General features: G+C 69.5%; 36 protein-coding genes, 1 tRNA gene and 2 pseudogenes. 15 read left to right on the forward strand and 24 right to left on the reverse strand.

The annotated features are described in order from the left end of the window. Together ABT367_RS23055 and ABT367_RS23060 are read left to right on the forward strand one after the other, a co-directional pair. Positions 1-1,707 (forward strand): PQQ-binding-like beta-propeller repeat protein (locus ABT367_RS23055; RefSeq protein WP_352254971.1); only part of this gene is annotated, 1,707 nt, incomplete at its 5' end. Positions 1,708-1,886: 179 nt separating this feature from the next. Then, on the forward strand, positions 1,887-2,192 hold the full coding sequence (locus ABT367_RS23060) for a hypothetical protein (protein WP_352254972.1): 306 nt from the start codon (positions 1,887-1,889) through the stop codon (positions 2,190-2,192). Positions 2,193-2,283: 91 nt separating this feature from the next. Here the strand turns inward: ABT367_RS23060 and ABT367_RS23065 are convergent, their stop codons facing one another. The 6 genes from ABT367_RS23065 to ABT367_RS23090 all read right to left on the reverse strand — a co-directional run bounded on the left by ABT367_RS23065 (position 2,284) and on the right by ABT367_RS23090 (position 11,522). Next, positions 2,284-4,161: a DUF2264 domain-containing protein gene (locus ABT367_RS23065; protein WP_352254973.1), complete on the reverse strand. Its 1,878-nt coding sequence runs from the start codon at positions 4,159-4,161 to the stop codon at positions 2,284-2,286. Between the two features lie 135 nt (positions 4,162-4,296). Beyond that, positions 4,297-6,729 carry a polysaccharide lyase 8 family protein gene (locus ABT367_RS23070; RefSeq protein WP_352254974.1) on the reverse strand — a complete coding sequence of 811 codons (2,433 nt, stop codon included), beginning with the start codon at positions 6,727-6,729 and terminating at the stop codon, positions 4,297-4,299. 187 nt (positions 6,730-6,916) lie between these two features. Next, entirely contained in the window at positions 6,917-7,981 is a 1,065-nt protein-coding gene (locus tag ABT367_RS23075) for a LacI family DNA-binding transcriptional regulator (protein ID WP_352254975.1), read from the reverse strand. A gap of 64 nt (positions 7,982-8,045) precedes the next feature. Beyond that, positions 8,046-9,707, reverse strand: a complete 1,662-nt coding sequence (locus tag ABT367_RS23080; RefSeq protein WP_352254976.1) for a sugar ABC transporter substrate-binding protein — start codon at positions 9,705-9,707, stop codon at positions 8,046-8,048. A 64-nt stretch (positions 9,708-9,771) separates the two neighbouring features. Continuing rightward, the gene (locus tag ABT367_RS23085) at positions 9,772-10,635 is read right to left on the reverse strand and encodes a carbohydrate ABC transporter permease (protein ID WP_352255005.1); all 864 of its coding nucleotides are present in this window, start codon (positions 10,633-10,635) and stop codon (positions 9,772-9,774) included. A 32-nt stretch (positions 10,636-10,667) separates the two neighbouring features. Then, positions 10,668-11,522 carry an ABC transporter permease gene (locus ABT367_RS23090; protein WP_352254977.1) on the reverse strand — a complete coding sequence of 285 codons (855 nt, stop codon included), beginning with the start codon at positions 11,520-11,522 and terminating at the stop codon, positions 10,668-10,670. 340 nt (positions 11,523-11,862) lie between these two features. Between ABT367_RS23090 and ABT367_RS23095 the strand changes: the two genes are divergently transcribed. Next, positions 11,863-12,840, forward strand: a complete 978-nt coding sequence (locus ABT367_RS23095) for a hydroxyacid dehydrogenase (RefSeq protein WP_434975516.1) — start codon at positions 11,863-11,865, stop codon at positions 12,838-12,840. Between the two features lie 314 nt (positions 12,841-13,154). After that, positions 13,155-13,877, forward strand: coding sequence for a helix-turn-helix transcriptional regulator (locus ABT367_RS23100; protein WP_352254979.1), 723 nt, complete (start codon positions 13,155-13,157; stop codon positions 13,875-13,877). 12 nt (positions 13,878-13,889) lie between these two features. On the opposite strand, the gene ABT367_RS23105 is transcribed toward ABT367_RS23100, so the two are convergent. Both ABT367_RS23105 and ABT367_RS23110 read right to left on the reverse strand, forming a co-directional pair. After that, positions 13,890-14,138 carry a DUF397 domain-containing protein gene (locus ABT367_RS23105; protein ID WP_352254980.1) on the reverse strand — a complete coding sequence of 83 codons (249 nt, stop codon included), beginning with the start codon at positions 14,136-14,138 and terminating at the stop codon, positions 13,890-13,892. Beyond that, a pseudogene (locus ABT367_RS23110) lies at positions 14,135-14,958 on the reverse strand (helix-turn-helix domain-containing protein). The gene ABT367_RS23105 and the pseudogene ABT367_RS23110 overlap by 4 nt, the downstream one beginning before the upstream one ends. A gap of 130 nt (positions 14,959-15,088) precedes the next feature. On the opposite strand from ABT367_RS23110, the gene ABT367_RS23115 reads away from it, so the two are divergent. Continuing rightward, positions 15,089-15,568 (forward strand): ATP-binding protein, encoded by a 480-nt coding sequence (locus ABT367_RS23115; protein WP_352254981.1) that lies wholly within the window; start codon positions 15,089-15,091, stop codon positions 15,566-15,568. Here the strand turns inward: ABT367_RS23115 and galK are convergent. From galK to galT, 3 genes are read right to left on the reverse strand one after another with little or no spacing between them, the layout of a single operon-like run. Beyond that, positions 15,528-16,667: a galactokinase gene (gene galK, locus ABT367_RS23120; RefSeq protein WP_352254982.1), complete on the reverse strand. Its 1,140-nt coding sequence runs from the start codon at positions 16,665-16,667 to the stop codon at positions 15,528-15,530. The two genes, ABT367_RS23115 and galK, sit on opposite strands and share 41 nt — an antisense overlap. A gap of 7 nt (positions 16,668-16,674) precedes the next feature. Next, the gene (gene galE, locus ABT367_RS23125) at positions 16,675-17,637 is read right to left on the reverse strand and encodes a UDP-glucose 4-epimerase GalE (RefSeq protein WP_352254983.1); all 963 of its coding nucleotides are present in this window, start codon (positions 17,635-17,637) and stop codon (positions 16,675-16,677) included. Beyond that, the gene (gene galT / locus ABT367_RS23130) at positions 17,634-18,692 is read right to left on the reverse strand and encodes a galactose-1-phosphate uridylyltransferase (RefSeq protein WP_352254984.1); all 1,059 of its coding nucleotides are present in this window, start codon (positions 18,690-18,692) and stop codon (positions 17,634-17,636) included. The genes galE and galT overlap by 4 nt, the downstream gene beginning before the upstream one ends. Before the next feature lie 236 nt (positions 18,693-18,928). On the opposite strand from galT, the gene ABT367_RS23135 reads away from it, so the two are divergent. The 4 genes from ABT367_RS23135 to ABT367_RS23150 all read left to right on the forward strand — a co-directional run bounded on the left by ABT367_RS23135 (position 18,929) and on the right by ABT367_RS23150 (position 24,291). After that, positions 18,929-20,599 carry a sodium:solute symporter family protein gene (locus ABT367_RS23135; RefSeq protein ID WP_352254985.1) on the forward strand — a complete coding sequence of 557 codons (1,671 nt, stop codon included), beginning with the start codon at positions 18,929-18,931 and terminating at the stop codon, positions 20,597-20,599. A gap of 24 nt (positions 20,600-20,623) precedes the next feature. Beyond that, positions 20,624-20,905 (forward strand): hypothetical protein, encoded by a 282-nt coding sequence (locus ABT367_RS23140; RefSeq protein WP_352254986.1) that lies wholly within the window; start codon positions 20,624-20,626, stop codon positions 20,903-20,905. Positions 20,906-21,134: 229 nt separating this feature from the next. Beyond that, the gene (locus ABT367_RS23145) at positions 21,135-23,003 is read left to right on the forward strand and encodes a CASTOR/POLLUX-related putative ion channel (protein WP_352254987.1); all 1,869 of its coding nucleotides are present in this window, start codon (positions 21,135-21,137) and stop codon (positions 23,001-23,003) included. Between the two features lie 517 nt (positions 23,004-23,520). Beyond that, positions 23,521-24,291, forward strand: a complete 771-nt coding sequence (locus tag ABT367_RS23150) for a response regulator transcription factor (RefSeq protein WP_352254988.1) — start codon at positions 23,521-23,523, stop codon at positions 24,289-24,291. On the opposite strand, the gene ABT367_RS23155 is transcribed toward ABT367_RS23150, so the two are convergent. Next, positions 24,250-24,747 carry a MarR family winged helix-turn-helix transcriptional regulator gene (locus tag ABT367_RS23155; RefSeq protein WP_165333777.1) on the reverse strand — a complete coding sequence of 166 codons (498 nt, stop codon included), beginning with the start codon at positions 24,745-24,747 and terminating at the stop codon, positions 24,250-24,252. The genes ABT367_RS23150 and ABT367_RS23155 overlap by 42 nt on opposite strands. Positions 24,748-24,878: 131 nt before the next feature. Between ABT367_RS23155 and ABT367_RS23160 the strand changes: the two genes are divergently transcribed. Beyond that, positions 24,879-25,703 (forward strand): trans-aconitate 2-methyltransferase, encoded by an 825-nt coding sequence (locus ABT367_RS23160; RefSeq protein WP_352254989.1) that lies wholly within the window; start codon positions 24,879-24,881, stop codon positions 25,701-25,703. 62 nt (positions 25,704-25,765) lie between these two features. On the opposite strand, the gene ABT367_RS23165 is transcribed toward ABT367_RS23160, so the two are convergent. The 4 genes from ABT367_RS23165 to ABT367_RS23180 form a co-directional block, all read right to left on the reverse strand. Continuing rightward, positions 25,766-26,164, reverse strand: coding sequence for a DUF2267 domain-containing protein (locus ABT367_RS23165; RefSeq protein WP_352254990.1), 399 nt, complete (start codon positions 26,162-26,164; stop codon positions 25,766-25,768). Between the two features lie 110 nt (positions 26,165-26,274). After that, a complete protein-coding gene (locus tag ABT367_RS23170) occupies positions 26,275-26,697 on the reverse strand; it encodes an Hsp20/alpha crystallin family protein (protein WP_352254991.1) in 423 nt (140 codons plus the stop codon). A gap of 137 nt (positions 26,698-26,834) precedes the next feature. Beyond that, on the reverse strand, positions 26,835-27,512 hold the full coding sequence (locus tag ABT367_RS23175; protein ID WP_434975517.1) for a TetR/AcrR family transcriptional regulator: 678 nt from the start codon (positions 27,510-27,512) through the stop codon (positions 26,835-26,837). Beyond that, positions 27,512-28,498: an acyl-CoA desaturase gene (locus ABT367_RS23180; RefSeq protein WP_352254993.1), complete on the reverse strand. Its 987-nt coding sequence runs from the start codon at positions 28,496-28,498 to the stop codon at positions 27,512-27,514. Before ABT367_RS23180 ends, ABT367_RS23175 begins: the two co-directional genes overlap by 1 nt. A 233-nt stretch (positions 28,499-28,731) precedes the next feature. On the opposite strand from ABT367_RS23180, the gene ppc reads away from it, so the two are divergent. Beyond that, positions 28,732-31,485: a phosphoenolpyruvate carboxylase gene (gene ppc / locus ABT367_RS23185; RefSeq protein WP_352254994.1), complete on the forward strand. Its 2,754-nt coding sequence runs from the start codon at positions 28,732-28,734 to the stop codon at positions 31,483-31,485. A 113-nt stretch (positions 31,486-31,598) separates the two neighbouring features. Next, positions 31,599-32,081, forward strand: a complete 483-nt coding sequence (locus tag ABT367_RS23190; protein WP_352254995.1) for a hypothetical protein — start codon at positions 31,599-31,601, stop codon at positions 32,079-32,081. 16 nt (positions 32,082-32,097) lie between these two features. On the opposite strand, the gene pth is transcribed toward ABT367_RS23190, so the two are convergent. The 6 genes from pth to ABT367_RS23220 all read right to left on the reverse strand — a co-directional run bounded on the left by pth (position 32,098) and on the right by ABT367_RS23220 (position 37,235). Then, positions 32,098-32,694, reverse strand: coding sequence for an aminoacyl-tRNA hydrolase (gene pth, locus ABT367_RS23195; protein ID WP_352254996.1), 597 nt, complete (start codon positions 32,692-32,694; stop codon positions 32,098-32,100). Positions 32,695-32,794: 100 nt separating this feature from the next. Then, on the reverse strand, positions 32,795-33,388 hold the full coding sequence (locus ABT367_RS23200) for a 50S ribosomal protein L25/general stress protein Ctc (protein WP_352254997.1): 594 nt from the start codon (positions 33,386-33,388) through the stop codon (positions 32,795-32,797). A gap of 222 nt (positions 33,389-33,610) precedes the next feature. Beyond that, positions 33,611-34,585 (reverse strand): ribose-phosphate diphosphokinase, encoded by a 975-nt coding sequence (locus ABT367_RS23205; RefSeq protein WP_352254998.1) that lies wholly within the window; start codon positions 34,583-34,585, stop codon positions 33,611-33,613. Between the two features lie 120 nt (positions 34,586-34,705). Continuing rightward, on the reverse strand, positions 34,706-36,154 hold the full coding sequence (glmU, locus tag ABT367_RS23210) for a bifunctional UDP-N-acetylglucosamine diphosphorylase/glucosamine-1-phosphate N-acetyltransferase GlmU (protein WP_352254999.1): 1,449 nt from the start codon (positions 36,152-36,154) through the stop codon (positions 34,706-34,708). Positions 36,155-36,271: 117 nt separating this feature from the next. Continuing rightward, positions 36,272-36,343: transfer RNA gene (locus tag ABT367_RS23215), tRNA-Gln, on the reverse strand. A 7-nt stretch (positions 36,344-36,350) separates the two neighbouring features. Beyond that, positions 36,351-37,235 carry a hypothetical protein gene (locus ABT367_RS23220; protein ID WP_352255000.1) on the reverse strand — a complete coding sequence of 295 codons (885 nt, stop codon included), beginning with the start codon at positions 37,233-37,235 and terminating at the stop codon, positions 36,351-36,353. A gap of 166 nt (positions 37,236-37,401) precedes the next feature. Here ABT367_RS23220 and ABT367_RS23225 point away from each other — a divergent pair, with 166 nt between their 5' ends. Beyond that, positions 37,402-38,841, forward strand: coding sequence for a sensor histidine kinase (locus tag ABT367_RS23225; RefSeq protein ID WP_352255001.1), 1,440 nt, complete (start codon positions 37,402-37,404; stop codon positions 38,839-38,841). A gap of 347 nt (positions 38,842-39,188) precedes the next feature. Here the strand turns inward: ABT367_RS23225 and ABT367_RS23230 are convergent, their stop codons facing one another. Both ABT367_RS23230 and ABT367_RS23235 read right to left on the reverse strand, forming a co-directional pair. Next, positions 39,189-39,683: an SUKH-3 domain-containing protein gene (locus ABT367_RS23230; protein ID WP_352255002.1), complete on the reverse strand. Its 495-nt coding sequence runs from the start codon at positions 39,681-39,683 to the stop codon at positions 39,189-39,191. Further along, complete coding sequence (locus tag ABT367_RS23235) at positions 39,683-40,216, reverse strand: YwqJ-related putative deaminase (protein WP_352255003.1); 534 nt, start codon at positions 40,214-40,216, stop codon at positions 39,683-39,685. Before ABT367_RS23235 ends, ABT367_RS23230 begins: the two co-directional genes overlap by 1 nt. A 330-nt stretch (positions 40,217-40,546) precedes the next feature. On the opposite strand from ABT367_RS23235, the gene ABT367_RS23240 reads away from it, so the two are divergent. Continuing rightward, a complete protein-coding gene (locus ABT367_RS23240; RefSeq protein WP_352255004.1) occupies positions 40,547-41,563 on the forward strand; it encodes an SMI1/KNR4 family protein in 1,017 nt (338 codons plus the stop codon). Positions 41,564-41,570: 7 nt separating this feature from the next. Beyond that, positions 41,571-42,132, forward strand: a pseudogene (locus ABT367_RS23245) (SUKH-4 family immunity protein); the annotation flags it as partial.

Genomic DNA, 42,132 nt, shown 5'->3' on the forward strand with positions numbered 1-42,132 from the left:
CCGAGCACCCCGCCGCCCGGCCAGCCCGGTTACGGCTACCCGCAGGCGCCGGGCCAGCCCGCACAGCCCGGATACGGCACCCCCGCGCCGGGCCAGGTCTACCCGACCCCGACCCCGGGCCAGCAGATCGGGTACGGCCAGCAGGCGGCAGGCCAGCAGCAGCCGTACGGGACACAGCAGCAGCAGCCGTACGGCACGTATCAGCAGCAGCCGTACGGGAGTTACCAGCAGCCGGGCACCGCTCCGATGGGCGCGCCCGGCGGCGGTGGCGGCAAGAAGCTCAACACGCAGATGATGATCATCATCGCGGCCGTGGTGGCCGTCGCCCTGATCATCGGCGCCGGTGTCTTCCTCGCCTCCGGGGACGACGAGGGCGGCAAGAAGGACGAGTCCAAGCAGGGCCAGACCGACGGCGGCAAGGGCGGCGGCGAGGAGGGCAAGGGCGGCGGCACCGGCAAGGAGAAGAAGCCGGCCAGCACCAAGGGCGCCGTGCTCTTCAACGTGCCCGCGCCCGAGGTGAAGGGCGACGACGCCATCACGGTCAAGGGCTCCTGGCTGACCGAGAAGACCTACGCCAAGGTCGGTGTGTACGAGATCGTCGGCTACAACCCGGACAGCGGCGAGAAGCTCTGGACGATCCCGCTCGACGGCGAGGTCTGCAGCGCCTCCGAGCACGTCAGCGCGGACGGCATCACCGCCGTCAACTTCCACAACGCCAAGCCCACCAAGGAAGACCCGTACCCGGGTTGCACCGAGGTTGCCGCGATCGACATCGACAACGGCAAGAAGCTCTGGCAGGAGCAGGCCAAGGCGGGCGACCAGGCGATCAACTTCAGCCAGGTGACCGTCGGCGGCAACCTCGTCGCCGCGGGCAGCACCAGCGGTGGTGCGGCCTGGGACCTGAAGACCGGCGGCATCAAGTGGGAGCCGCGCGCCGGCGACAAGTGCGTGGACCAGGGCTACGGCGGCGGCAAGACGCTGGTCGCGATCAGCCGCTGCGGCAGCGACTTCGACAAGGCGCCGCGCAAGGTGCAGCCGCTGGACGACGCGGGCAAGCCGATCTCCTCGTACACGCTGCCCTCGGGCATCCAGTGGGCGCACATCCCGTCCACCGACCCGCTGGTCGTCGCGGTGGACTCCACCGGTGAGTCCAAGGGCCCGACGGACTACTTCTCCATCGACGCCAAGACCGGCAAGCTGCGCAGCAAGGTCGCGGTGGACCCGGAGAAGACCATGAGCCGGTGCGACGCCACCAACGTCGAGCCCTGTTCGCAGATGGCGGTCGGCAACGACCACCTCTACCTCGCCACCCGCGAGCACGAGGGCGGCGGCGAGTACGGCATGACCAACGAGATCATCTCGTACAACCTGGCGACCGGTAAGGAAGGCGGCCAGAAGGCCGACGCCGGCGACAACTACTCGATGTTCCCGCTGCGCATGGACGGCGGCAACATCATCGCCTACAAGGAGCCGCCGTACGACAAGGGCGGCCAGATCGTCAGCATCGACGGGAAGACCTTCGAGCAGACGGTGTTCCTGGAGAACCCGTCCGACGAGGCGGTCCGTGACGCGGAGACCAGCTTCTCCACGATGCATGCCGAATACCGCTACGGGAACGGCCGGCTGTTCATCTCGGACGTCTTCGCCAGCAAGCCGCTGTCCTCGGACGACAAGAACTATCTGGTGGTCGGTCTCGGGGCGAAGTGACGTAGTGCCGGGTGTGGGATGCCGGTACCCTTCCGCGGTCAAAGTTCGTGTCGGCAAAGGGGGTTCACATGCGCAGGTTGATGCATGTGGGGGTAGCTGGTGCGAGCACGTTGGCTCTGATCGTCCTGGCGGGAGGTTCGGCCCAGGCCGAGACTCCCACCTACAGGCTGGGTGCGTCGGTGGACGGTGCAAGAGGCCGGGCCTCGGTCGTTTTCGCGTCGGCCACCAAGCTCAACCCCCTCGAACTGCTCGTCACGGACACGGCTTCGGACGGCCAGCACGCCCGCATCCGTCTCCAGGTGAACTCGACCTCCCTCAACACGAGTTGGGTCAAGGCCGTCGGCTACGGGGACGATGCCTCGGTCAAAGGGCCGTGGGGCCCGGGCATGAGGATCGACCGCGTCAGGATCGAGGTATGCCGGTACAACGGCGATGTGCGCAAGGACTGCGCATGGTCGCAGTGGCAGATGAGCCCTTGGGCCTGATGAGGGGCCCCGACGCCCCTGGTGCGTGACGATCGCATGAGCCCCCTTGCCTGTACGGAAGGGGGCTCATGCGTGTTCGCGCGCTGATGGGTCACCCGTTCAGTTCCGTGCCGTCCGGAAGGCGGACCGTCAGCTCCTCCTCCGAGGTGAGCGTGACCGTGGTGTGGGTGTGGAGCCAGGCGGCGTCCAGGGGTTCGCCGGACAGGACGACCAGCGTGACGTGTACGGTCCGGCCGCCGGGGTGGTCGCGGCGCAGGAGGTACGGGGTGGCCGAGCGCGGGCCGAGGGCGTTCGCGTCCCTCGCGTGGACGACGCCGGCCCCCGCGTCCCAGCCGTGCAGTGCCACGACCGCCGAAGCAACCCGGGCGCCGCGGGCGACGGCCCAGCCCGGCCCGGTCTCCGCGGGGACCGTCTCGCCCGCGACCGCGTATCCGCCCTCGCGGACCGTGGCGCCCGCGGGGGCGAAGACGCGGTGCACGCGGACCTCGTAACGCCCGTGCACCAGCGAGGTGGTGGCGATTCCGTACGCTTCGGGGTCGCCGGCCACCCGCGCCTCGTGCCAGGACGAGGCACGGCCCGGGGCCACCTCCACCGGGTGGATGCGCCGCCGGGGCTCGCCCGCCGCCTCGGCCGGGTCGGCGCCCGCCGGCAGCAGCGCGAGGTGCCCGTCCACGCCGCGCCGCCAGGCCGACTCGCCCGCCTCGGGCGCGGTCGCGGTGCTGTAGCCGAACTTGGCGTAGTGCGGGTCCGCGGTCGGCGGTTCCTCCGGGTCGCGGGGCTGGTGGTCCGTGCCGTGGTTGACCAGGCGTACGACACCGTCCGCCTTGGTGCCGTGCAGCAGCCAGCCCGGCTGCGGCAGCGCGAGCGAGAAGTCCCCCTTCTCCACCGGCAGTTGTTCCTCCGGTGCGGTCCACGCCGGGTGCTCCGGCGGAAGGAGCAGTCCTACGAAGCCCTTGCTCGCCCAGTAGGGAGAGGCGGGGCCCGAGTAGCCCTGGGCCATCGGCAGGAACGGGCGGTGCCAGCCGAGCGTGAGAAGGCCCCGCTCGTCCGGCACCCCGTGCGCGGTGAAGTGCCGCAGCATCCCGGAGGCGGCCCGTCGGGTCACCCCGGGAGACAGCGGCGTGCAGTCCGCCAACTCGCCCATCCACAGCGGCGCGGCGGCCGCCCAGCGGTAGACGAGGGAACGCCCCTGGTGCATCGGCGCCCCGTCACCGCCGATCAAGTGCGCGTACGTGCCGAGGAATTGACGCAGCCGCTCCCGGTAGGTGGCGACCCGTCCCGCGTCCGCCGACGCCCCCGCGATCCGTGCCCACAGCAGCGGATACAGGTGCATCGCCCAGCCGTTGTAGTGGTCGAAGTGCCGTCCGTCGCCGTCGGTGTACCAGCCGTCGCCCCGGTACCAGTCCTCGATCCGGTCGAGGCCGCGGTCGATGTCGGCCTGGGAGTGCGGGGCGCCGACCGAGGCGAGGAACTGTTCGGCGACGACCTGGAAGAGCAGCCAGTTGTTGTCGTGCGGCTCGGCGCCGATGAAGCCGCCGAGCCAGTCGACCACGTGCGCACGCACCTTGTCGTCGAGCCTGTCCCACAGCCACGGCCGGGTCTCGTGCAGTCCGAGTGCGATCGAGGCGGCTTCGACCATCGGCTGCTTCCGGTCCGTGACGGGCAGCCACGCCTCGCCGGGGCCGCTCGCCGGATCCGTACCGGCGGCAAGTCCCGCCGCGTACCGGTCGATCAGGCGCTGGTCGACCTCGCCGCGGGCGCCCGCGATACGGAAGGCCGCGAGCAGGAAGGTGCGGGCGTAGCCCTCCAGGCCGTCGGACTCCTGGCCCGACTGGCTGGCGCGGCCCGGCAGCCGGTACTGCCCGAACCCGGGTGACGCGAACGGCTCCACCGCGCCCAGGAGTTGGTCGGCGAGCGCCTCCCAGCCCGCGCGGGTGCCCAGGTCGTCCGGTGGGGTCTGCTTCGTCATCGTGCTCCCTCACTTGCTCTTCGTACCGTGCGGCCCGGGCCGCAGCCCGTGCTTCGTACCGTGCAGCCCGGGCCGGCCGGTGTCAGGCCGGGCCGGTCCGGGCCGGTCATGAGGCGGGCCGTACGGCCCACGGGGTCAGGCCAGTTCCGCCACGTGCGTACGGCCGCGGGAGCCGCCGGTGCGCACCGTCACCACCGCCCGGCTGCCGGGGGTGACCGTCACCGTGGCGTCGGCGGAGACCACCCGCGTCGCCGCGTACGGCAGCTTGATCCGCACCGTCTCGTATGCACGCGAGGTCTCCGCGACCGCCACCGAGATCCCGGCGGAGTGCTTGCGTACGAGGACGGTGGCCGGCGCCGAACTCGTCAGGCCGTCCGCGGCGCCGGGGTGCCAGAAGTGGGCGGCGAGCAGGCCGTGGCCGGGCGCCTCGATGGCCTGCACCTCCTTCTTGTTGGCGACGATCCGCACCGGCTGCGACGCCGCCCATTGGGAGGTCTGCGCGGCCGAGGCACCCGGGAGCAGCGCATAGGAGTAGCCGGCGGCGGCCGGGGACGCGCCGTGGTCGAGCCAGAGGGTCAGATAGCGACGGGTGACCGGGTCGTCGGTGCCCCCGGTGTCCTTGCCGGTGTTGATCGCCGCCCAGGTCCCGGTGCGCTCGTGGCGCAGCGCGCGCACCGACGCACCGCCGAGGAAGACGTAGCCGCCGGTGCCGTTCAGATGCGCCCAGCGGGAGCCCGTGAACGTCTTCGTCCACCCCTGGGTGCCGGGTTGGACGGCGCCGTCGACGGTGAGGGCGTTGGTGCCGGAGATGTGGAGGTTGCGGTTCTCCACGATCGTCTCGATCGTGCGGCCGTCGGTGGACGTGATGTCCGCGCCCAGCGCGATCACCGCGTCGTCGAGTGTGAACCACACCTTCTTGGCCTGCAGCGTCGAGCCGTCGGCGACGAGTTTCATCGCGGCGGCGCCGAAGCGCCCGCCGAGGGTCGCGCCGCCCGCCGTCAGGTTCGCAGGCTGGAAGGTCTTGGTGCCGTTCGCGTCCCCGATCTTCGCGCGGGTGCGGGTGTCGACGGTGGTGCCCGGCAGCCGGTACGGATCGACGGTCGCCCAGAAGCTGTCGCCGAACTGGCCGAGATCGCCCGAGGTGTAGAGGTACGTGACGCCGTCGCCCTGGTACCAGCCGTGCTTGTTCTCGAAGTTGCCGCACTCGTACGCCGAGACGCGCGCCGAGGACATGCCGAGGCTCAGCGCCCAGGTCGGGCGCCGGTGCACCATCCGGTCCATGCCGGCGAAGGCGAAGGCCCCGGTGAGCGGGGCGGTGGGCACGATCGCGCCGTTGTCGAGCACGGCCCGGGCGCGGGCGACCTGCGGGATGCTCGCGTCGGCCAGGTACGGGGTGAGCTTGTTGCGCTGGATCCAGCCCTTGGCCAGCGCCCGCCAGCGGGCGGCGTACGCGGCGGGTGCGGTCTGGGCGAGCAGCAGGACCCCGGAGATGACGCGCGCGCCCCGGTCGGAGTCCGGCGTCCTCCAGCGCGAGACCGCGCGGCCCGACTGCGAGTCCATCATCAGGCCCTCGAAGACGAACGGCGAGAAGGAACGTTCCACAGCGTCATGGACGACGGTCACGTCCGGATCGGTGACCGCCCACTGGGAGCCCGCGAGCAGCGCGAGGATGTACGCGAGTCCGGAGAGCATGACCTGGCCGTACGCGCCCGTGTAGGCCACGTAGTTGTGCTGGATGAACGAGCCGTCCGCGTAGAAGCCGTCACCCGAAGTCACATACGTGAAGACGCTGTTGGCGCCCGAGCCGGCCAGGTCCGAGAGGCCGTCGCGGCCCTGGGCGACCTTGGCCGCGTCGCGGGCGAGCAGACCGTGCAGAGCGACGATGACGGACTTGTCCGAGCGGTTCGCGCCGGTCTCGACGGCGTCGTAGGAGACGCGGCGGTCGGGGTTCGGGCACCACTTGGCGACCGTGGCGAGATAGGCGGACAGGTCGGCGGCGGGGAGTTTGGTGCGCATCAGGACGCAGGTGTCGAGCAGGCCGCGCGGGGCGCCGATCTCCCAGAACCACCAGTTGCCGGTGCGGGTGGCGGTCGGGTTGAAGGCACGGTCGTAGAGGAAGCGCAGGCCGGCGACGACCGCCTGGGCCACGTCCTCGCGGCCGCTCAGGGAGGTGCCGGGGACCTTCCAGGCGGCGGCGAGCGTGGCCAGGCGCGGGTAGCTCTGGCCGAACATGTCGGGGTCGGTGACGGGCGCCATGTCCGGCCACAGGAAGGTGCGTCCGGCGGAGCGGTCCATCGTCGACCACAGCTCGGCGGCGGTGGTGTCGAGGCGGTCCACCGCGGCGGCGAAGTCCGGGTCGGCGGCGTTGAACTGACCGCCGGTGATCAGCTCTTCGGCGCGCTGCAGCAAAGTGTCGTACGCGTCGGCGCTCACGCCGGCCCCCGTGTCATCGGCTGCCGCCGCCCGCGGCGCGGAGACGAGCCCCGCCGCCGACGCGGAGACGAGCAGCCCGGCGACACCGGTGGCGCCCAGGACTCTGCGGCGGCTTATGTGAGAGGGCTGGGGCATACGGGGCTCCCGGGACTCGGTCGACGCGTGCGGTGCCGCATAGCATGTAACCGCTTGCTACGGCTGACAAGGGTGTGAGCAAGGGGAGTTGCGGGAGGGTACGCAGATCCGCGTAACCGGTTACAGGCGGCCGCGGGGACAACGGCTCACCGTTGCCCTGCCGCAAGCCGCCCCCGCGGGGGTCGGGTCAACTCCCGACCCGCGCCACCGACTTCCGCACCACGATGTGGGTGCCGAGCACCTGCTTCTCCTGCCGCCGCGCACCCGCCGTGCCCAGCGCCTCGTCGCGCAGCGCCATCCGTACGGCGGTGCGCCCGAGTTCCTCGCCGGGGATGTGCACGGTGGTCAGCGGCGGGTCGAGATGCGCCGAGTGCCGTTCGTCGTTGTAGCCGACCACCGACACATCACCCGGCACTTCGAGCCCGTAGTCGTGCAGCGCGCGGATGACACCCGTGGCCACCCAGTCGTCGGCCGCGAACACCGCCGTGAAGTCCGGCTTCCCGCCGCACGCGGCGAGGATCCGGTGCGCCGCCGCGAGGCCGTACTCCAGCTCCAGACCGTCGCATTCGATGATCCGGGCCCGCTCGGGAGCGATGCCGAAGTCGGCGAGACCGGCGCGGAATCCGGCAAGGCGCTGCTCGCTCGTGGACAGCCCGGGGATATGCCCGATGTACGCGATGTCGCGGTGCCCCGCCGCCAGGAGATGGCTGGTCACCGCACGGGCCCCGGCCTCGTTGTCGTACTCGACGATCAGCGCCGGCAGGTCGGCGGACGGCACCGGCCGTCCGCACAGCACCAGACGCGAGCCCGCCGCCTCGAGTCCCTGCGCATAGCGGGCGATCCGCTCCCGGTACGCGTCGTCCTCGACGACACCGCCCGCGAGCACCACGGTCTCCGCGCGCTGTTCGCGCATCATCTGGACGAGGGCCAGTTCGCGGTCCGGGTCGCCGCCCGTCTGGCACACCAGGGAGAGCCGGCCGCAGGCCGCCGCCTCGGCTTCCACGCCGTGCGCGATCGCGCCGTAGAAGGGGGCGTGCACCGCCTGGATCAGGACGGCCACTGTCTTGCGGCCGTTGCCCGCGAGACCGCGGGCGTGGGCGTTCGGTACGTAGTCGAGCTCGTTGACCGCGCGCATCACCTTGGTACGCGCGTGCGCCGAGGTCGGGTAGGTGCCCGCGAGCACCCGGGAGACGGTCGCGACGGAGACGCCGGCCTGTGCGGCGACGTCCTTGATGGTGACTTTCTGCGTCACCGGGCCTCCTGGTCTACGGGCCGGGGGCACCTGCTCGATCGCCCCCGGCCGTTGTGGCATAACCCTACTTGTCGAGCGCCGAGCGCTCCTCGGCGAACTCCTCGGCGGCCTTCCTGCCGCCGGACTGCTGCCACTTGCTGTAGATCGCGTCCCAGTCGGACACCTTCTGGCGGCCGGTGACGATGGCGGTGACGCCGTCCGCGACGATCTGGTCGAGCGAGGCGCCCTTGCTGGTGAAGGTCGCGGACTGAAGGCCCCACTGGTCGTTGCGCTTCAGGAGCGGGACGGTCTTCTTCTGCCACTCGTGGTTGGCCCTGGCGGCCTCCGCGAAGCCGGGCAGGTACAGGACCGGCGGTGCGTCGCAGATACGGCCGAAGGGCAGGGCCTTCGTCTCGGTGATGCCCAACTCGGTGAGGATCGGGTTGTTGTCCTTGTCCCGCTCGAAGTGGGTGCCTTCGACGCCGTACTCGAGCAGCTCGAACTCCTTGCTGCCGAACGGCGAGGCCAGGAAGTCAAGCACGCGGAGCAGCATCTCGATGCGCTTCTTCGGCGCCTTCTTGAGGACCGTGTAGCCGAAGCAGCCGCGGTTGCGCATGGCGTGCTGCCCGGCGCCCGCGTCGTACGGCATGGCGGCCGCGACCTCGAACGCACCCTTGGAGTCACGGAGGTTGGGCTGCAGGGCCAGGAAGCCGTCGACCACACCGCCGACCGTCCCGTTGAAGTACTGGGTGTTGAGGTCGGGGACGGACAGCGAGGTGGAGTCGGGGTGGAAGGCCTTGCCCTTGTGCAGCCGCACCAGGAACTCGAGGGACTCCTTGAAGCCCTCGTGCCCGTACATGTCGGCCATCTTGCCGTCCTTGAACTCCCACAGGTTCGGAGTGCCGTGCTGGATGGCGTGCGTCTTGAAGCCGAACGGGTTCGAGCCGGTGTAGGCGCCGAGCGCGAAGCGCTTGGAATTCGAGGCCTTGATCGCGGACTGGATGAAATTGTCCGCCGAGCCCCCGTCCTGGTAGCCGGCCGCCTTGTACATGTCGGCGTTGATGAAGAGGGTGTCGCCGAAGGCGGGCCGCGCCACAGGGACGCCGTAGATCTTCCCGGAGATACGGCCCATGCCCTCCCAGGCGTACGTGGGGATGTTCGCCAGATGCGGGTAGTCCTTGGCCGCGTCGCCCGAGAGGAACTCGCTCAGGTCGGCCATCTTCTTCTTCACGAACTCCGCCTCGCGCGGGAAGCTCGCGATACCGCCGATGTCCAGGATGTCGGGCAGATCGTCGCCCGCCATCACCGTGGCGATCTTCTTCGGGAAGTCCGCGACCGGTACGGCGCTGAACTTGATCTTGACGCCGAGCGCCCCCTGCACCGCCTGCCAGAACTTGTTGTTCTCGTACGGCGAGGGCGCGGTGCCGTACGTGACGGCCATGACGTGCACGGTGGAGCCGTCGCCCGGCTTGTCGTTCGTCGCCTGGAACGTGTCCGACGGGTAGTTGAGGAAGCCGTCCTGCACACCCTCCGTGGTACCCGGCAGATCGGGCTTGGGGCCCTTGGTGATGGGGGTGTACGTGGGCCACGGTGCCAGCTTGGTGCCCTTGTTGCCGACGGAGCTGTCGCCGGCGTCACCGCTGCACGCGGTGAGCAGGGCGGGGGCGGCGATCACGGCGCTGCCGGCGCCTATCGCGCGCAGCAGGGTGCGCCGGGAGAAGCCGGAGGACGGGACGGAAGCGGACATGGGTGTCTGCCTTTCATGGCAAGGGAGTTGGGGCCTGCGGTGAGCTGCCGGGATACGCCTCGGATCAGCTCTTGATGGCGCCGGTGAGCACGCCCTTGGTGAAGTACTTCTGCAGGAACGGGTAGACCAGGAGGATCGGGACGGTGGCCGTGACGAGGACCGCCATCTGCGTGGTCTGCGGGGCCGCGACATTGGCCGCCTCCGCCGCGCCGCTGTCGGCGAGCTGGGCGCCGCCGAGCACGTAAGTGCGCAGCACCTGCTGCAGGGGCCAGTTCTCGGACTCCATGTAGATGGAGGCGTGGAACCACGAGTTCCAGTACGTCACCGCGTAGAAGAGACCGACGACCGCGAGCACGGCCTTCGACAGCGGGACCACGACGATCCAGAGGATCTTCCAGTCGCTCGCGCCGTCGAGCCGGGCCGCCTCGAAGAGCTCTTCGGGGATGCCCTGGAAGAACCCGCGCAGCACGATCAGGTTGAAGACGTTGATCAGCACCGGGGCGATCAGCGAGGCGAAACTGTCCAGCATGCCCAGCTCTTTGACCACCAGATAGCCGGGGATCATGCCGGGCGGGAACAGGAACGTGAAGAGCACCAGGAGCAGCACCGGCTTGCCCCCGTACACCCGCGGCCTGGACAGGGCGTACGCGAGGAGGACGCTGCACAGCATGCTGAACGCCGTGCCGAGTGCGGTGAGGGCGATGGAGATCCACAGGGCGCGGCCGACCACGCCGCCGGAGAAGATCTGCTCGTACGCGCGCAGGGTCGGGTCCGTGGGCCACAGCACGTAGCCGCCGTTGGCGACGACCTCGTGGTTGGAGGCGAACGAGGTGGAGACGACGACGAGGAAGGGCACGGTGACCAGGAGGATCACGACGGTGAGGGCGAGGCCCTTCGCGGCGCTGGTGAGCGGGCGTGGCTTCTCCATCCAGGCCGGGCGTACGGCGTTCTTGGCGTGACTCACTTGTAGATCCCCTGTTCGCCGAGGCGGTGGGCGACCTTGTTCGCGGTGTAGACGAGCACGGCGCCGATGACGCCCTTGAACAGGCCGGCCGCCGCCGCATAGCCGAAGTCGCCCTGGAGCAGGCCCTGGTAGTACACGAAGGTGTCGATGATCTCGGCGGCCTCGGGGCCGTACGCATCGCGCTGGAGCAGCATCTGCTCGAAGCCGACGGAGAGGATGTCGCCGATCCGAAGCAGCAGGAGCAGGATGATGATGGGCCGGATCTGGGGCAGCGTGACGTGCCAGAAGCGGCGCCAGGGCCCCGCGCCGTCGAGCGCGGCGGACTCGTAGAGCTCCTCGTTCACCTGCATCAGGGCGGCGAGGAAGATGATCGTGCCCCAGCCGCCGTCCTTCCAGATCACCTGCGCGACGACCAGCGGCTGGAACGCGTCCGGGTTGCCGATGATGTGCACCGTGTGCAGGCCCGCGTCGCCGAGCACGTCGTTCAACAGGCCGGTACCGCCCAGGACTTGCTGGAACAGCGCGACGACGATCACCCAGGACAGGAAGTGCGGCAGATAGACCACCGACTGCACGAAGCGCCGCAGCAGGTCCGAGGTGAGGCTGTGCAGGAGCAGCGCGAGCGCCAGCGGTACGGGGAAGAAGAAGGCCAGTTGGAGCAGCGCGATGACCAGGGTGTTGGTCACCGAGTGCCAGAAGTCGGCGTCCGTGAACATCCGCTCGAAGTTGTCGAAGCCGACCCACGGGCTCACCCACAGGCCTTCGAACGGGATGTACTCCTTGAACGCGATGACGTTGCCGAAGAGCGCCCCGTAGTGGAACACCAGGAAGTAGGCGATTCCGGGGACCATCAGGAGGACCAGTGTGCGGTCGCGCCGAAAACGTTTCCACCGTTCACGCACGGGCCGCTTGGGCGGTATGCCCTGCTTGGCTCCTGTGTCGGACGGCTTCACCGCCTCGGTACGCGTGGCATTTTGAGACACCGTGGCCACGGGCCACCCCTTCGTCGTCTGTTCAAGGTGCCCGGAATCTAAAGCGGTTACATCAGCCGGTCAATACTTCTGACCCTGCAGCTTCCTTGACCGCTCCTGTGCTGGGTCTCTAGCCTGCGACTCCTAGTAGAAAACGGTTACTTGAATGGTTACTCGAGTGGAGGTCCGCGTGGCAGACAGACTCACGGTGGCGCTCGCCATGACCGCCGAGGAAGCGGGCATGGTGCTGCCGCAGGACCTCCGGGAGCGGATAGGGCGGCTCGCCGACCTGGCCGGCGACGGAGTTCCGCTGGCCGGTGACCTCACGACCGCGGCGGCACGTGAAGTGCTCACGCAGGCCGAGGTGTTGGTGACCTGCTGGGGCTGTCCGCCGCTGACCGGGGACGTGCTCGCGGGCGCACCACGGCTCCAAGTCGTCCTGCACGCCGCCGGATCGGTGAAACGGATCGCCGCACCGGCCGTCTGGGACCGGGGCCTGCTCGTGTCCTCGGCCGCCGACGCCAACGCCACACCGGTCGTGGACTTCACCCTCGCCGCGGTCGTCCTCGCCGGAAAGCAGGCGCTGCCCGCAGCCCGCGCCTACCGGACCGCGTTCCCCCCGCACTCCGAACGCGAAGGCGTGGACGGCCGGACCATCGGCATCATCGGCGCCTCCCGGATCGGCCGCGGGGTGATCGAGGGCCTGGTCGCCTCCGGCCGAGGCCACCGGATCCTGCTGCACGACCCGTACGTCGACGAGGCGGCCGCGCGGGAGATGGGCGCCGAACCCGCCGACCTGGACACCCTGTGCCGTGAGTCCAGCATCGTCAGCGTGCACGCACCCGAACTGCCCGAGACGCGCCACCTGTTGGACGCTCGCCGCCTCGCGCTGATGGCCGACGGCTCCACGCTGATCAACACCGCCCGCGGCTCCCTCCTGGACACCGAGGCGCTGACCCGCGAGTGCGTGAGCGGCCGCCTGAACGCCTTCCTCGACGTGACGGACCCGGAGCCGCCACCGCACGGGCACCCCTTCTACGACCTGCCGAACGTGCTGCTCACCCCGCATATCGCGGGCGTCCAGGGCAGCGAGCTGCGGCGCCTGGGTGAGCACGTGGTGGCGGAGCTGGAGCGCTACGTCCGGGGCGAGCCGCTGCGCGGGCTCGTCACCCGGGAGGAGCTGGCGCGGCTGGCGTGACCGAGCCGGCCGGTCGGCCGGCGTGACCGAAGACGGCGGGGCGGCCCCGCGGAGGGGGTGGGGCCGCCCCGCGTTCCGTATCCGGTATCCGGTATCCCGGAGATGCGGACGATCCCGGGGGATTTCGGCGCCGTTTACGGGCAGCATTCCTCGTCCGCGTACCGCCCTTCAGTCCCGAATAGCAGGGATTCCGGTATTCCGAGGTGCTTCTGGCCGGTAGGGGGCGCGTAATGTCGAACAACCGTGTAGCTTCCGGGAGATGAGGGGCTGGGGGGCTCCGATACTTGCGCGCGTGGGGAATGGGGGGTGGCCCGATGGGTGTGCGGCTCATGGTGGTCGACGATCACCGTCTGCTGGCCGAGGCGCTCGCCTCGGCCCTGAAACTGCGCGGGCACCGGGTGCTCGCCGCCGCGGCACCGGCCGCGGGAGCGGCGGAGCTGGTGGTGCAGCGGGCGCCCGAGGTCTGTCTGATCGGCACGTCCACACCCGCCGAGCCGGGCATGTTCGACCCGATCGTGAAGATCAAGCGGGAGCGTCCGCAGGTCGCCGTCGTGGTCCTGGGCCCGGTGCCCTCACCCCGCGGCATAGCGGCCGCGTTCGCCGCCGGCGCCTCCGGATACGTACGGCACGACGAGCGGATCGAAGGCGTCGAACGCGCCATCATGAAGGCCCGCTCCGGCGAGGCCGCGGTCGCTCCCTCGCTCCTTCAGGGCGCGTTCGCCGAACTGCTCAACCCGGCCGCACAGCCCGACGACGAGGGCCAGCGTCTCCTGCAGATGCTCACCCCGCGCGAGGTCGAGGTCCTCGTCCGGGTCGCGGACGGCGAGGACACCCGGCTGATCGCGGCGGGCATGGGGATAGCGCCGAGCACGGCGCGTACGCATGTGCAGCGGGTCCTGATGAAGCTGGGCGTCGGCTCACGTCTGGAAGCGGCGGCGCTCGCGGCGCGTACGGGGCTGCTCGACCGTGCGGGTCCGGTGGGCGGTGTGCCCGCGGCTCCGGAGCCGCCCTCGATCAACAACTCCGGTCACGCGTAAGCCTTTTCAGCGTTACGCCTGCTCGGCGGCGTATCCGGTGAACTGCCGCCAGGCGTCCGGGCCGACGTGGAAGCCGGGGCGGCGGGTGTCTTTGGAGTCGCGGATGTGGATGGCGGTGGGGCAGGGGGCGATCTCGATGCAGTCGTCGCCCTGGGTTCCGCTGAACGTCGACTTGCGCCAGTCGAGGGCTACTTCTACGCAGCTGTCGCCCTCGGTCCCGCTGTAACTGCTCTTGAACCAGGCGAGTTCCGTGATGCTCATGGTGCTCCTCGCATTCGCTCCAGCAGGCTCCGGGAGTCTTCGGGGGTGAGGGCCTGCGAGCGCAGTGTCGCATAACGGTCGTGCAGTGCGGCTGCCTCTTTCGGGTCGGCGATCAGGCGGCCGTTCTTCTGCCCCTCCGAGTAGGCGAGGCGTCGTTGGTCCGCGGTTTCCAGGAGCTGTATCGGACCGTCCAGCGCCGCATGCAGCGAGGACCGGACCGGCATGATCTGCAGGACGACATTGCGGGGCTCCGTACAGGCCAGGACATGGTCCAGGAGCAGGCGGGTCACGGCAGGTCCGCCCAACTGCCGCTGGAAGATGTGTTCTTCGATGATGAAGCTGAACGACGTGCACGGCCGCTCCCGGAGCAGGCGCTGCCGTTCCATACGGGCGGCCACCTGCGCTTCGAGGCGGGCGTCGTCGAGCGGGGGCTGCGCGTTGGCGAACACGGTCCTGGCGTAGGCCTCGCATTGCAGCAGGCCCGGCACCAGACGGCATTCGTACGTGTCGAGGCGCGTCGCCTCCTGTTCCAGCTTCGCCCACTGGCGGAACCACGCGGCCAGTCCGGGCTGCCGGGACAGGTGCTGTGCAGAGCGGCGGAGGGCACCGGTGTTGCCGAGCGCCAGTTCGGCGCGGTCGACGAAGTCGCGGTCGGCATCCGGCGGCCCAACTCGATGGAGACCACTGTGTGTTTGGAGAAACCCACGTGTGACGCGAACTCCTCCCGGCTCAGCCCCGCGTGCTCCCGCAATGCATGGATGACCGCGCCGAAGGTCAGCAGACTGTCCGACGGGTCCGGCTCCTCGTACTCGGAGTGCATCAGAACCACCTCCCGTGACACAGGGTCACGGGTCACTGTGCGTACTGTCCACAGTGCGTGCGTGTACGGTCGCGCACCGTACACGCTTCAAGGCTGGCCGCCGGGCCTCGCACCCCGGGACCGTAACCCCATGAGCACCCACCAACTCCCCGCCACCGCCCGCACCTTCACGCAGCGTTTCTCCGGCGCCCGCCGGGGCGCCCGGCTCGCCCGGCTGCTCGCGGTCGAGCAACTGCGCGCCTGGGACGTGCCGTTCCCGGAAACAGAACACGCCGAAGCCATCCTCGCCGAGCTGGCTGCCAACGCCGTGCTGCACGGGCACGTACCCGGGCGGGACTTCGAGGTACGGCTCGTCCTGCGCGCGGACACGCTGCGGATCGAGGTCGACGACACCCGCCCTGACCGGCACCCCGACGAACAGCCCCCGTCCCCGGACGGTGAGTCGGGGCGGGGGCTGCTGATCGTCGGTGCGCTGGCCGGGAGTTGGGGCGTCGTCGAGGGACCGGCGCCCCGCAAGACGGTGTGGGCCGAGCTGCCGCTCGGCGGCAGTGCCGGTGGAGTGGTGGGCGTCAGCGCACCCGCCGCGCCCCCGCGGCAGGGACCGCCGTGAAGACCCGCGGTTCCGTCAGTCCACGGGACGCGAACGCCTCCACCACGGACTTCGCCACCTGATCCGCGGACGCCTCCTCGACCAGGACGATCGCCGAGCCGCCGAAACCGCCGCCCGTCATCCGGGCGCCAAGGGCTCCGGCCGCCACGGCGGAGTCGACCACCAGGTCCAACTCCGGGCAGGAGACGCGGAAGTCGTCGCGCAGCGAGGCGTGGCCCTCGACGAGGACGGGGCCGATGCCCCGTACGTCGCCGGCGTCCAGGAGCGAGATGACCCGCTCCACGCGGTGGTTCTCCGTGACGATATGCCGTACCAGGCCCCGTATCTCGTCGGAGGAGAGCCGGTCGAGGGAGTCCGGCAGCGAGGCGAACGGAACATCCCGCAGCGCCGTGACCCCCAGCTCCGCGGCCCCCGCCTCGCACCCGGCCCGTCGCTTCCCGTACTCGCCCTCGCTGTGGGAGTGCTTGACCTGGGTGTCCACGACGAGGAGCCGCAGCCCGAGCGAGGCCAGGTCGAAGGGCACCTGACGCTGGGAGAGGTCGCGGGTGTCGAGGAACAGGGCGTGCCCGGCCGTGCAGCAGGCCGAAGCCGTCTGGTCCATGATCCCGGTCGGCGCGCCCACGTACACGTTCTCCGCGCGCTGGCACAGACTGGCCAACTGCTGGCGTTCCAGGCCGAGTTCGAAGAGGTCGTTGAGCGCGAGCGCGACCACGACCTCCAGGGCCGCCGACGAGGAGAGCCCCGCGCCCGTCGGCACGGTCGACGCGAGGTGGACGTCCACGCCGCCCACCGCGTGCCCGGCGTCCCGCAGCGCCCACACCACGCTCGCCACGTAGTCCGCCCAGCCCGCGGACGCCCCCGGCGCGGGGTCGGCCACCACGACCGGCTCGCCCGGCAGATCCGCCGAGTGGGCCCGTACCGCCGAGTCCGTGCGCCGTCCGAACGCCGCCACCGCGGTGTGCGGAAGCGCGAAGGGCATCACGAAACCGTCGTTGTAGTCGGTGTGCTCACCGATCAGGTTCACCCGGCCCGGCGCTTCCCAGACCCCCTCGGGCTCGTACCCGTAGAGACGGCCGAACTCCTCAGCCACACCTGCCATGTGAGCTTCACCCCTCCCGAGACTGCGCGAAAGCCCACGCATCGGCGACGATCCCCGCGAGGTCCGCGCGGGACGGAGTCCAGCCGAGCCGCTCACGGGCGGCGTCGGCGGAGGCGACGAGGACGGCGGGGTCGCCGCCGCGGCGCGGGGCCACGACCTCGGGGATCGGGTGGCCGGTGACCTGGCGGACGGTGTCGATGACCTCGCGTACCGAGAAGCCGTTGCCGTTGCCCAGGTTGCAGATCAGATGCTCGCCCTCGCGCGGGGCGCCGAGCGCGAGCAGATGGGCCTCCGCGAGGTCCGCGACGTGGATGTAGTCGCGTACGCACGTCCCGTCCGGCGTCGGGTAGTCCTCGCCGAAGACGGAGATCGCCTCGCGCCTGCCCTGCGCGACCTGGAGGACGAGGGGGATGAGGTGCGACTCGGGGTCGTGCCGCTCCCCACAAGTGCCGTACGCGCCCGCCACGTTGAAGTACCGCAGCGAGACCGCCGCGAGCCCGTGCGCCGCGCACTCGCCGGTGATCATGTGGTCGACGGCCAGCTTCGATGCGCCGTACGGATTCGTCGGCGCGGTGGCCGCGGTCTCGACGATCGGAACCTCGGTGGGCTCGCCGTACGTCGCGGCCGTGGACGAGAAGACCAGCTTGGTCACCCCCGCCGTGCGCATCGCGCCGATCAGCGCCATGGTGCCGCCGACGTTGTTGTCCCAGTACTTCTCGGGCTTCACCACGGACTCGCCGACCTGCGAGAAGGCGGCGAAGTGCAGCACGCCGTCGAAGGAGGAGTCCAGCCATTTGGCGGCGTCGCGGATGTCACCCTCGATGAACTCGGCGCCGGCCGGCACGCCTTCGCGGAAGCCCGTGGAGAGGTTGTCGAGCACGACCACCTGGTGCCCGGCCTCAAGAAGGTGCTGAGCCACCACGCTGCCGACATATCCGGCGCCACCGGTGACCAGGTACTTCCCGCTCATGAACTAGCTACCTCTCGCAGTCGCTCGGCCGCGGTCTCCGGCGGCACGTCGTTGATGAACACGCTCATGCCGGACTCGGAACCCGCGAGGAACTTCAGCTTGCCGGAAGTGCGGCGGATGGTGAAAAGCTCGAGGTGGAGGGCGAAATCCTCCCGTTCCACGCCGTAGGCGTCGAGTGCGGTGAACGGCGCCTGGTGCCATGCGGAGATGTACGGGGTCGGCGGCTCACCCGGCCCGAAGATCCGGTCGAACCTGCGCAAGAGTTCCAGATAGACCTGTGGGAACTCTGTGCGCGCCGCCTCGTCGAGCGCCAGAAGATCCGGCACGCGCTGCTTCGGATAGAGATGGATCTCGTACGGCCAGTGCGCGGCGTACGGCACGAACGCCACCCAGTGCTCGCCCTCGAGGACGACGCGGCTCCCGTCGGCGAGCTCGTCGGCGACCAGCTCGTCGAAGAGGTTGCCGCCTTCGCGGGCCTTGTGCGCGCCCAGCGAGCGCAGCATCAGCTCCGTACGCGGGGTGATGGCGGGGTATCCGTAGATCTGTCCGTGCGGGTGGCCGAGGGTCACACCGATCTCGGCGCCGCGGTTCTCGAAGCAGAAGACCTGCGCGACGGACGGCAGATGTGACAGCTCGGCGGTCCGGTCGGTCCAGGCGTCGAGCACGAGCCGGGCCTGCTCGGGGGAGAGGTCGGCGAAGGACGCGTCGTGGTCGGAGGTGAAGCAGACCACCTCGCAGCGCCCGGAGTCCCCTGCCAGCGAGGGGAAGCGGTTCTCGAAGACCACCACGTCGTAACCGGAGTCGGGGATCTCGCTGAGCTGCCCGTCCTTCGAGGGGCACAGCGGGCACTCGTTCGCCGGCGGGTGGTACGTGCGGGCGTTGCGGTGCGAGGCGATGGCGACGAAGTCGCCGAGCAGGCGGTCCTCGCGGATCTCGGACGTGGTGGCGACCGGGTCGAGCGGACGCCGGTCGACGGCCTCGCGGACGACGTCGTCGCGCAGGTCGTAGTGGATGAGCTCACGACCGTCGGCCAACCGCGTCGAGGTCTTCTTCACTCGGGCTGCTCCTATCGCACCCATCAAACAGAACCGAACACAACAAACCACAAGCCAACAGATTGGTCAACGGGTGAGGCGGGCTCGCGCCCGGAGTTTTCTGGGGGAAACCAGGCCGCCGACACCGCTTCTTCGATCACGAACGAACAAAGAACACCAAGGACCCCCTTCAGTTTCCGAACACGGAGGCGTAGGTTCCGGTCCGATACGTTCGCGCAACGAAGCGAGACTCCCCCATGCAATACCTCGCCGAAGGGCTTCGGCTTCCCACCAACGGGCTGGACTACGCGATCCTGGCGATCTACTTCGCCGTGGTGCTCGGCATCGGGTTCGCCGCCCGGCGCAGTGTGAAGACCAGCCTCGACTTCTTCCTGTCCGGCCGCTCCCTGCCCGCCTGGGTCACCGGCCTCGCGTTCGTGGCGGCCAACCTGGGCGCCACCGAGATCCTCGGCATGGCGGCCACGGGTGCGCAGTACGGCGTGGCCGTCGTGCACTGGTACTGGATCGGCGCCATCCCGGCCATGGTCTTCCTCGGCCTGGTGATGATGCCGTTCTACTACGGCTCCAAGGTCCGAAGCGTGCCGGAGTTCTTGCTCCAGCGTTTCGACAAGAGCGCACATCTGCTCAGCTCGGTCCTGTTCGCCTTCGCCTCGATCCTGATCGCGGGCGTGAACCTGTACGCCCTGTCGATCGTGGTCGAGGCCCTGCTCGGCTGGCCGCAGTGGGTGTCCATCGTGGTCGCGGGCTTCTTCGTCCTCGCGTACATCACGATCGGCGGCCTGTCCTCGGCGATCTACAACGAGGTCCTGCAGTTCTTCGTGATCCTCGCGGCGCTCATACCCCTGACGCTGCTCGGCCTCAAGCGGGTCGGCGGCTGGGACGGTCTGACCGACTCGCTCACCAAGCAGCACGGGGACAACTTCCTGTCCGCATGGGGCGGTACGGGCATCGGTGACGCCAACCCGCTCGGCGCCAACTGGCTGACCATCGTGCTCGGTCTGGGCTTCGTGCTCTCGTTCGGCTACTGGACCACCAACTTCGCCGAGGTGCAGCGCGCCCTGTCGGCCAAGAACCTGAGCGCCGCCAAGCGCACCCCGCTGATCGCCGCGTTCCCGAAGATCTTCATCGTCTTCATCGTGATGATCCCGGGCCTGGTCGCCGCCGTGCTCGTGCCGAAGATCGGCACCGCGGGCTCGGACCTCACGTACAACGACGCGATCCCGCTCCTGATGCAGGAGTTGCTGCCCAACGGTGTGCTCGGCATCGCCGTGACCGGTCTGCTCGCCGCCTTCATGGCCGGCATGGCCGCGAACGTCTCGTCCTTCAACACCGTGTTCACCGCGGACATCTGGGCCAAGTACGTGGTCAAGGGCCGTGAGGACACGTACTACTTGAAGTTCGGCCGGCTCATCACCGCGATCGGTGTCGTGGCCTCCATCGGCACGGCCTTCCTGGCCGCGTCCTTCTCGAACATCATGGGGTACCTGCAGACCCTGTTCTCGTTCTTCAACGTCCCGATGTTCGTGGTCTTCATCATCGGCATGTTCTGGAAGCGCGCGTCGATGAAGTCCGGAGTGTGGGGTCTGGTCGCCGGTACCTCCGCCGCGATGATCAACTACTTCGTGATCTACAAGCAGGGCGTCATCGACATCCCCTCCGACCAGGGCGCCAACTTCGTCTCCGCGATCGTCGGCTTCGTCGCCGGTGCGCTGGTCATGGTCCTGGTCACGCTGTTCACGGCGCCCAAGCCCGAGGCCGAGCTCGCGGGTCTCGTGTACGGGACGACCTCGCCCGGCATGCAGGAGCCGCCCGAGGAGGGCGACAGCGCCTGGTACCGCCGCCCGGCCCTGCTCGGCTGGGGCGCGATCGTCCTCGCCGCAGCCTGCTACATCCCGTACTCCTTCTAGTTCCGATCGGAGGCACCGAGAACCATGTCTGATCTGCAGCGCGAAGTCTCCGAGCTGGAGAGCAAGTCCGCGACCGCCGCCCGGCTCTTCGACATCCGGCGCATCATCGGCGGCCTGTTCGTGGTGTACGGAGTGATCGTCACGATCGCCGGCATCAGCCCGTCCGACGCCGACCTGAAGAAGGCCGAAGGCGTCAACATCAACCTGTGGACCGGGCTCGCGATGCTGGCCCTCGGCCTGTTCTTCCTCGTCTGGCTGAAGCTGCGCCCCACGGCGCCGCCCACGCCCACGGACGTACAGGAGTAGACGCCCGGCCCATGGCACCGCATTACGGGGCCGGAGCCCACCCGGGCTCCGGCCCCGTAATGCGGTGGCGCCGCTCACCGGCGGCTCTGAAGCTGCGCGGGCCGGGGATCCGGACAAGGATCGGAACTGTCCGACAGGCGGGAGGGGCTGACGACTGCAGGGAGCGTGATGCTTGATGAGCGGCAACCCCTCACACAGAGCAAGGCTCCGGTACTGGTTCGACAACACCATGTCCCGCGGTACCCCGGCGCTGATCGGCTGGCTCTCGGCGATCTGCCTGGTGATCGTGATCCCGGTGAGCGCGCTGCTCGTGTGGGCGGACAAGAACACCCCCACGACCCTCGGCAACCAGCTCGTCTCCGTCTGGCAGAACACAGCGGAGACCTTCAACCTCGGCGGCGCTGTCGGCACGCCCGCGTTCGTCGCGTTTTCGGTGATCCTCGCCCTGGTGGCCCTGTTCTTCGCCAGCACCCTCGTCGGTCTGATCACCTCGGGCGTCAACCGCAAGATCATGGATCTGCGCAAAGGCCGCTCGCTGGTCCTGGAGAAGCAGCACACCGTGCTCCTCGGCTGGTCGGACCAGGTCTTCCCGATCGTCTCCGAGCTGGTGGAGGCCAACTCCAATCTGCGCCGGTCGGCGGTGGTGATCCTCGCCGACAAGGACAAGGTGGAGATGGAGGACGAGATCCATACGAAGGTGCCGGACACCGGCACCACCAAGGTGATCTGCCGCACCGGCAGCCCCATGGACCCCACCGACATCGGTCTGGTCAACCCGCACGACGCACGCTCGATCATCGTCCTGACCCCGGCCGCCGAGAGCCCGGCCGGACCGCGGGCCTGCGCCTGTGAGGACGGCGGGGACGCCGAGGTCGTCAAGACCCTGCTCGCCGTGACCCAGAGCCCGCAGCGGCGCGAGCAGCCGTACCACATCGTCGCTGCCGTGAGCTGCGGCCACAATCTCGAGGCGACCCGGCTCGCCGGCGGTGCGGAGGCCTGCGTCGCGAGCATCGACGACATCTCCGCGCGCCTGATCGTGCAGACCAGCCGCCAGCCCGGTCTCTCCGTGATCTACCTCGACCTCCTGAACTACGCGGGCGACGAGTTCTACATGTCCGCCGAACCCACGCTCGTCGGCCGGAGCTACGGCGAGGCGCTCCTCGCGTACGACACCTCCTCGCCCGTCGGGCTCCTGCGCGGCGCCGACGGTGCGATCGCGCTCAACCCGGCGCCGGACACCGTCATCGCCGAGGGCGACCGGATCATCGCGGTGTCGCGCGACGACAACACCGTGGTCGTCTCGGACTTCCCGTACGAGATCGACGAGGCCGCGATCGTCTCGCCGCGGCCGCGCGAGGAGCAGCCCGAATCGGTCCTCGTGCTCGGCTGGAACCGGCGCGCGGTCACGATCATCACGCAGCTCGACACCTATGTGACGGCCGGTTCGCGGCTCCATGTCGTGGCCCGCGGGGACGAGGCGAAGATCGCGGTCGAGGCGGTACGCGAGCAACTGCGGAATCTGGACGCGTCCTGCGAGACCGGTGACATCACCCGGCCCGGCACGCTCAAGTCCCTCGACATCGGCGGCTACGACCATGTGATCGTGCTCGGCTACGACGACATCGACAGTGCCCAGGCCGACAACCAGACGCTGGTCACGCTCCTTCACCTGCGCGATCTGGAGAACACCCTGGGCCGTGAGCTGCCGGTGGTCACCGAGATGACCGACGACCGCAACCGGGCCCTGGCCCCCATCAGCGAGAGCGATGACTTCATCGTCAGCGACAAGGTGATCAGCCTGCTGATGACCCAGGTGTCGGAGAACCGTCATCTGGCCCGGGTGTTCGACGACCTGTTCGCCGCGGAAGGCTGCGAGATCTACCTGAAGCCGGCGGGCGACTATGTCGCGCTCCAGCACGACGTCGACTTCTACACGGTGGTGGAATCGGCCCGCCGCCAGGGCCACTCGGCGATCGGCTACCGCCGCCAGTCCGAGGCCGCGCTTCCGCCGTCCTTCGGCATCCGCCTCAACCCGGACAAGAAGCAGCGCCTCTCCTTCGCGGCCGGGGACAGCGTGATCGTGGTGGCTCAGGCCTGAGTGTGGTGGTGCACGGGGTGGGTGGGTTGCGTTCCGCCGGTACGCGGCTGCGGGTGGGAGGGGGTCGGCCGACGAACCCGCTTCCCCACCCCTTCCGCCGTCACGCGACTGCGGCAATCGACCGGCCCGTCCGGCGTTCGAGGGCAGCCGAGCGAAGCTCGGATGTGGCCGCGCCCTGTCGACTTCCGACAAAAATCGCACCACGCGCATCACGGTAATCAGCAGACCGGACACGGGAACCCGCAGCACGACCAGTTCTGCAATAACCCTTCCGCCACCCGCCCCCGCCCGTACTCTGATGCTCAGCACCGGTGGGGGCCGGTGCCGATCAGGGGGCGAGACAGTCGGGTACGGCGCCAGGAGCGGGGTAACAGTCACCACACGGCGGCGGCCGTGGGACCACGGTGCTGTGCGCTCCGGACGCCGTACCTGCGCCGTACGCCCCTGAGGGGGTCCGGGGATCCGCGGCTACAGCCGCCTCGCCATCTCCCCGGAAGATGGAGCCTGGGGGTTTCACGTGGTTCGAATCCGGGTCCTGGTGGTCGACGACCATCGCATCTTCGCCGAATCGCTCGCCGCGGCCCTTGCCGCCGAGCCCGATGTGGACGTGGCCGCGGCCGGCAGCGGCCCCGCCGCGCTGCGCAGTCTGGAGCGGGCGACCACCGAGGGGCGCCGGTTCGACGTACTGCTCGTGGACGCCGACCTCGGCAGCACCGTGCCCGGCGCACGCCTGCCCCTGCACGACAGCGCGGAGCCCGGACCGGACGGTTTCGTCGACGGCATCTCCCTTGTCACGGGCATCCGTTCGAGCCAGCCGGCCGTACGGACCGTGGTGCTCGCCGAGAAGGACGACCCGCGGCGCGCCGCACTCGCCCTGCAGGCCGGAGCGTCGGGCTGGGTCGCCAAGGACTGTTCGCTGTCCCGGCTGCTCACGGTGATACGGGGTGTCCTGAGGGACGAGACCCACCTGCCGCCCGCGCTTCTCACCGGCGTACTGCGGGAGTTGACCGCCGCGCGCAAGCACCGCACCGAGAGCGAACGCCTTGTCGAATCGCTGACGCCGCGTGAGCGCGAGGTGCTGAGGTGCATGGTGGCCGGCCTGGGGCGCAAAGCCGTCGCCGAGCGCCTCTTCCTTTCACCGCACACCGTTCGGACCCATATGCAGAACGTCCTGGGCAAGCTCGGCGTGCACTCCACCCTGGCGGCTGTCGCGCTCGCGCGACGGGCCGGTGTCGGACCCGTGGACCTAGCCGGGGATGTTGTCGAACGGGGCGGTCAACTGGCGTAGCAGCGCCGCCAGTTCGCCGCGCTGGCCGCGGGACAGCTCCGCGAGGATGGCCCGCTCCTGGTCGAGGAGGCCCGCGAGGGCCTGGTCGGCGCGGTCGCGCCCCTCGGGGGTCAGCCGGACCAGCACGCCACGGCGGTCACTGGGGTCGGGAAGCCGCTCGACCAGGCCCTTCTTGGCGAGCCGGTCGATACGGTTGGTCATCGTGCCGGACGTGACCAGCGTCTGCTGGAGCAGCTGCCCGGGGGAGAGCTGATACGGAGCACCCGCACGCCGCAGCGAGGTGAGCACATCGAACTCCCACGGCTCGAGGTGGTGCTCGGAGAAAGCCAGGCGGCGCGCACGGTCGAGATGGCGCGCGAGCCTGCTCACCCGGCTCAGTACCTCGAGTGGTTCCACGTCGAGGTCAGGGCGCTCTCGGCGCCAAGCCGCGACCAGCCGATCGACCTCGTCCTCCATGGCGATCAGTGTAAGGGGTCCCTCGACATGAAGTCTCTTGACGTCAAGAGATAATTCGGGTTCGCTTGGGGCATCGTCGCCCAACAAGCGACCTCCGCTTCGTCCTCTCGTACCAGGCAGGGAGCTCGAACATGCATTCCGCACCAACCTGGGATCCTCAGCAGTACTTGCGTCACTCAGGCCACAGGACGCGTCCCTTTCTCGATCTGCTCGCGCGGATTCCCGTACTTCCGGATCCCGACGGCAAACCGATACGCATCGCCGATCTGGGCTGCGGCCCCGGAAACGTCACGGTGCTGCTCGCCGAACGCTGGCCCACGGCCCGTATCACCGGCTTCGACAACTCACCGGAGATGCTGGAGCGGGCCGCGAAATACGCGGGCACGACCAGCGGCGGCGGCACGCTCGACTTCCGGCCCGCCGACGCCGCGCACTGGACGCCCGACGGTACGTACGACCTGATCGTGTCCAACGCGGCGCTGCAGTGGGTGCCCAACCACCCTGAGTCCTTCCCCCTGTGGATCGATCACCTGCGTCCGGGCGGCACCTTCGCCTTCCAGGTGCCCGGCAACTTCACCTCGCCCAGCCATGCCCTGCTCGGCGAACTCTGCGACGCGCCCCAGTGGCGCGAACGGCTCGGTGAGCACGGCCGGCGCTTCGTGCACGTCCTCGAACCGGCCGAGTATCTGACCCGGCTGACCGACCTCGGCTGCGCGGTGGACGTCTGGGAGACCACGTACTCCCAACTCCTCACCGGCGACGACCCGGTCCTCGACTGGGTCAAGGGAACGGCGCTGCGTCCGGTCCTGACGGCGCTCGCGGACGATCCGGAGGCCACCCGCGAATTCCTCGCCGAATACCGCGACTTGCTCCGCAAGGCCTACCCCCAGGGCCCGCACGGCACGGTCTTCCCCTTCCGCCGCATCTTCGCGGTGGCCCGCAAACCGAAGGGGTGAGCCGGGCGGGGCCCCACTGCCCGGCTCAGTGGGGCCCCTGCCGGGGTCGAGCGTGCATCGGGTCAGGCCGCCCGCACCAGCTCCGCCCGGCCGAACAACAGCGCATAGCCCGGCGGCAGATGGGCCAGGAGCCGGCCGACCAGCTCGTCGTCGACCTCGTCCGCCACCGCGCTGAGCACCGAGCTGACGTCCCAGCGCGCGGTCGCCGGCGTGGCGCCCTCGATCCGTGCGGCGACGCCGTCCACGAACTCCGCGGCGGTCCGCTGCCGTGTCGCCGGGATCTGCGCGACGAGTACCCGCGCCGCCTCCTCGGGCAACTGCCGCGCCAGGTCGACGCGTTCCTCGCCGGTCACCTGGCCGCCGAGGGCGGACAGCACGATCCGGGTGACCCGTTCGGCCTGTGCGGTCGTCGTGTACTGGCCTGTCTCCCGCACCGCGTCGATCAGTCGGATCCAGTGCATGGCGGGGTCGTCCTCCGATCCGTAGAGATGAGTGAAGGGGGATGAGAGAAGGGGGATGAGAGAAGGGCGAGTCGGGCGCCGGGCCCGGCGCGCGGGCCCGGCGCAGGGGGTCAGGTGGCGATCTGCTTGCGCTCCTGGCCGCCCGCGATCTGGATCTTCCTCGGCTTGGCCTGCTCGGCCACGGGGACGCGCAGCGTCAGCACCCCGGCGTCGTACGAGGCGTCGATGCGCTCGGCGTCGAGCGTGTCGCCCAGGAACAGCTGGCGCGAGAAGGTGCCGGTGGGGCGCTCCGAGGCGATCAGCTCCGCGCCTTCGGGGGCGGGGGAGCGGCGCTCGGCGTGCACGCTGAGCACATTGCGCTCGACGTTCAGGTCGATGGTCTCGGGGTCGATGCCCGGCAGATCGAAGTGGATCACGAAGTCGTCACCCGCGCGGTACGCGTCCATCGGCATCGCGACGGGGCGGGTGGTGGTGCCGAAAACCTGCTGGGCGAGCCGGTCGAACTCCCGGAACGGGTCGGTACGCATGAGCATCACAGGTCACTCCTTCCGTGGACGGTGGGGTGCGATGCCCTACGCCTTCTGTATATAGCCCGCCGGAAGAAAATTGACAACACCCGGCTCAACTCGGAGCCGGGTGCGGGTGTCAGCAGTGGGTCGGGACGGAAGCGTCAGCTCTTGCGATGCCCTATCAACCGCGGCTTCGCCTCCAGATTGCCCAGGCCGTGCCAGGCCAGATTCACCAGATGCGCCGCCACGTCGGCCTTCTTCGGCTTGCGGGTGGTCAGCCACCACTGCCCGGTCAGGGCGACCGAGCCGACCAGCGCCTGCGCGTACAGGGGCGCGAGCTTGGGGTCGAAGCCGCGGGCCTTGAACTCCTTGGCGAGGATGTGCTCGACCCGCGTGGCGATATCGGAGATGAGCGAGGCGAACGTGCCCGTGGACTGCGCGACGGGGGAGTCGCGGACCAGGACGCGGAAGCCGTCGGTGTACTCCTCGATGTAGTCGAGGAGCGCGAACGCCGCCTGCTCGCACAGCTCACGCGGATGGCCCGCCGTGAGCGAACTGGTCACCATGTCGAGCAGGCGCTGCATCTCGCGGTCCACGACCACCGCGTACAGACCCTCTTTGCCGCCGAAGTGCTCGTACACGACGGGCTTGGAGACCCCCGCCTTCGCGGCGATCTCCTCGACGGACGTCCCCTCGAAGCCCTTCTCGGCGAACAGCGTCCTGCCGATGTCCAGGAGCTGCTGTCGGCGCTCCGCCCCGGTCATCCGCGTCCTGCGCGTCCGCCGGGGCTTTTCGCTGCCGCTGCCTGAAGTGCTCGATTCGTCGCCCACGGCATCCATCATGCCGCGTCGGCCACGGGTGCCTTACGGCGGGACGCGATGCGCTCCTCGGTAGGCCAGCGCACGTCATACGCCCAGCCCAGCTGTTCGCACCAGCGGATGATCCGCGCGGAGGAGTCCAGCTGGCCGCGCATCACGCCGTGACGTGCGGAGGTCGGGTCGGCGTGGTGCAGGTTGTGCCAGGACTCGCCGCAGGACAGCACGGCCAGCCACCACACGTTGCCCGAGCGGTCACGGGACTTGAACGGGCGCTTGCCGACCGCGTGGCAGATCGAGTTGATCGACCAGGTCACGTGGTGCAGCAGGGCGACCCGTACGAGAGAGCCCCAGAAGAACGCGGTGAACGCGCCCCACCAGGACATCGTGACCAGACCGCCGACGATCGGCGGGATGGCCAGGGACAGCATCGTCCAGAAGATGAAGTTGCGGGAGATGCTGCGGATCGCCGGGTCCTTGATCAGATCCGGGGCGTACTTGTCCTGCGGCGTCTGCTCCTCGTCGAACATCCAGCCGATGTGCGCCCACCACAGGCCCTTCATCAGGGCCGGCACCGTCTCCCCGAACCGCCACGGCGAGTGGGGGTCGCCCTCGGCGTCGGAGAACTTGTGGTGTTTGCGGTGGTCGGCGACCCAGCGGACGAGAGGACCCTCGACGGCCATCGAACCCGCGATGGCGAGCGCGATCCGCAGGGGCCGCTTGGCCTTGAAGGAGCCGTGTGTGAAGTAGCGGTGGAAGCCGATGGTCACGCCATGGCAGCCCAGGTAGTACATGAAGACGAGCAGGCCGAGGTCGAGCCAGCTCACGCCCCAGCCCCAGGCGAGCGGAACGGCGGCGAGGAGAGCGAGAAACGGGACCGTGATGAAGAGCAGCAACGTGATCTGTTCGAGCGAGCGCTTCTGCTCACCGCCGAGAGTGGCCGACGGCAGGGGTGCGGCGCCCGCTGCGTCCTTCGGGGATTCGTCGAGCAGGTCGGGGCTCGTGGTCATGGGCGTTTCCCTGTGGGGTCGGGGACTGTTTGGCAGGTGATCGACCCGTATGTCTGGACCTACGGGCCCGTAACCTACGGCGTCGTAAGTATGGCAGCGGCCCCTGCGGGGGCAAGGGAACCGACGGTGGAGGCCTGGTCTCGAATAGGCATCCGTTCAAGGCGCATATCCTGGGTGGCGTCGGACAGCGTGGTCCGCAATGAGTCTTCCCCTCACTGCAAGGAGCCGCACCTGTGAGCAGTGCCGACCACCAGACCGCCGGCGAGCGTCCTGCCGACCAGACCGCCGGCGCGGAGCTGCGCGCCGATATCCGCCGCCTCGGCGATCTGCTCGGCGAGACCCTGGTACGCCAGGAGGGCACCGAGCTCCTCGAGCTCGTCGAACGCGTACGGGCCCTGACCCGCAGCGACGGCGAAGCCGCCGCGCAGCTGCTCGGCGAGACCGAGCTCGAGACCGCGGCCAAGCTGGTGCGCGCCTTCTCCACGTACTTCCACCTCGCGAACGTCACCGAGCAGGTGCACCGCGGCCGGGAGCTGCGCACCCGGCGCGATGCCGAGGGTTCGACGCTCGCGCGCACCGCCGATCTGCTCAAGGACGCCGATGCCGAGCATCTGCGCCAGACCGTTCAGCACCTCAATGTGCGCCCCGTGTTCACCGCGCACCCCACCGAGGCCGCCCGCCGCTCGGTCCTGACCAAGCTGCGCCGGATCGCCGAGCTGCTCGACTCCTCCGTGTCCGCGGCCGACCGCCGCCGGCTCGATCTGCGCCTGGCCGAGAACATCGACCTGGTGTGGCAGACCGATGAGCTCCGGGTCGTACGGCCCGAGCCCGCGGACGAGGCGCGCAACGCGATCTACTACCTCGACGAGCTGCACTCCGGGGCCGTCGGCGATGTCCTCGAGGACCTCACCGCCGAACTGGAGCGCATCGGCGTCGAACTCCCGCCGGGTACCCGTCCGCTCACCTTTGGAACCTGGATCGGCGGCGACCGCGACGGCAATCCCAATGTGACGCCCGCCGTCACCTGGGACGTGCTGATCCTCCAGCACGAGCACGGCATCACCGACGCGCTCGACCTGATCGACCACCTGCGCAGCCTGCTCTCCAACTCCATCCGCTACACCGGTGCCACCGAGGAGCTGCTCACCTCGCTCCAGGCCGATCTGGAGCGCCTGCCGGAGATCAGCCCCCGCTACAAGCGGCTCAACGCCGAGGAGCCGTACCGGCTCAAGGCCACCTGCGTACGCCAGAAGCTGGTCAACACCCGCGAGCGCCTCGCCAAGGGCACCCCGCACGAGCCGGGCCGCGACTACCTCGGCACCGGTGAGCTCCTGCACGACCTCACCCTGATCCAGACCTCGCTGCGCGCCCACCGTGGCGGCCTGTTCGCCGACGGCCGCATGGACCGTACGATCCGCACGCTCGCCGCCTTCGGCCTGCAGCTGGCCACCATGGACGTACGTGAGCACGCGGACGCCCACCACCACGCGCTCGGCCAGCTCTTCGACCGGCTCGGCGAGGAGTCCTGGCGCTATACGGACATGCCGCGCGAGTACCGCCAGAAGCTGCTCGCCAAGGAGCTGCGCTCCCGGCGCCCGCTCGCCCCGTCGCCCGCGCCGCTCGACGCGGCCGGCGAGAAGACCCTCGGCGTCTTCCACACGGTCAAGAAGGCCCTCGAGGTCTTCGGCCCCGAGGTCGTCGAGTCGTACATCATCTCGATGTGCCAGGGCGCCGACGACGTCTTCGCCGCCGCCGTCCTCGCCCGCGAGGCCGGTCTCGTGGACCTGCACGCCGGCTGGGCGAAGATCGGCATTGTGCCGCTGTTGGAGACCACCGACGAGCTGCGCGCCGCCGACGTCATCCTCGACGAGATGCTCGCCGACCCCTCGTACCGCCGGCTCGTCTCGCTGCGGGGCGATGTGCAGGAGGTCATGCTCGGGTACTCGGACTCCTCGAAGTTCGGCGGCATCACCACCTCGCAGTGGGAGATCCACCGCGCCCAGCGCCGCCTGCGCGACGTCGCGCACCGCTATGGCGTGCGGCTCCGTCTCTTCCACGGCCGCGGCGGCACCGTCGGCCGTGGCGGCGGCCCCTCGCACGACGCGATCCTCGCGCAGCCGTGGGGCACGCTCGAAGGCGAGATCAAGGTGACCGAGCAGGGCGAAGTCATCTCCGACAAGTACCTCGTGCCGTCGCTCGCCCGCGAGAACCTCGAACTGACCGTCGCGGCCACCCTGCAGGCCTCCGCCCTGCACACCGCGCCGCGCCAGTCCGACGAGGCGCTCGCCCGCTGGGACGCCGCGATGGACACGGTCTCCGAGGCCGCGCACTCCGCGTACCGCAAGCTGGTCGAGGACCCGGACCTGCCGACGTACTTCCTCGCCTCGACCCCCGTCGACCAGCTCGCCGACCTGCACCTCGGTTCGCGGCCCTCACGCCGCCCCGGCTCGGGCGTCTCCCTCGACGGCCTGCGGGCCATCCCGTGGGTGTTCGGCTGGACCCAGTCCCGGCAGATCGTGCCCGGCTGGTTCGGCGTCGGCTCCGGCCTCAAGGCGCTGCGCGAGGCGGGCCTGGACACCGTCCTCGAAGAGATGCACGAGCACTGGCACTTCTTCCGCAACTTCCTCTCCAACGTGGAGATGACGCTCGCGAAGACCGACCTGCGCATCGCCCAGCACTACGTGGACACCCTCGTGCCGGACGAGCTCAAGCACATCTTCGAGACCATCAAGGCCGAGCACGACCTGACGGTCCGCGAGGTCCTGCGCATCACCGGCGGCGAGCAGCTCCTCGACAGCCACCCGGTGCTCCAGCAGACCTTCGCGATCCGCGACGCCTACCTCGACCCGATCTCGTACCTCCAGGTCACCCTGCTCAAGCGGCAGCGTGACGCGGCGGCCGCGGGCGAGGAGCCGGACGCGCTGCTCGGCCGGGCCCTGCTCCTGACGGTCAACGGTGTGGCGGCGGGTCTGCGCAACACCGGCTGATTGGTCCCTCTTTGGGGTGCCCCGTACCGCCTGTGGTGGTGCGGGGCACCGTTATGTCCGGCTTGCGGAGCGAGAGTTGACCGGCCGTGGGGCCATGGCCAAGGATCGCCGCCATGTCTGCCGCAGCCTCCGCCCGCACCCAGGCGGCCCTGAGCGCCGCCCGCACCACCGCGATGGCCGCGCTGGCGGTGCTGCTCGTCGTCGTCGGTGTCTGGACCTCCTGGTCTACGGCCCAGCACGTGCTCTTCACCAAAGGCCGCGAACGCGGCGAGATGACCATCTCCCGCTGCGAAGACAACCGCTGCGAAGGCAGCTTCAAACCGCTCTCACCCGGCGCACGACCCCACCCGGAGATCACCATCGAGGAGTCGATCGGCACCAAGAAGGGCGCCACACTCCCCGTCGTCATCAAACCCCACACCAGCCAGGCCGTACGCGGCGGCGGCGCCGGCTTCTTCGACGCGTGGGTACCGCTCGGCGGCGCCCTGCTCATGGCCGCCGTCGTCGTCGGCGGCGGCCTGCGGCTCGCACGGGTGGCGTGGGGGACCGCGGCGGCGGGAGCGCTGCTGCTGTTCGGGGCGTTCCTGCTCGTATAGCAGGCTGCTACAGCGGCTACGAGTTGTACGAGCTCTGCGCCCGCTCCAACCCCTCCGTCACCAGGGCCTCCACCGCATCCGCGCCCCGGTCCACGAAGTAGTCCAGCTCCTTGCGCTCCGTGGGCGAGAAATCCTTCAGGACGAAATCAGCGACCTGCATACGGCCCGGCGGACGCCCGATCCCGAAGCGCACCCGGTGATAGTCGGGACCCATCGCCTTCGTCATCGACTTCAGACCGTTGTGCCCGTTGTCCCCGCCGCCCAGCTTCAGCCGGAACGTGCCGTAGTCGATGTCCAGCTCGTCATGGATCGCGACGATGTTCGCCGTCGGGATCTTGTAGAAGTCCCGCAGGGCCGTCACCGGACCACCGGACAGATTCATGTACGACATCGGCTTCGCGAGCACGACCCGGCGCGACCCAGGACCCATCGGACCGATCCGCCCCTCGAGGACCTGCGCCTGCGCCTTCCCGTGCCGCTTGAACGCGCCACCCATCCGCGACGCGAGCAGGTCCACGACCATGAAGCCCACGTTGTGACGGTTGGCCGCATAGCCGGGGCCCGGGTTGCCCAGCCCCACGATCAGCCAGGGCGCGTTGGCGTCGGTCGTCATGCGGGGTGCTCTCCCTCGTACAAGAAGCGGGCGGCATACGAAACGGGGTGGTGGACCGGAACCGGTCCACCACCCCGTCAAGTCAAGCAGAGGTTACTGCTCAGGCCTCCGCGGCGGCCTCGTCGCCCTCGGCGCCCTCGGCGGCCGGCTCCTCGGCCTGCGCGGACAGGACCTGCAGCACGACGGCGTCGGCGTCCGTGGCCAGGGTCGTGCCGGAGGGCAGCGGGATGTCCTTGGCGAGGATCGAGTCACCGGCGGTCAGGCCCGCGATCGAGACCGTGACGGACTCGGGGATGTGGGTGGCCTCGGCCTCGACGGACAGGGTGTTGAGGACGTGCTCGAGCAGGAACGCGCCCGGGGCCAGCTCGCCCTCGGTGTTCACGTAGACCTCGACGGTGACCTTCTCGCCGCGCTTCACCAGGAGCAGGTCGATGTGCTCCAGGAAGCCCTTCAGCGGGTCACGCGAGACCGACTTCGGGATGGCCAGCTCGGTCTTGCCGTCGATCTCGAGCGCGAGCAGCACGTTCGGGGTACGGACGGCGAGCGCGAGCTCGTGGCCCGGGAGGGTCAGGTGGACCGGGTCGGTGCCGTGACCGTAGAGGACACCGGGAACCTTGTTCTCACGGCGGATACGGCGGGCGGCGCCCTTGCCGAACTCGGAACGGATCTCGGTGGCGAGCTTTACCTCGGACATGCGCACTCCTCGTAGAAAAGAAAAAAGTTGTGGCGGTCACCCGGCCACAACGACTGGCCTGGCTGAACAGGCCTGCTACGAAGAGCGCGTCGATAACGGACCGCCGGCACCCACTCCGTAGACGGAAATGAGTACGGCCTCCCTCGCCGAGCAACTTCGACAGTCTACTCGGCAGGGAGGCCGCAACCCAAAACGATCAAGCCCGAAGGCCTGTGAGGATGCTTACTGCTCCTCGAAGAGGCTGGTCACAGAACCGTCCTCGAAGATTTCCTTCACCGCGTCCGCGATGGTCGGAGCGATCGACAGGACCGTGATCTTGTCGAGCTCCAGCTCGCTCGGGGTCGGCAGGGTGTTCGTGAAGACGAACTCGCTGACCTTGGAATTCTTCAGCCGGTCCGCGGCCGGACCCGACAGCACACCGTGCGTCGCCGTCACGATGACGTCCTCCGCACCGTGCGCGAACAGGGCGTCGGCGGCGGCGCAGATCGTGCCACCGGTGTCGATCATGTCGTCGACCAGGATGCAGATACGGCCCTCGACGTCACCGACCACCTCGTGCACGGTGACCTGGTTCGCGACGTCCTTGTCACGGCGCTTGTGCACGATCGCCAGCGGCGCACCGAGACGGTCGCACCAGCGGTCGGCGACGCGCACACGGCCGGCGTCGGGGGAGACCACGGTCAGCTTCGAACGGTCGACCTTGTGCCCCACGTAATCCGCGAGCAGCGGCAGCGCGAACAGATGGTCCACCGGACCGTCGAAGAAGCCCACGATCTGGTCGGTGTGCAGATCGACCGTGACGATACGGTCGGCGCCCGCCGTCTTCATCAGATCCGCGACCAGCTTGGCCGAAATCGGCTCACGGCCACGGTGCTTCTTGTCCTGACGGGCATAGCCGTAGAACGGCACGACCACCGTGATCGATCGGGCCGACGCGCGCTTCAGCGCATCGATCATGATCAACTGCTCCATGATCCACTTATTGATCGGAGCCGTGTGGCTCTGGATCAGGAAGCAGTCCGCGCCACGAGCCGACTCCTCGTAACGGACGTAGATCTCACCGTTCGCGAAGTCGAAGGCCTTGGTCGGAACCAGACCGACCCCCAGGTGATGGGCGACCTCCTCCGCCAGCTCAGGGTGGGCGCGGCCGGAGAAGAGCATCATCTTCTTCTCGCCGGTCGTCTTGAACCCGCTCACAGCACAGTCTCCTCAGAGGTGTTCGATCGCCGCCCGGTACCCGCGAAACCCGCGTACGAGCAAGCCGACAAAATGCGTGCGTCTATCACGGTACGCCGCCTCAGACGCACCTGTTTTCCGTCAGCTCTCGCCGTCGGACTTCCCGGACGCCGCCTCCGCAGCCTTCGCAGCGGCACTGCCCGGACGCTTACGGGCCACCCAGCCCTCGATATTCCGCTGCTGACCACGGGCGACAGCCAGCGAACCGGCCGGCACATCCTTCGTGATCACCGAACCCGCAGCGGTGTACGCACCGTCCCCGACCGTGACAGGAGCCACAAACATGTTGTCGGAACCGGTCTTGCAATGCGATCCCACGGTCGTGTGGTGCTTCGCCTCACCGTCGTAGTTCACGAAGACACTCGCCGCACCGATGTTCGTGTAGTCACCGATCGTCGCATCACCCACGTACGACAGATGCGGCACCTTCGTGCCCTCACCGATCGTCGCGTTCTTCGTCTCGACATACGTGCCGATCTTGGCCTTCACACCCAGCTTCGTACCGGGCCGCAGATACGCGAACGGGCCCACACTCGCGCCCTCGCCGATCTCCGAGCTGAACGCCACCGCATTGTCCACCCGGGCGTCCGCGCCCACCTTCGTATCCGTCAGACGGCAGTTGGGCCCCACCTCCGCACCCGCCGCGACATGCGTGCTGCCGAGCAGCTGCGTACCCGGGTGCACCAGAGCATCCGGCTCGAACGTCACCGTCGCGTCGATGAACGTCGACGCCGGGTCGACCACCGTCACACCCGCGAGCATCGCCTCGGTCAGGAGACGGTCGTTCAGGATCCGGCGCGCCTCGGACAGCTGCACACGGTTGTTGATGCCGGAGATCTCACGGTGGTCCGCGGCGACACTCGCCCCGACCCGGTGCCCGGCCTCCCGCAGAATCCCCAGGACATCCGTCAGATACTCCTCGCCCTGACTGTTGTCCGTACGCACCTTGCCCAGCGCATCCGCGAGCAGCTGACCGTCGAACGCGAACACCCCCGAGTTGATCTCCCGGATCGCCCGCTGCGACTCACTAGCGTCCTTGTGCTCCACGATCGCCGTGACAGCACCCGACACCCCGTCGCGCACGATCCGGCCGTAACCCGTCGCATCCGGCATCTCGGCGGTCAGCACGGTGACCGCGTTCCCATCGGCGACATGCGTCTCGGCGAGCTTCTCCAGCGTCGCACCCGTCAGCAGCGGAGTGTCCCCGCACACCACGATCACGGTGCCGTCCACCGCACCGCCCAACGGCTCCAGACCCATACGGACCGCGTGCCCGGTCCCGTTCTGCTGCTCCTGCACCGCGGTACGCGCGGCGGAATCGATCTCGGCGAGATGCGCGGCGACCTGCTCACGCCCGTGCCCGACGACCACGACGAGCTCCTGGGGGGAGAGCTCGCGGGCCGCGGTGACCACGTGCCCGACGAGGGTCCGGCCACAGATCTCGTGCAACACCTTGGGGGTGCGCGACTTCATACGGGTGCCCTCACCCGCTGCAAGGACGACGACGGCTGCCGGGCTGTTGGCGCTCACGGGGGTGCCCTTCGGCTTCGGATGTTGTGCGGGGGGACATCCGCAGGATACCGGGGGGTACTTGGGCTGAAACGAGGACGGGTCCTGACCGGTGTGGTCAGGACCCGAACTCTGCTGCTCCGCCGGCTGGATTCGAACCAGCGTCTCAAGGCTCCAAAGGCCTGCGGGATGCCGCTACCCCACGGCGGATGGCGCCTCAAACCTTACCGGAGCGATCTCCCCGCTTAAGCCGCGCATGGGCTTCCGCTGCGATGCCGGACCACCAGCCTTCGATGCGGCGGTAGAGCTCTGCGCTTTGGCGGACGCTGATGACGAGGCATCCGCGATAGTCCTCGCCGACGTTCTTCCGCACGGTCTTCGGGTTGTGCTTCTTGATGGTCGTCTTTTCCAGTCGGGTGACATCGACACCCACGAAGTCGGCCCAGTACCTCTTCGCGGCCTCGACATCCGCCGTCATGTGGATCATTACGCGGTACTGAACATGCTCGGGCGGTACGCCGAGCAGCTCCAGCCAGGCCAGGTAGACCGCGATGACGTCCGGATCGCTGTTGACGAAGATCGCCTTTTCCCGCCGGTCGTACGGCTTGTCCTTCGTGCCCTCTGCCCAGTAGAGGGCGACACCCGTCAGAAACAGTTCCCGATCGCTCAACGCTGCGACTTCGGCGCGGGCGGCGTCCTTGGTGGCCTGGCGCTCCACATCCCGTACGGCCAGCTCATGCTCCCAGCGCTTTCGTGCGGCTAGCTTGGCTTGCTCCGACGAGTCGCGCCGCTCCGGCTTCGGCAGATCCCGTACCCACAGCGAGATCGAACTCTTCGAGCACCCGAGCTCCACTTGGATCTGGTCGTACGTCATGCCCTGGAGCCGTAACTCCCGGGCCTTGGCTCTCAGGTCGTCCTTGGCGTTCGGGCGCTTCGTCCACTCCGGCGCCGGCTCGCCTTCGAGGAGTCGGTTGAGCAGATCGTTGTTGTCGACGTGCAGGTGGTCGCGGATCTGGCGTCGGCTGAGCCCGGCTCGTCGCAGTGCGACGGCCTGTTGCCGGAGGCCTTCGAAGTCGGCGTACTTGTTCGTGATTTCCGTCATGTGGTGATCGTGGTCCGGAATGCGGACGTCCGGGTCGAAAGCGTGAGCGGTTCAGTTGTTCGAGGGAAAATGGGGCGTTTGGCGTGCGTTCGCGAATCCGCCGCCTAGTGCGCCGTACCGGAAACTCACCGGAAAAGCGGACCGGCCCGCCCGTAGGGTGGAAGGCATGACCACGACGGGGGAAGTACACCGCCGAGCGGCCGGGGGGCCGTGGTGGTGGGAGCGGCGGCGCAGTGCCGTGTTCGATATCGGGCTTGCGGTGGTGTCCGCGGCCGAGTGTGCGGTGGAGGGGTTCGCTTTTGCCCGGCGCGGGGGGCTGCCGGTCGGTGTCGGGGTGCTGGTCGGGCTGGTCGTCGGGGCGGTGCTTGTGCTGCGCCGGCAGTGGCCGATCGCCGTGGTGCTGGTGTCGATCGCGGTGTCGCCGGCGAGCATGGGTTTTCTGCTGACGGTCGTCGGGCTGTATTCGCTGGCGGCGTCCGATGTGCCGCGCAGGATCACGGGTGCTCTGGCGGGGATGTCGCTGCTCGGCACGTTGATCGTGCTCTGGGCGCGGATGATGCAGGACCATGACCGGTTGCAGTTCGGCGGGTGGTTCGTGCCGTTCATGGCGGTGACGATGTCGCTCGGCGTGACCGGTCCGCCGGTGTGCATGGGGCTGTACGTGGGTGCGCGCCGGCGGTTGATGGAGTCGCTGACGGAACGCGCGGATTCGCTGGAGCGGGAGCTTCAGCTGCTTGCGGAGCGGGCCGAGGAGCGGGCCGAGTGGGCGCGTAATGAGGAGCGGACGCGGATCGCGCGCGAGATGCATGACGTGGTGGCGCACCGGGTGTCGTTGATGGTGGTGCATGCGGCGGCTCTGCAGGCGGTGGCGCGGAAGGATCCGGAGAAGGCCGTGAAGAACGCGGCGCTCGTCGGGGACATGGGGCGGCAGGCGTTGACCGAGTTGCGGGAGATGCTCGGGGTGCTGCGGTCCCATGAGCCGAAGGCGGCGTCGGCGTCCTCGGGTGCGGGTGCGTCCTTCGGTGCGGGTGCGGGTGCGGGTGCGGGTGCGGGTTCGGGTTCGGGCTCGGGTTCGCACGTGTCCGCGGCTTCGTCGTCGTCCTCGTCCTCGTCGTATACGACTTCGCCGTCGCGTGAACCGCTCGCCGCGGTGGGTGCGGCGGCTGCCGCGGCGGCGTTCCGTGCCGAGGTGGAGCAGGGGCCGTGTCTGGCCGAGGTGGACGCGCTGGTGGAGCAGTCGCGGGCCGCGGGGATGGCGGTGGATCTCTCGGTGGAGGGGGAGGCCGCCCCGTGTGACCGCGAGGTGGAGCAGACGGCGTTCCGCGTGATCCAGGAGGGTCTGACGAACGTCCACAAGCATGCGCCGGGGGCGAAGGCCCGGGTGCGGATCGCGCATCGGCCGGGTGAGGTGGCGATGCAGGTGGAGAACGGGCCCTCGCCGGACGGCGCCGACGACGGGGCACGGCTGCCGAGCGGCGGGAACGGTCTGCTGGGGATGCGGGAGCGGGTGACCGCGCTCGGGGGTGTGTTTGTGGCGGGGCCGACGGACAGTGGGGGGTTCCGGGTCTCGGCGGTGATTCCGAGGGTGTCGGCGGGGAGTGGTTGAGCCACTGGGTCAACTGGCCAGCTGGCCAGTTGACCGCTTGTCATCTGGGCCGCTTGGCGTGGGTGAGTGGGTGAGTGGCTCAGCCACCGGACCGCTGGGGTGCCAGCGCGGAGTGGCTGAGTGGCTGATCCACTCAGGCCTCCGGCCGGTTGGCGGCCGGGGCTTGGGTGAGTGGCTGAGCCACTGGGCCACCGAGCCAGCCCGCCAACCTGGCTCAGTGGCTGAGCCACTCGACCAGCACCCTCCTCAGCCGCCCCCCAACACATGGTCCCGCCCCACGATGGCCGGCCGATTGGCCCAGCCACTCACCCACTGAGCAGCCCGCCCCCACCCAGCAGCCCCGCCACTCACCCAGACGTAAGCCGCACCGGCGCCGCCCCCGACAGCAGCGCGGTGAGCGCGGTGTCCAGGTCGCGGCCGAGGTACCAGTCGCCGGAGTGGTCGAGGCTGTAGACGCGGCCGGTGGCGTCGACGGCGAGGAGGCCCTGGCCGGAGGAGTCGGCGCCGAGCGGGCAGACCTCCGTGTCGAGGGCGCGTCCGAGGTCGCCGAGGGTGCGGGCCATGTGCAGGCCGTGCAGCGGGTCGAAGTGCACGGTGGCGGGGGCGATCTGGCGGCCGGGACCGCCCGGCGTGAGGTGGAGTCCGCCGAATTCGGCCCAGGCCTCCACTGCGGCCGGGAACACCGTGTGCCGGTGTCCGGCGGGTGACACGTGCGAGCGCAGTGCGTCGGCCCAGTATTCGGCGCGTTTGATGTCCCAGCGTCCGGGCTGCCAGCCGGCTTCGCGCAGGACCGCGTCGACCGTGATCGGGAAGCGGGTCGTGGACGTACGGTCGGCTGGCATCAACGTGCGTTCCCTGTGGGGGTGTCGGTCGGTTCCGGTTCGACGATGCGTACGCCGAAGTGGGCGATGAGGGCGGTGCAGGAGCGGCAGGGCGGGGCGAAGCTGCCGTGCAGCGGGTCGCCGTCCTCGCGGATGCGGCGGGTGGTCAGCTTGGCGTGCTTGAGGGCTTTGCGGGCCTCGCCGCCGGTGAGCGGTTTGCGCTGGGCGCGTTTGGAGCGTGTCGTCTCGTGTGCGGTCAAGTGCCGTGAGATCAGGGTGACTTCCGGACATCGGCCGGTGAATCTCTCGCGCTGGCCGCTGGTGAGGGTGTCGAGGAAGTCCTGGACGAGCGGGTGCAGCGGGGGCGGGGTGTCGCCGCGGCCCGCGGTGGCGGTGAGGGTTTCGCCGCGTACGGAGAGTGCGGCGGCGACGGTGGGAAGGATGCCGTCGCGGCGATGGGTCAGGGCCGGCGGGGACTGTTCGTCCTCGGTCGACCATGTCAGGCGTGGATCGCCCGGTTTTGCCGGTGTTGATGAAGTTTGTGCGGTGTGCATTGGTGATGCATCCCTCCCCGTGCCGCGGCGGTGGCCGCTCCCCCGTGCTGGTGCTGCACTCTCCCCCCGGCGGGAATTCAACGGCAGGGCCAGTGCGTGAACAGCCTGCCAAATGGGGCGGGTGATACGGAAGGCGGGATCAAATGTCCCTTCCGCACCGGGGTAATTGTCCGTTCCGTTACGCACACGGTTTCGCCTCACTGTCACGGCTGTGTGACAGCTGGTCATGGTGCCGGAGGCCCGGTGACCGGTGTTGCGCCAGCGCATAGGCTGGGGCGCGACAAGCCATACGTATGGGCCGTACGAACAGTGCCGCAGGGGGCAACCGCCATGACGACAGGTCGGCTCGGGGAGGGCGCGCCGCCCAGTGCTTCAGGCTGGGCGCAGGCCGCGCCGCCGAACGCGGCCTACGCCGGTCAGACCGTGCACTTTCCGGACCCGGTGCGCGCGGGCCGGCACCCCCATGGGGTGCGCATGGACGACCGCGGCTTCCCGGACTTCTCCGCCTACGCCCGCGCGGCGGCCGAGATCGCGGAGCCCCCGGAGGGTTTCGGGGTCGACGAGCTGCGGCTCACGGACTATGTGTCGGCGAACGCGGCGATGGCCGCGCAGGGGCATGAGCTGTGGGACACGATCCCGGCGGTGGCGACCCCGCACGGCTGGACCTGGCACCACGTGCCGGGTACGCGCCGGCTCGAACTGGTCCCCGTCGAGGTCAAGGCGCTCCTGCGCCACCACGGCGGTCTGGCCACGGCGGACGTCGACCAGGACAAGCGCGGTACGCGTCCGCTGCAGGAGACCCGGCCCGCGCACTTCGGTCTGCCGAAGGCGTCGGTGGCGGTGACGGAGCAGCAACTCCTCGGCGTGGAAGAGGACTTGGGGTATCGCCTGCCGGGTGCGTACCGCGCGTTCCTCAAGGCGGCCGGCGGCTGCGCGCCCGTGGGCGCGGCGCTGGACGCCGAGTTGGGGCTTCTGATCGACCAGCCGTTCTTCACGGTCCGCGACGAGGCGGCGGTCAACGACCTCGTCTACATCAACAAGTGTCTGCGCGACCACCTCACCAAGGACTACCTGGGGGTGGCGTTCGTGCAGGGCGGCATCCTCGCGGTGAAGGTGAGGGGTGAGCGGGCCGGTTCGGTCTGGTTCTGCGCGTACGACGACGCACGGGACAGCGGTGAGACGGCCTCGTGGTCGGTCGCCGAACGCGTACAGCGGCTGCTGCTGCCGTGCGGTGAGGACTTCGACGCATTTCTGGCGCGGCTCGCGGGCAATCCGCCCGAGCTGGAGACCGTGGCCAACCTGATGGTGGACGGCGGCTTCGCGCGCGCCGTCCCGGTGGGGGAGTGACCTTCCGATGGTGACCTTCGCGCAGGCGCAGGAGCGCGCGGAAGAGTGGATCAACGGCGATGTGCCCGCGTACCAGCATCGTGAGGTGCGGGTGCGGGAGTTCGACCTCGGTTTCGTCGTATGGGCGGAGGACCGCGAGGACGGTCCGCGGCTCGACGGCGGCCGGCAGCGGCTCGTCATCGCGCGCGACAGCGGCGAGGCGACGCTGTGGCCCTCGCTGCCGGTCGGTGAGGTGATCCGGCGGTACGAGGAGGAGTACGGCGCCGTCGACGCGGGGGCGGCTGCCGCCGAACCCGCGAAGCCCGAGCGGGTCGACCTCAATCAGACCTCCTTCCTGCTGACTCCGCCGGAGTGGCTGCAGGAGGCGGCGGACCGGATGGGGATTCCGGACCGGCGGGATGCGGGTCCGGGTCCGGGCTCGTCCGCGTCCTCGGCTTCTTCTGCTTCGTCCGTCTCTTCGGACTCCTCCGGGTCTTCCGGTTCCGCCGGTACGGGGCCGGGGTCCGGGGCCGCTGCTGCGGCGCCGTCGCCGATTCCCGCGCCCGCCCCGACGCCCGCTCCGGCTCCTG

Source organism: Streptomyces mesophilus, from assembly GCF_040300965.1.
Classification (GTDB): domain Bacteria; phylum Actinomycetota; class Actinomycetes; order Streptomycetales; family Streptomycetaceae; genus Streptomyces; species Streptomyces mesophilus_A.

Excerpts from the sequence above, each read along its gene's own strand:
- ABT367_RS23065 (WP_352254973.1), bottom strand. The coding sequence starts at position 4,161 with ATGACGAAGCAGACCCCACCGGACGACCTGGGCACCCGCGCGGGCTGG.
- ABT367_RS23070 (WP_352254974.1), bottom strand. The coding sequence starts at position 6,729 with ATGCCCCAGCCCTCTCACATAAGCCGCCGCAGAGTCCTGGGCGCCACC.
- ABT367_RS23080 (WP_352254976.1), bottom strand. The coding sequence starts at position 9,707 with ATGTCCGCTTCCGTCCCGTCCTCCGGCTTCTCCCGGCGCACCCTGCTG.
- ABT367_RS23085 (WP_352255005.1), bottom strand. The coding sequence starts at position 10,635 with ATGGAGAAGCCACGCCCGCTCACCAGCGCCGCGAAGGGCCTCGCCCTC.
- ABT367_RS23090 (WP_352254977.1), bottom strand. The coding sequence starts at position 11,522 with ATGGTCCCCGGAATCGCCTACTTCCTGGTGTTCCACTACGGGGCGCTC.
- ABT367_RS23095 (WP_434975516.1), top strand. The coding sequence starts at position 11,863 with ATGACCGCCGAGGAAGCGGGCATGGTGCTGCCGCAGGACCTCCGGGAG.
- ABT367_RS23100 (WP_352254979.1), top strand. The coding sequence starts at position 13,155 with ATGGGTGTGCGGCTCATGGTGGTCGACGATCACCGTCTGCTGGCCGAG.
- ABT367_RS23105 (WP_352254980.1), bottom strand. The coding sequence starts at position 14,138 with ATGAGCATCACGGAACTCGCCTGGTTCAAGAGCAGTTACAGCGGGACC.
- ABT367_RS23115 (WP_352254981.1), top strand. The coding sequence starts at position 15,089 with ATGAGCACCCACCAACTCCCCGCCACCGCCCGCACCTTCACGCAGCGT.
- galK (WP_352254982.1), bottom strand. The coding sequence starts at position 16,667 with ATGGCAGGTGTGGCTGAGGAGTTCGGCCGTCTCTACGGGTACGAGCCC.
- galE (WP_352254983.1), bottom strand. The coding sequence starts at position 17,637 with ATGAGCGGGAAGTACCTGGTCACCGGTGGCGCCGGATATGTCGGCAGC.
- ABT367_RS23135 (WP_352254985.1), top strand. The coding sequence starts at position 18,929 with ATGCAATACCTCGCCGAAGGGCTTCGGCTTCCCACCAACGGGCTGGAC.
- ABT367_RS23140 (WP_352254986.1), top strand. The coding sequence starts at position 20,624 with ATGTCTGATCTGCAGCGCGAAGTCTCCGAGCTGGAGAGCAAGTCCGCG.
- ABT367_RS23145 (WP_352254987.1), top strand. The coding sequence starts at position 21,135 with ATGTCCCGCGGTACCCCGGCGCTGATCGGCTGGCTCTCGGCGATCTGC.
- ABT367_RS23155 (WP_165333777.1), bottom strand. The coding sequence starts at position 24,747 with ATGGAGGACGAGGTCGATCGGCTGGTCGCGGCTTGGCGCCGAGAGCGC.
- ABT367_RS23160 (WP_352254989.1), top strand. The coding sequence starts at position 24,879 with ATGCATTCCGCACCAACCTGGGATCCTCAGCAGTACTTGCGTCACTCA.
- ABT367_RS23165 (WP_352254990.1), bottom strand. The coding sequence starts at position 26,164 with ATGCACTGGATCCGACTGATCGACGCGGTGCGGGAGACAGGCCAGTAC.
- ABT367_RS23170 (WP_352254991.1), bottom strand. The coding sequence starts at position 26,697 with ATGCTCATGCGTACCGACCCGTTCCGGGAGTTCGACCGGCTCGCCCAG.
- ABT367_RS23175 (WP_434975517.1), bottom strand. The coding sequence starts at position 27,512 with ATGGATGCCGTGGGCGACGAATCGAGCACTTCAGGCAGCGGCAGCGAA.
- ABT367_RS23180 (WP_352254993.1), bottom strand. The coding sequence starts at position 28,498 with ATGACCACGAGCCCCGACCTGCTCGACGAATCCCCGAAGGACGCAGCG.
- ABT367_RS23190 (WP_352254995.1), top strand. The coding sequence starts at position 31,599 with ATGTCTGCCGCAGCCTCCGCCCGCACCCAGGCGGCCCTGAGCGCCGCC.
- pth (WP_352254996.1), bottom strand. The coding sequence starts at position 32,694 with ATGACGACCGACGCCAACGCGCCCTGGCTGATCGTGGGGCTGGGCAAC.
- ABT367_RS23200 (WP_352254997.1), bottom strand. The coding sequence starts at position 33,388 with ATGTCCGAGGTAAAGCTCGCCACCGAGATCCGTTCCGAGTTCGGCAAG.
- ABT367_RS23220 (WP_352255000.1), bottom strand. The coding sequence starts at position 37,235 with ATGACGGAAATCACGAACAAGTACGCCGACTTCGAAGGCCTCCGGCAA.
- ABT367_RS23225 (WP_352255001.1), top strand. The coding sequence starts at position 37,402 with ATGACCACGACGGGGGAAGTACACCGCCGAGCGGCCGGGGGGCCGTGG.
- ABT367_RS23230 (WP_352255002.1), bottom strand. The coding sequence starts at position 39,683 with ATGCCAGCCGACCGTACGTCCACGACCCGCTTCCCGATCACGGTCGAC.
- ABT367_RS23235 (WP_352255003.1), bottom strand. The coding sequence starts at position 40,216 with ATGCACACCGCACAAACTTCATCAACACCGGCAAAACCGGGCGATCCA.
- ABT367_RS23240 (WP_352255004.1), top strand. The coding sequence starts at position 40,547 with ATGACGACAGGTCGGCTCGGGGAGGGCGCGCCGCCCAGTGCTTCAGGC.